The sequence below is a fragment of the Rhodococcus sp. APC 3903 genome (assembly GCF_030407755.1).
Classification (GTDB): domain Bacteria; phylum Actinomycetota; class Actinomycetes; order Mycobacteriales; family Mycobacteriaceae; genus Rhodococcus_F; species Rhodococcus_F erythropolis.
The window spans coordinates 1-57671 of record NZ_JASDCV010000022.1 but is presented as its reverse complement, the minus strand read 5'-3'; the positions used below and the strand labels follow the sequence as shown (position 1 = coordinate 57671).

Here is a 57671-nt window from a genome sequence, read left to right as displayed (position 1 = left end):
GTCGACCCCACGGTAAGTGACGAGCGAATTGACGTACAACCCACCCGCACGGTCCATTTCGGCTCGAACCGTGTATAGCCCAATCCCGGTATAGCGTTGAACTCCCATATAGGTGAAGACCGCGTAGCCTACTGCCAGCACGCTGACGATTCCGAAAACCAGTAACTGCATACGCACCAATCGTGTTCTCATCGCTGACCTCCCTGGAGTTGCTTCACGACGTCGTCAAGTGTGGGAAGGATGGGTCCCGCTACCGCAGACTCCATCGGGGACAACAGCGGGTCAGCTGCTTGACGCGCAGGATTGAGGCCGACGAGTTCATCAATAGGTATGCTGCCCAGAACTTTTCCACCGACAGTTTCGGCACTCACATCCAACGTGAGGAAGAGGTTCAGGTAGTCACCACGCAGTGCTCGTTCAGCGGTCGAGACGGGAAAGGGAATGGTTGTCGCGATTTTGAGGGCTTCCGGGATCGAGTCCGCCGATTCGGCGAGTTGAGTGAGAGTGGGTTGTAACGCTTCGATATTGGAGCGGAGATCGGCCCGTGAGTCGTTGAGCGCCCCTGTTGCTGCGGTGCCGAAGTCGCCGAGCTTGTCCAACATGGTGGTCAGTTGCTGGCGTTGGTTCTCCACCACGTCCATGGCGGGGCCGAGGGAGTCGATTCCCGCCTCCAGAGTCTGTGTCTGTCCGGCAAGTTCGGCGCCGACTCGATCGAGTCCATCGATCGCGGCGAGGATGTCGGTGCGTTGCCGATCTAGTCCGGATACGAAACTGTTGAGGGTATCGGTCAAGGACCGCAGTGAGGTTTCACGGCCTCCGATGACTCGATTAAGTTCCGAGGTCACGGTTTGGATTTGTTGCAGGCCTGACCCGTTGAGAACGAGCGACAATGCGGACAGCACTTCTTCGGTCGAGGGGTACTGACTGCTCCGAGCAAGAGGGATGATATCCCCGTCTTTGAGTCGGCCGGAGGGCGCTTCGTCCTGCGGCGATGCCAACTCCAGGTACTGAGACCCGAGGACGCTGGTTTGCGCAAGCTTGGCCGTGACATTTTCCGGAAGGATGACATCGGCGTCGATGTCGAGAGTGAGGAGCGCTGTCCAATTCTTGCTGGCGATACCGCTGACATTTCCGATGATCACGTTCTCCGACTTCACCGGCGAATTGCCTACCAAGTTCTGAATGTCCTCGAGTTCGACCCTGACCGTGTAGGTATCACCTCCAACTCCGTTTCCCGGCAACGCGATTGAATTGACTCCGTCGAACCGACAACTACTCAGGCCCACAGCAACGGCGGCAAGGATGGCAATGGAAGCGACATGCTTGAGCGTGCGCTCGATCATCGCGTACCTGCTTGTGTGGCGTCCTCCGCCAACCCCTGACCGATCGCCGCATTCGCCTTGGAACATTCGTCGGCGGGCGCGTTGGCGGTCGTGAGCAATGCGCAAATGAGTGATCGCGGGTCCGGCACATCGGCCACCGCCAGGGCCCCGGTCAAGGAGTTCGATTTCTCGTCGTAGATATTGTAGAAGTTCGACAGAGCTGTAGGTCCGGCGTGCAGGATCGATGCGAGCGCGTCCTCGCGGTCGACGAGGAGCCCGGTAATTGTATTCAGTTTCCCCACATCGTTTCTCAGAAGTTCACGGTTGTCGGTGATAAATGAGGTGACCTCTGCGAACGTGGTGGACATGCTGGACAATGCAGCATCCAACTCGGTCCTGTTGTCGTTGAGTACCCCGGAGAGCCCGGCAAGCTCGTTGCTGAAACCGACGATCTGTCTGTCATTCGTCGCAAGCGCCGCCGTGACCTGCTGAAGGTTTTCCACTGTCGCGAAGAGGTCTGTTCCACCGGCGTCAAGGGTGTGAACCGCGTCCGACAATTTAACGAGCGAATCATGCAAGGTTTGCCCATTGCCCCGCAACGTGTCCGCAGTGGTCGACACGAAATCCGACAAAGCCCCCGTCGGATTCTCCGGAGTGGAGCCGACATCGTTCGCAAGTTTTACGATTTGCTTCTTGACCTCGTCGAATTCCACTGGAGAGGCGGTCTTTTCGAGCTCGATGGTGGATTCGTCCACCATGACCGGTCCTCCTGTATAGACCGGGGCGAGTTGGATGTATCGACCGGTGACCAATGTTGGCGCCACGATCACGGCGCCTGCATCAGCGGGCACTGCGTAGTCGTTGTCGTACGACATATCGACCCGTACGCGATCCCCTTCAGGGGCAATATTCTCAATCGAGCCAACCGCGACGCCTAGTACCATGACCCGATCGCCGACATAGAGACCCGCCGTGTTCTTGAAGTAGGCCGACACGTGGTTTGTTCCCGCACGTTGCGCTACCGCTCCCGTCGTCAGCGCGACGGCAGCCGCCAGCACAATCGCAATCAGCAGCATGAACGGCCGCGTGGGCCGTGCAGAGAATGCGGTGCTCTTCATCGTGGACCTCCGAGGCTGCCTGGAAGTTGTCCGGCGAGGTTGGCAGGAAGGATGTTGTGGAGCAAGACACCGAAGAAGGGTCCGCTCCCGACCACGTCGCCGATTTGAGCCGTGTAGCGCTGCAAGCCCGTGAGCGAAGCATCGATATTGGCAGAGTTGTCATTCAAGGTCTGCACCAGCGAATCCAGCTGGGTGAGCGTCGGCCCCAGAGTGTCCCTGTTCTCTCGGCTCAGAGCTGTCAACTCGTCAGCGATGACGCGAGACTGCACGAGGATGCGATGGATCGACGACGATCGTTCGTTCAACGCGGAGAACAATCCTCGGCCGTGATCGACGAGTGCCGCAATCTGTTCGCTTCGATCTGACAGCACTGCCGTGACCCCGGCCGCGTGGCTTAACATTTCACGGATTTCGGCGTCACGACGGGCAACGGAATCTGAGAGCCTGCCCAACCCGGACAGCTGGTCTTGCAGATCGGGGGGAAGGGCATCCTCAACGGCAGACACCTGTTCGAGCGCTCCGGACAAGTCGACGGTGTCCGTCTTCGACACCGTTTCAGTGACCTCCTCGAGGGATCTGGTGATGTCGTACCCCGACGTGGTGTGCTGGAGGGGAATTGTGGCTCCGCTGACCAGATCGTCGGCCGACGTTCCTGCCGCGAGTTCGACGAATCGATGTCCGAGGACAGTTTCCACTTTGATAGTCGCGGTCGTATCGGATGTCAGATGCACTTCGCCGGCATCGGCGTCGAATCCGACGAGCACCTTTCCTCCCTCGAGCTCGATCGAGCGCACCTTGCCGACGCTCACGCCGCCGATCTGTACCTCTGCGCCTTCCGCGAGACCGGAGGCATCAGAGAATTCAGCACGATAGGTGGTCGAACCCCGCAGAAACGGAATCGATTCGTAAGTGAAGGCGACGACCAGAACGAGGACCAGCATCACTGTGCCGATGATCCCAAGTCGGACCTCATTGGTCTCTCTATGCGAACCGGCCATTATTTGCACCTTTCTGCCGGCGCGGTGAACATCGGGGAAACATCGCCTAGGCCGTTTCCGTACTTCACGGCCAAACCACACACGAAGAAGTTCACGAAGTTTCCGTATCCGGCGGCACGTCCGGTCAGTCGATAGTTCTCAGGAAGCTTGGAGAGCACCAGGTTCAAGGTGTCGGTCTGCGCATTGAGTCTGGTTGTCAGATCGCCGAACGAAGCGACTTCCGATGACAAATCGGACCTGTTCTCCGTCAATATCTTTGACACAACATCGGTAAGTTCGTCGATACGTAACAACGATGTCGAGATTGTGTTCGAGTCTGAGTCGAGCCCGGCGACGACCTTCCCTAAACGATCCAGCAGTGTGCCCAGATTTTCGCCTCGACGGTCAACCGAGGAAAGAGTGGTGTTGAAATTGGTGACAACACTGCCGATTGTGGCATCACGATCGGCGAGGGTGTTCGCAAGCGAGCCGAGTTCCGTGACGAGCCCGCCGATTGCAGACTCCTGCCCATTGAGAACTTGCACGAGTGAGCCGGAGAGTCGGTTGGTTTGTTCGGCGTCCAATCCTTGAAGGAGTGGGCGGAATCCATTGACGACTTGATCCAAATCCAAAGCCGCGGTTGTGTGTTCAATCGGGATCGGATCGGACAGTGGCCGTGCGTCGGGATCCCCTGCAGAGAGATCGAGGTAGCGGTCCCCGATAAGATTCTTGTACTTGATGGCCGCTAAGGTGCTGGCCGTCAGAACATGGTCGGCGTCCACCGTAAAGGACACCAAAGCAGTTCCATCGGATTGGAGTTCGACACCAGCCACCTTTCCGCTGGGCACTCCCCCGATGCGGACGTCTTCACCGTTCCCCAATCCGGATGCATTACTGAATACCGCCTGGTGGTCAGCTGTGTCACCGAAACGGAGATTGCCGACCACAGCCACCACGCCCAAACCTGTGAGAGTAGTGACGAGGACGAATGCAAACAATTTGAGGCCGATACCGTTCCCGTTCATCGGCCGCCTCCTGAAACAAACTGCGCGAACGGATTTCCGATCAGATCGACCAATGTCTTAGCGCCGGAATACGCGTGACTACCGTCGTTGAAGTCGGTGTGAGGTTGTGGCGATGTCCAGTCATAACATCTCGTCGGACCGTCTGCGCTGACGACGGGTAGATCGGCAGGAGAGGTGTAGGGAGGGTCGCCCATCAGCAACGTGCCGAGAATGTTCAGTCCTGGCATAGCGCTACCACCGACCGTTCGCTCGAGATATTTATTGGTCTGAGCAAGACTTTCCATAAAGCACGGGTATGTCGGAGCGCGTTCAGCCAGCAACGCTGTCGTCGGGGTCAGCGTTCGCATTGACTCGACCAACGGAACTGCGGCTGCATGCGCGAAAGACTCGCCGCGATTTCCGAATTTGGTGAAGCTCAGCAGGAAAGCGGAAAGCTGTGACTGCTTTTCCGAGATCGTATTTCCGGTTGTCGTCAGATTGGCAACTGTCTCGACAAGGTCGGGCGTGGCGGCGGCAAGCAGATCCGCAGTGTCGGCGCCAGCCGCCAAGTCTCTTTGCAAAGTGGGCAGGCTTCCGTTGAATCGGCCGAGATATCCGTCAAGCTGAACGAGCGTCTCACCCAACTCGTCACCACGGCCATGTAGGGAAGTCGCGAGGGCATTCAACGCACCGTTGACCTTCTGCGGTTCTACCGCACGAAGCACATCGACCAGAGACGACAACAAATCGTTGACCTCCGTGGGAACGGACTGCCCTTCGAGGACTGTCCCTTCCTCGATTGCGAGGAACGGCGGGCCTCCCGGATTCGCGAGGGCGACGAACTTGCGACCGAAAAGTGTGGTGGGGTCGATGGTCGCTACCGCATTCTCCGATATCGACCGCGCGTGATCAGCCTGTAGGTCGATCTCGATTGCTGCCTGACCGGAGTCGACGTGCACATCCTCCACCCTGCCCACGACGACGTCACGCATTTTCACGTCCGATCCTGGTTCGAGCATCAGTCCTGCTCTATCCGAGAGGACAGTGACACGAACTGTGGTGTCGAGGGCGCCTCGATACAGTGCAATAGACGTCGCGGTGGTTGCCAAGAGGATGAACACTCCCGCCAATCCGAGAACGATGTTGGTGTTGCGTGAATGTTCTTTGAGACCTGAACTCATCAGCCCGACACCCGCACTGCCCCGGATGTACCGCCGTACACCGCGATTCCAATCAGCAAGTCGATCGCCATGATTGCAATCAGTGACGTTCGGACCGCACGGCCTACGGCGACTCCTACGCCGGCGGGGCCTCCGCTGGCGTTGTAGCCGTGGTAACAGTGCACACACATCACCACAGCAGACATCACCAAAACCTTTACCGCAGACCACACTACGTCGCTCGGCACCAGAAACACATTGAAGTAGTGGTCGAACGTTCCTTCAGCCTGACCGAGCATATATACGGTCACGAGGCGTGTTGCCGCATAGCCCACGAACAACGCGACACAATACAGAGGAATCACCGCGACGATACCAGCCGTCACTCGCGTGGTCACCAGGTAAGGGAGGGACGGAATTGACATAGTCTCGAGGGCGTCGATTTCCTCACTGACGCGCATTGCACCTAACTGCGCAGTGAATCCTGCACCTACCGTGGCGGTCAGCGCTATGCCGGCGATGACAGGTAGCGCTTCACGGGTGTTGAAGAATGCGGAGATGAACCCAGACAAGGCCCCCAGCCCAATATGCCCTAACGATGTCGAACCTTGCTGTCCCACTTCGTAACCGACCGCCGTTGTCAGCATGATGACAACCACCAAGGTGCCACCGATCGCGGCGAGCGCTCCTGAACCCATGCTCACTTCGGCGAGCAGACGCAGCACCTCTGTGCGGTACCTATACACGGTCCGAGGAATGGACGAAATCGCATGACCGTAAAACGTAAGCTGCCGACCAATGGTCTCAAGCTCCCGGGAGGGGGCAGTCGCCATTTTGGTGAGCGTCTTGCGTGGAGTGCGTTGGTGACCTGTAATTGACGACACATCATTCCTGTCGGTTGTCAGACATTCTCGTGTAGGTGAGCTCAGTGAAGCGCGATGGTCGTGATGACCGAATTCGCCAGGAAGAGTAGGAGAAAGCTGAATACCACGGTCTGATTGACTGCGTCACCTACGCCTTTCGGCCCGCCTCGCACGCGCAAACCGAGGTGACACGCCACGAGACCCGCGAGCATCCCGAATACAGCGGCCTTGATCTCGCTGACCACGAAGTCACTGGTGCCGGTAAGTATGGAGATTGAGGTGATGTATTGGCCAGGAGAAGCGCCCTGCATGTAGACCGTGGCGATGTATCCGCCAACCAACCCCACCGCCGACACAAGACCATTGAGAAATATTGCGATGACAATTGATGCAAGAACCCTTGGCACGCACAACCTTTGAACTGGATCGATCCCAAGGACTTTCATGGCGTCGATTTCTTCTCGGATGGTTCGCGAACCCAAGTCTGCACAAATCGCAGTGGATCCGGCCCCAGCAACGACCAAGACCGTTACCACTGGACCGATCTCGCGAATGATGGCGACACCTGCTCCTGCCCCCGACAAATCGACCGCGCCGATCTCGGCGAGTAGAATATTGATCTGGTAGACGAACATCATGCAAAACGGGATGGCCATGAGCAACGCAGGCATGATCGAGACACTGGCGATAAACCATGATTGCTCCATGAACTCCCGCACATGAAACGGGCGACGAAACATTGCTCGAAATGTCGCTATTGAGCTTGCGTAAAACCCTCCCACCGCGCGGGGCGCGACGGCAACATTGGCCTTCCACTGGGATGGCGTGGCGGTCACCATCTCCCTCTGGTCGACGGCTAAGTCGGCTGATTGCACAGTCGTGTTCCTCTCAACGCTGTAGGGGCACACCTGACGGACGACATCTCGCCGGCGGCCCAGCGCCCTGGCCAGCACACCATTATCAGTAGTGAATCCACTTGCACCAGTGCCGCGGGGCTGACCCGTTGCTCTGAATCATGCAACCACTCATCCAGCGCGACTTACAGACCTCTTTGGTGCTGTCTTAGTACCTCTTTGGGGTCATGCCATAAGTCACAGTTGGCGCCACTGAGTGCATCAAGCCACATATTTTGACGCGCTGAGCCGTCTCGCCTCCCCCACGTCGAGAATGAACGGCCACTAACTGATCTCTCCGCCGTCCGCCGTCATGGGCTGTCGAGCGGCCATTGCGCACAGTGCCGCGAGGACATTAAAGCGTTCACACACTCGCGCAATGTCGTAGCTGCCTACTCCGTTGCCCCATGACAGGACGGAAGTCGTGCGGCGCACTTCTACCCCTCTCTTTGGTTCCGGAGCTGGGGTCCTACGTTCACCCCCACCCAGCCCCCAGCCTGGGGCTGACAGCGTTGCATTCCGACGTCCGAAAAGCGACCAACACAACCGATTCCGTGGCGAATCAACTGACCCAATGAACCGTTCCTTCTGTCCCCCAACAGCGCAAGCGCCCCCTCGGCATCCGTGACGTACTACCTCGCCCCCTTTCCCCTCACCCGGAGCCCTACACCTGGTGCTGACATGCCCGATCCTGGACATAAACGAAACGACGCTCACCTTCGAAGAGGTCGACCTTCAACAGGCGCACCGCGGCATCACGCCCCTCTGGCAAGAAGGCAGCTGAAAAACACGGAAATCGCAGCCATATCGCAGTCGGCCTACCCGCCGGCACCGCGATCGCGAATCTCCTCTGTAGCCATTGTGCTCTTCATCTCCACCGCCGGAATCCTGGCCCTGGCCTTCGGCATCATCGTGGGCATGCTGATCAACGGCTGCATCGCCAGGCTCTACACCATCACGCCCGCCTCGGACGACGCAGACGTGCGAGGAACCGGAGTCGGCTGGGCCATCGGAATCGGACGCATCGGCGCCATCCTCGCGCCCCTCGCCACCGGAGCGCTGCTCGATGCAGAGTGGACGCCAGGCCAGCTCTACCTCGGCGTCGGACTCGTCGTCCTCGTCTCAGCCGTCGCCATCACCTGCCTGCGCCCCGCTCAGGACGCTCAGAACGAATCAGATGTCAGAGTGCGTCCGGGAACTCACGATGGCGATTGGTGGTGTGGTGGGCTCCTGATTAGGTCAGTGATATCGATTCGCTGACCGTACCCAGGAGCCCACCAATGTCGTCATCGCTGATTCCGCAGTGCTCGTCGTGCCCGCCTCACACGGCACGCGGGCATCGCTGCACGCCGTATTCGTCCTCGTCGCTGACCGACGCGCAATGGACGATGCTGGAACCGTTGCTGCCGCCGCCTGGCAATGCGGCGGGTCGCGGCGGACGTCCCGAAAAGCATTGCCGCCGAATGATCCTGGATGCCATCCTGTACCTGGCGCGGGGCGGGATCGCGTGGCATCAACTGCCTACCGACTTCCCGTCTCCGACCACCGTCTACGACGTGTTCACCCGCTGGGTGCGAGCCGGGGTGTGGCGACGCATCCATGACGCGCTGCGCGACCGACTGTGGGTGCAGGTCGGACGAGATCGATGCCCGACCGCGACGGTCATCGACTCGCAGACCCTGCCCGCCGCCGACACGGTGCCCCGATCCAGTCGCGGATGGGACGGCGGGAAACGGACGAATGGACGCAAGCGACACATCGCGGTGGATCTGACCGGGCTGGTGCTGGCCGTGGTGGTTACCGCCGCGTCGATCCAGGACCGCGATGCCGCGTTCCGACTACTGTCGCGTCTGCGTGACACGTTCTCCACGATCCGGCTGGTCTGGGCCGACGGAGGCTACCCCGGTCGGCTGATCGGCTGGGCGAAACAGGTTGTCGCCCTTCAGATTCAAATCATCAAACGCATCCCCGGTAGTACCGGATTCCACGTCCGGCCCCGGTTCTGGGTCGTCGAGCGGACCTTCTCTTGGATCAACAAGCACCGTCGCTGCGTCCGCGACTACGAAACCAGACCTGACCACCACGAAGCCATGGTGCACATCGCCATGATCGGCCTCACGACTCGACGACTTGCACGAATCCCATGAGTATCAGGACGCCCTCTGAGAGACCAGTACCTTCTCGATGTTGCCGAAGGTAGTCACAGCCTGCTCTCGAAACCCCTCCGGCAAGATGCGCTCCTCTACTGTGCCAGCGAGATTGGGGAGCGCCGATGTTCCCGAGACGTGGAGAAAGTCGCCGATTCGAACCGCTCGACCAAAATGGCCGGCAGGCGCGGCCAAACTCGGCGGATTCACCGCAACCACCGCCCCGTTTTTCGTATCTGTCTTCCCCACTGGTGTTCCTCTCCAGATCCTCGTTCGATCAGCTCTCGGATATGACGGGCAACCCGACCGACGAATTCTCGTCGGTTCCGGGGTGCCGGCCGAGAATGTTCACATGCAACTCGATCTCTGCTCGAATGCCGTTGTCGGATCGATTCGCCGAGACTTAAGGTTCATTCATCGGACAGGTCGACGTCTAGTGAAAAACCCCAGACTCTTCCCCCGCGATTTGTGGAATACCCAGAAGTGCCGTGGTCTCGACGCGGGACTAAGGCCCGCACAGTCCCACTCCTCCGTACCGCAGCGAAACCACTTCTGCTTCACGACACAGGCTAAAGGCAACTGATTCCAATAACCCCGTCCCAATAACCCCGGCGGGGATGCACATAGCTGCACCGAAGCCAACTCCATCCTCGGAGAACAGCCGTCAAAAGAGGCGAAAGCTGCACCAGAACAATGCATTCGATATAATCAACCAACGCCGCTTCATCTCGACATCGCGTCCGTGACCAAGCGAGAAGAAGACGTCGAAGTTCTCGTACCATGGTAAACCCTGTGTGGACCCGCGGCGCCGAAGATGCTGCGCAGAGCGGTATTGGATCAGTTGATCGGCCATCGACTGATTCAAGCCCTCGACGTTCTCGTCGAAATCGGCATCGAACGTGTCGGGCGAGAATGTGTAGACCGCGGCAAGCGCCGACGGCGCCACACGAAGGACCTCAGCCGTGACGCCTTCGTCCACCCAGGCGATGTCGTCCGTCTTTGCGCCGACTTTGAAAAAGGCGATAACTGCGAGGATCGCAATGGCGATCGTTGCGACCCACAGGATCGCGACACGGCGCAAAGATACCGGATAGGAGCACTGGAGGCACGAAAAAAAGTGCTGGCTGCCCGGAAGGTGAGGGCAACGAGCATTTCAAAACATTTTGTGTCCCGGGGCATGGTCGCCTGGGGTGGTGCATGCACCCGTTCGCGTTTGGCATTGATTCCCGAAGTACAGTCGATGCTCGATTCTTTCGACAGCGTGACGCCGAATTGTCCGCCTTTGTTTAAGGACGTGGACGAATGTGGCGCCCGCCCAGTTGGTTGCGCGCAGAAGCTCTGGACCACGCACTCAATTACAGATTGCAGGCTTCGAGTAGCCGATCGGCGCACACAGCAAAGAAGGACCCGCATCCTCCCCCGCGGCGGCAAGGTAGCCGAGTAGCCGCCGGCTTCCGGGTTTGCGGTGAGGATGCGAGTTTGTAGCTCAAGTCCATTGCATTCATAGCGGCCGCTCGACACACGCGAAGCCTGTCTATTCAAGCGCTTTCGCGGTGATCCCTTGCATGTTCACCACACAGGCGGCTGCGGTCGGACGAGCCAAGGCCGATAGGATATTTGTTGTGCCGCAACACGTCCCAAGGTCAATCGATGCCAACCATCCTGGTTTTCTGAGCGATCTGGAGTACTAGGCGGATTGGTCGCGATGCCCCAGCTCCTCGTTCACACGCCGCGCGATCCCGCGATGAACGGCCATGATTTGTGTAGCTGGTCCTGCCAGTAGCCCCAGGAGTGTGTTCCTACCGGCTCGAAGTCCACCACGCCCGGGATTTTCAGTTCGTACAGTCGCTTCGCCATGTTCGATGTGCATAGGTTTGTCGATGCTTCGATCACTCCACCGACGATGATCTGGTTTTCGGTGTACGCACGTCCGTCACTCAGGCGCGGGTTCAGAAATGTGTCGTTCGGAATCCCCGGTAGCCCATTTCCAGTGCTCATATAGATGGGCGTACCTCGTAGTTTCTCCGCATTCACAAAGGGGTCGTGTTCGACCCACCCGGGGCGGTCTAAGGGCCCCGCATATTTGTGATGTCTTCGATTCCGCCGATCCACTCCGTGGTCGTGCGAACGAATGCCTGCCCGAGCGGATCACTGGTCTGCGCACATCCGCTGAATGCGGCGACCGAGCTGTAGAAACCAGGATGTTCGATCGCGAGATTAAGCACTGAGGTTCCGGACATCGAGATAGCGGAGATCGCCTGTTTGCCGTTGGAGTTCAATCTTTGTTGAGCAATGGAGGTAATTCTGTGCCCAGGAATGTCGACCACTGATTACGGCCTGCCTGAGGATCGTCCTTCTCCCAATCGGTGTAATACGACAGTCGCCCGCCAACCGGAGTCGCTACGTTCACGTTCTTGTCAACGAAGAAGTCCACGACGTCAGTCTGGCGCTGCCATGTTGAGGAGTCCTCGCCGCCGCCCGCACCGTTGAGTAGATACAAGATTAGCCGTGGCTCGGCGGGGTCTGCTGCCGTGATGACCTGAATCGGAATTTTCCGGTTCATCGATGCTGCATAATCATTGACGATAAGTTGACGGTCGTTCACCTTCTCAACGGACTCCACAAACGAGCTGTTCTTCGACCGACGATGTGCCGCCTGTCTTAGCCGGCGCGGCTTGGGCGATTCCGGCCACGCCCAGAGAGCAAGCGACCGCGAGAAACTCCGGCCTGCGTCGCGCGCCACCAGATTGCCGTTTTTCGAATCAAGATCTCGATACCTTTCGGTTAATACATACCTCTGATCGCTATATCCACGACCACTTGTGAATCGATTCCGATGGGGCATTCGTTACGCGCCTACACACACTTGAAGCAGTGAAGAATTCGTAAAATTACTGAGTGTCTTGCTAATTGGCCTAACGAATCGAGATCGCTGCCGACCAGCGTGTTGATTGGCTGGTCGGCATAAACGTGCCCAGCGCCAGTCTGTGGGCATTCGGCTTCAGCGGTTCGGCATTTGTGCCTCAATCCCTGAGATCTACGTTCTCAGCCCTCTCCGGGGGACGCTCGAATTGCACGCGGGTACGGAGCACGTTCTGGCCGAACAATTCGATCCGCCACTAGTTGTCCGCAGAGGTTGAGGACAGGCGAAAACGACGGACTTTACCCACGCTGGTGCGAGGTAATTCGTCGATCAGCGCCCATCGCCGCGGCCGACTCGACGGCGCGAGGTTGGCTAGTGCCCAACCGTCGAGGTCCGCGGTCGAGGGTGGGGTCGATGGGTCGCGGGCGACGATGTAGGCGACCGGCACGTGGTCGCGAACGGGATCAGCTTCCGAGACAACCGCGGCTTCGAGTACTCCAGGGGCTTGAGCGACCGCCGCCTCAATTTCGGAGAGGCTGACGTTTTCTCCAGCGACTTTGATGACGTCGTCGATCCGGCCGACGAACCGCATGACGCCCTCTTTGTCGCGTGCCGCCAGATCACCTGTGTACAGCACAGTGGTGCCGTCTATGTCACGAAGTGTGTGTTCGGTATTCTCCACATCGTCGAGGTAGCCGTCGAAGAGATCGACTCCCCGGACGCCTTCTACGGCTACGACGCCCGGGCATCCCACGTTCACATCCTTACCCGTCTCGGGGTCGATCAACCTGACGGTCCGCCCGGTCAGTGGTGTTCCGATGACATCGTTCGCCGGGGTCTTTGAGAGGTCGGCTGTGATCACTGCGGTGGTCTCGGTCATGCCGTAGAGCTGCCGCGGTCTGCAACCTACGAGGTCGGCGAAATCGGAGTAGTGCTCGCGCCCGAGGCTTTGCGCGAACCAGACGTGTTCGAGCGACAGGCGCGAAGCCTGATCTCTCAGCCGGGAGAGGATCATGCGGATCGGTGCGGCGAACAAACTGGCATGGGTCACTTGCAGCGATGCGGCTTGATCGGGCCACCGCGACGCGGAGAACGATCCGGTCAGAGCCACCGAACCGCCCACGGCGATTGCTGGGCCGATGCAGTAGTACTGGGCGTTGGCATGGAACAACGGGAGCGTGACGAACCACCGGTGGTTCGATTCGAGTCCGAGAATCTTCGCCATTGTCACGGACACGTAGTGGTAGTTGTTCTGGGTCAGGGCCACCCCTTTCGGTGCCGAGGTCGTACCGGAGGTAAACATCAGCGCGAGACGATGTGACGGATCGGGTGACATTTCGTTCTGCTTCGCAACTGCGGAACCCGGCGCACGGAAAACGGTGTGCGGTTGCCCTGCTTCTTCGTCGACGTCGATCATCCGAGTCAGAAGATCCGAAGCTCCGGTTGTGTACGTATCGGATCGCGCAGTGCCGCAAAAACCGACGACTGCGCCGGTGCGACGGATCTGAGCGTTGATTTCGCGCGCCGGCGACGCCGGGTCGACAGAGACGATCCACGTGCCCACGCGTGCGGCGGCCAGCCACAGCACGATGAATTCCGGACAGTTCTTGAGTGCCACGTGTATCGGTGCGCTCGCGTTGGCACCGAGCTCACGGAGAAGACACGCCGCCGATTCGACCAGTTCGTCGAATTCGCTGTAGCTCCACGTGCGGGTGTGACCGTCGGGGAGCTGATAGATCAAAAAGGGCGATGCGGGGTGTGTCCGGACAGCATTGCGCCACAGTGCATCGAATGTCGGCTTCGGGTCGATCATTTGGTGCCCTCCAGGTCCATGAGGCCGACCTTGGCGAGTTCGGCTTCGGTGGCAAGATTCTTGGCGTCGGCGATGTCGATGGTTTCCAGAGCCAGTCCTTTGGTCTCTCGCGCGGCGATCACCGCGATGAGTGTCAGAGCACAGGAACCGGCGAGGTACCACGCAATCGGCACGCCGGAGTTGAATCGGTCGAGCAGTGCAACGGCGATGATCGGTGCCAGCGAGCCGGCCACGATGGATGTGACTTGGTAGCCGAGTGAGACACCTGAATAGCGCATGCGCGTCGGGAACATCTCTGCCATGATTGCCGGCTGCGTCGCGTACATGAACGCATGGAAGACGAGGCCGATGATGATGGCCAGCATGATCACGACATTGGGGCCGCTGTTGAACATCGGGAAGGCGAAGAAGCCCCAGGTTCCCGCTGTCACGGCACCGAACATGTAGACCGGGCGGCGTCCGATTCTGTCGGCCAGTTTGCCGACGAGGGGGATGACGCAGAAGTGCACCGAGTGCGCGGCCAGCATCCACCACAGGATTGTTTGAGTATCGGTGCCTACTTCGACCTTGAGGTAGGTGATGGTGAAGGTGACGACGAGGTAGTACATGACGTTCTCACCGAAACGCAGTCCCATGGCAGTGAAAACTCCACGGGGGTAACGCTTGACGACCTCGAACACTCCGTACGACGCGGCTTTGATGACTTCGGCTTGCTTCTGTGCCTCGAGGAAGATCGGCGCGTCGGTGACTTTCGTTCGAATGTAGTAACCGACGAAGACGATTACAGCGGAGAGCCAGAAGGCAACTCGCCAGCCCCAACTCAGGAATGCCTGATCGGACAACGTGGTGGTGAGAACGAGTAGCACGATGGTGGCGAGGAGGTTGCCTGCGGGCACGCCCGCCTGCGGCCAGCTCGCCCAGAATCCACGACTCCTGTTCGGGCTGTGTTCTGCGACCAGTAGGACCGCGCCTCCCCATTCGCCGCCGACGGCGAACCCCTGAATAAAGCGCAGTGCGACCAGGAGCGCGGGGGCCCAGTAACCGATCTGCTCGAATGTCGGGAGGCAGCCCATCAGGAAGGTGGCGCCGCCGACGAGTACGAGACTGAACTGCAGCAAGTTCTTTCGACCGTACTTGTCGCCGAAGTGACCGAAGACGATGCCGCCGAGGGGGCGTGCGACGAAGCCCACGGCATAGGTGACGAAGGCGGCGAGGATCGCGTCGAGTTCGCTGGTACCGGCGGCGAAGAAGATCTTCGAGAACACCAGTGTGGCAGCAGTTCCGTACAGGAAGAACTCGTACCATTCGACGATGGTGCCCGCCATCGAGGCACCGACAACCTTCTTCAAACCGGTGGGCGCTCCGTCCGGTTCGGGTTTGTGAACGGTTTGACTGGAAGACATTGATACACCTCGGCATGCTGGCGGTGGGCGATGAGCGCGTGGATACCGCTCAAAGCGGAATTTGTGACGTGAGACACCACTGTGGCCTGTGCGGGTAGGCACACGCAATAACCAAAGAGAGACACTCACTGTGCAAATATGTTCACATGCGAAACCGTGTGAGCTCGGACGATCTGCTGATCCTGCTCGAAGTCGCCCGCTCGGGTCGCTTCACCCGAGCTGGTGAGTTGTTGGGGCTCAGTCACACCACCGTCGCACGTCGTATCGCTGCGATCGAACGGGCATTGGGCAGCAAAGTCTTGATTCGCACAGCGGGAGGTATGGATCTGACCCCGCTGGGGCGCCGGGCCCTTGCTGCAGCCGAGGAAGTGGAAGGCCTACTGTCCACTTTGGAAGCTGAACCCCTGGACCGGGCGATCCTCGAAGACGTCGTCCGACTCTCCGCCCCAGACGCATTCACCGTCCGCGTGGCTGCTCCGGTAGCGGCGAAACTCCGTCGAGCTCATCCGGGAGTCTCGGTCGAGTTAATCTCAGCGACCCGGCGGGCAGCAATTCAACGGTCGGGCTTGGACATCGAGATCGTCGTCGGTGAGCCGCGGGTACTTCGTGCGGAAGCCATCAAGATCGGCTCGTACGAGCTGGGGCTGTACGGCAGCACCCAGTATTTCGAACGCTTCCGTCGGCCAACGGCTCTGGAGGACCTCGAGGACCACGGACTCGTCTATTTCATTACATCGATGCTGCAGATCGATGATCTTGACGTCGGTCGACGCTTTGTACCCAACATGACGGATGCAGTGACCTCCACGAACGTTTTTGCACACATCGAAGCGACCAGAGGAGGAGCCGGTCTCGGGCTTCTTCCCACCTTCCTGGCTGATGATCACTCGGACCTCGAACGCGTCCTGGAAACCCTGATCACTGTTCCGCTCGACTACTGGCTCGTCACGCGAGCTGAAGCACTTCGCCGACCTGCCGTAGCGGCCGTGGTCACGGCGCTTCGACAAGATTGGATCAGCAGCGCCGCGCATGGCTGACTGCAGCAGTAATCAGCGCGAATTCATTGACCGTCCAACAGCTCCGCCGTTCCAGAACGCTACATACCCCCGCTTCGGATAATGCCCGGGCACGCCACTGATCCCTGCAGAATGTGCCACGATCGGGCATTTGTCCTCTTCGGCACCACCGGGCCGAGTGCAGTTCATTTGCGCACATCCATGGTGCAAAGTTCGCCATTGTGCCGACGCGAACCGCGGCCGAAACTGAGTGACGCCTGGAACATTGAACAAGGCGCCGACACTCGCGTCGGCCGCAATCCTGTTCTCCCGGCGAACCCATCCGGCAAGTATCGCTAGGAGAAATCGTGCCCGTCCCAACGTCACCTCGTATCGCCATTGTCACCGGATCCGCACAAGGAATCGGGGCCGCAATCGCTGAACGACTCGTGCAGGGCGGCGATCGCGTCGTGCTACTCGACTTGCTCCCCAGCGTGAGCGACACCGCCGAGCGGATCGGCGCCGACGACGCTATCGAGCTCGACGTGACCGACATTCCTACATTGCAGAAAGCGATTCGCGAGGTAGGAGACAGGTACGGATCCCTGGATACATTGGTCAACTGCGCAGGCACGTGCGGGCGAGAATCGTTCGAAGAACTCAGTCTCGCGACGTGGAATCGCGATGTGAACACGAACCTCACGGCGACCGCATTCGCCTGTCAAGCCGCAGTCTTCCCCCACATGAAGAGACAACAGAGCGGCCGAATCGTCAACATAGCGTCCGTGTCCGGAAAAGTCGGCGGGATCGGATCCACCGACGCACTGAACCGGTCCGGCGCGGCCTACGCATCGGCCAAAGCGGGCGCAATCAACCTCACGAGATGGATCGCCCGGGACGTCGGCGACTGGGGAATCACCGTCAATACCGTTGCGCCAGGCCCCATCGCATCACCTATGGCGGCCGGCGGAGACTACGGAGTCGACAGACTACCGATCGCGCGCATGGGCACACCCGCCGAAGTGGCCGGGGCAGTGGCGTACCTCGTGGGCCCCGACTCGGGGTACACCACCGGCACCTGCATGCATATAGACGGAGGCGCCGTCCTGGCCTAACCCGCATACCGACCGCCCTCGACGTCGCTCGGTATCACCGTAAGCAACGCCGCTTCAAGCGGCGAATCCGCCGGGAGAAGACAACTCGACGCCAAACGATGGAAGCCGCTGGACGATGTCAGGCGCTGGCGGCTTCTCCGTACCCGATGTCAGCTGGCAGAACTCGCTGTCCTACTTAGGAAACACGCCTTTAACGAATAAAATTAGTTAGAATCCTTGACCTGGCCGACTCCACCCCCATACTTAACGAATCACATTCATTAAGTGAGTCGAATCACGCTCGGGGGCCGGCGAGGTTCTGCCACTCCTTCCTCATCTGGAGTTCGTCTCGTGACCACCAACGCTTCCGATCGCGTTCCGCTCACCTCCTCCCGCGGCGCCCCGTCTTCAGCATCGGCGTCGTCGGATTCATCACCGCGAATCTGACGCCGTTGATGATCATCGCGATGGTCGACGACCTCGGCGCCACCGAATCCGCAGCAGGGGGCCGTCTTCACCGCCTCGCTGTTGGTCTGCGCGATCACCTGCCTGGCCACTAGCGGCCCTGGCCACTACCGGCATTGCTTCAGGCCGACACCGCCACCTCCTCGGGCGCATCGGCCTGATCGAGTTGGCGCTGTCCTTCGGAGTGGCAGCGCTGGCGCCATCGCCCATCATCGCCTACGCCGCAATCATCCTCGGCGGCATCGGCGCAGGTGGAGCGGCCGCCGTGGGCGGAGCAGCGCTTGCGGCCTTCGCCAACCCGAACCGGGCATCAAGCGTCGACGGACTGGTAAATCGTCTACTGGTCACCGGCGTCCTGGCTCTCGTACCGATTCTGGACTCCCATATGACCAATGTCTTAGGCGTGGTCGCAGTCCTGGCCCTCGCCGTTGCCGCGATCTTGACGTGGATGCCGTCGTCACCGGTCAACGACGCCCTTGACGGACTCGTCTGCTACAACCCTCATACGAAACGGATCCCGCCGCGGCAGAACTACAACTGGGCCTACCTGAGCTGAACTGCACGGAAATTCATGAAAAGCGTGTACCGCTTGTCACTGCACCGCTCGCTTGTCACACAGTCGGCGGTGAGCCACGAACTATGGCTACAACCGAACCACTGACTGTCAGCCCTCCGGCGAGGACACACAGAGCGAGCCGAATCGGGTCGCACCTGTGACCGCCGACCCGAACACTCTCGCGACACGGGATTCGGGTGACCGTAATGAAGGGGTATCTGCGCCCGTACCGCGTGAGGACCCACCAACCGGCTGTGTACTCGCCGGGGGCGGGTCCCTTGCGCAGCACGCCTAATGCGGTGGACAAACGGTGCGAATTCTCATGACCGATCCGCCTCGGAAGTAACAGTTTTCGGGCTTTTCATCGCACTGCGACAGCAGCCAGGTGAACGGTAAGTAGGTCGTCGATGCGGGTGGGGAGGTCGAGGTCTTCGCGCAGGGCCGGAATGGCGTTGACGGCTCCGGCGAATCCGGCGCAGAGGTTCCAGGCGAGCCGGTGGCCCAGGGCGGAGTCGTCGATCGTGGAGTCTGCGATGCCATCCTCGACGACGTCGCTGGTTGCGTCGACCCACCGGCGGTACGCCTGATGCGCGCCTTCGACTGCGGGTTCGAGGGTCAGCTTCATTCCGGCGCGCAGATGCACGTCGTTTTCGATCTGGTTGGCGAGGTCGAGGAAGACCGCTCGAAGCTGAGCCGATGAGGGTTCGCCGGTGGTGTCGGCTTCGGAGAATGCTTTCTCGGCGGCGCTCGTCCAACCCTGAACGAGGTGTTGGGCGATAGCTCCCTTGGATGGGAAGTGATGGAAGATAGCGCCTTTGGTGAGATTCGAGTGTGCGATCAAGCTGTTGACGCTGGCGGAGCTGTAGCCGCTGGCGTCGAAAGACTTTGCTGCTTCGGCGAGGATGGCTGCGCGGGTGGCGATCGCGCGCTGTTGCATTTGCCGTGTCATGGCGGCGGGTGCGAGTTCTGAAGGCACGTCGTTAGGATTAGTCATGGCTACAGGTCCGTTCTGTGGCTGTCGGCCCTGGCGGTGTTTGCCCACCGTCAGGGCTTCTATGGGTGTGTGAGATTCGCTCTGTGCGAGAGCGTTTGCCTGATCCGGGTAGCCCCTTGTCAGGGCTTTTCGCCGTCTTCACCTAGACGACTAGGGATATCGATGGCAGCTTTTCTGCGCAGGGCCGCCAATTCGGCTGGTGGAAATCCGTGCGGTAGTGCTCCGTCGATCACCTTGAGAAACTCGGACACCTTGATGCGGGGCTTCGGTGCCCTCGGGTTGTGGTGCCGAAGCTCGGCGACAATGTCGGTGAGGAAATTCGTTGCACGATCAGGGTCCAACCGCCAAAGCCACGCCAGAATTTTGCCGGTGTCGTCACCGATTCGCGGGTCCGAGTTTTTCGGACGGTGCTCGCGAATGATCATTTCAGCTTCGTGACAGGCAGTCGCGACAAGGAGTCGGGTAAGCACCTCGTCCGGAACGTCGGAGCGACTGGACATCAGTACCGCCTCCGACTTTCGGTGGCTTCCGAAAAATACTCTCGCGTAGGGATTTTCCACCACCTGCGCGACGAATGACGAGAAATTTGTTCTAACCTCGCTAGCGGTTTTCGTGTCATGGACCATGAAGTGACCATACGTCAATATGACCTAATTGTCGAACGTATTACGACACGCAATCAAGAACGCAATGTTGTACGTCTTTTAGTACCTCTTTGGACTGGCTGTCTGGCGTTCAACTAGCTTTTGATGAGCTGGCTCACACGTTGGAACGAGACGTCGAGGAGTCGGCCGATATCGCGCACCGGCACGTTGGCAGCTGCCATTTCGTGTGCGAGAGCGCGGGCTGATTCGACGGACGCAGACTCGTATTGTGCGGCGAGTTCTCGGTCCTGTTTGATCTTTTCGGCGCGTTCGGCCAAGTCCTGCCCCTCGGCGTCGAGTTTGACGTGAACGGAAACAGTGATGTCCGCCAACGGTTTACCCACTGACACGGCAATCAGTTCCCGTGCCATCAACTCGGCTTCACCGAGGCGGCGCGCCTGGGTCAGCCCGTCGTCTCCGAGGGCGGGGACTTCGATCATCCACCACTTCCCCTCACGGGTGACGGTCACTTCGTAGGTCTCGCTCACGCTTTCGCCTCCTGAATTGCCTTGAGCACCTTGCGGTATAAGCCTGGGGAGATGGTTCGATGCCCGTCCAGGACGCTCACGTGCACCTTTTTCGTTCTCCGATTTTCACGTGGTGTGAGAGCCTGCGGTCCGCAGTGGGATGAAGCCTGCGGTGTTGAGTTCTTTGACCACTTTGCGTGTGAGCTGATCTGCAACCATGAGGATAGTCAAATTGGTTGACTGTTTCTAATCAGTCAACCAACTAGACGAAATTGAAGAAACTCGCGTTTTGCCAGCTCACAAGCTTTTCATAGACGTCGACACGCGTGGGCCGAAGAATACACTTTGACTATCTGGTTAAAGAACCGCGCCCGACCACCCGCCGAACAGCCCTCTCCGCCGTCCCACCAGCAAAGACAAACCACAGCCTGGCGGAAGGAATCCTCCAAGAAGGCCGGCGTTCGGCGGCGCGTCAGCAGACGTCCGCCGAAGACCCAACAGGAACACCCGGTTGCGCTAGTCAACCACAAAGGCGCGCACTGGATCCGGCGCGCGCCTTCCGCTTGTTATGCCGCCAAGGACCTGCGCCCCTCAGTCGAGCAATCGGAAGAATGCCACCTTCTGTGGTCCGTGCACCTTCTGCTGGTCGGCCCCACATTTTCCCAGCAGACGTGGAGCGGATCACTGAAATCTCATGCGAGTGCCAACTCTCGAAATCTCAAGTTGTTTTATTAAAACCATAACAATATGATCAGTTTGTGCTGATCCGATTGACACCCAACGAGAACATGCCGCTTCATGAGCAAATAGCGCACGCGGTTCGGGATGGGATTCTCAACGGTTCGGTAGCCGACGGTGAACGGCTACCGAGCGCCAAGGCTCTCGGTGAATCACTGGGCGTCAGCCTGCACACAGTACTGAGGGCATACCAGGCACTTCGCGATGCCGGACTCATCGATCTGCGCCGCGGGCGAGGGGCAGTTGTCACCGCCTTATCCGAGCCCAGCAGGGCGAAGGCCACCAGGATTCTCGACGAGGCCGTCTGCCACCTCAACGAGCTAGGGCTCCCGCCGGAAACAGTTCTTGCCCTTTTTCGTTCACGACTAGAGAGAGCCCAGATCTCATGACCTCGAACGTGACCGACCATGCAATGATATCTCCGCCCGACCCTCGTCTATGGCTCGGAGTGGTCGTGCCAACGTCGGGGATCATTTGTGCCGGTTTGGCGTTGACGATACGGTGGAGTCCAGATCTACCCTCGGAAGTGGCCCAGAAATGGGATCAGGCGTCCGGGAGCGTCACGACAGTAGGCCCGCTCTGGGTCAATGTGGCGCAAATGCCCAGCATGGCCGCTGCCGCACTTGTTGTCCTCGCCGTCATGAAATGGTCCGGAAAGCTCACGGGGTGGGGACGGCGCACGTCCGTCGCAGCCTTGGCCGGGATTGCCTTCTTTCTTGCCGGGTCCGCGCCGGTGATGCTTCACCCCCAGGTGGGCCTTACCGAGCCTCTGCTGGCCCCGGACCCTCGGACAGGGATGCTGATCCTGGGAATCGCGAGCTTCGCCTACGGGGCTTTGGCCGCAACAGTCGCCGGCGGCCGCCCCCTCGAGGCGGACACCGAGGCTGGCGCCGAGGTCCATCCCATGGATCTGGGGCCAGGTGAGGTGGCGGTGTGGAGCCAGCACGTCACCGCCTGGACGTTTCTGGTTCCCGGCGGAATCGGCGGAATCGCCCTACTTGTGGCGTCTATGGCAACGACCTTGTGGTTCCTCGCCCCCATCGGCGGCGCGCTGCTACTGCTTGGCATCGTCGGTGGCCGTTGGACCGTCACCGTCGACCACCGAGGGATCACCTGCAGCACATTGCTCGGCATCGGGCGTTTCTCCATGCCGGCAACAGCCGAGACGGTTGCCGACGTCACCGAAATACGGGGCCTCTCCGAGTTCCTCGGTTGGGGGCTCCGCCTTGGAGCTGACCGCTCCCGGGCACTCGTCCTGCGCAACGGTGAAGCACTGCGCGTCCAAAATCTGCGTGGACGAAGCTTGACGGTAACGGTCAAAGATCCAGCCGTACCCGCATCGTTGTTCAACGCGCAGGCCGCCCGCCACGCCGAAATAGCTTAGGGAACTTCGGTTTCGAGGGTCGCTGTTCTGTTCGAGATTGACCCGGGCGAGGGTCGGTGCGACGAGTGAGCTGATGACATCGTCGAATTCGACGATTCGTTCTGCCACCGCGGCGTGGTGTTCGGCGACGTCGCGCAGCGGCCTGTGTACCTCCTTGGGAATCGGGTCCGGCAGGGCGGTTGTCGTGGTGAGGGTGGATAGCGCCGCCGCGAGCGGGTTGACCGAGCGCCGCAATTCGAGCACCTCTCGCTTGACGAGATAGATCTGCTCGATGCGGGTGTAGCGGATCGGGGCCGAGCAGTTCCACTTCCAAGGTGTCGATATCGACGTCGACCGATCCGACGACGCCGAGGTATCCGTCGACGATTCGGTCGATCACCGCGTGCAGGACAGCCCACGGCCCCATTTGCAGGTGTTCCCGTGATCCTTCGAGTTCCGCGCGCACGCCGGCCAAAGCGGTGTGCGCGCCGTGCCGGACGGTGACGATGAAAACCGATCCGACAGCAGCGAGGATCTCACCGGTTTCGACGATGTCACCGGCGGTCCGGATCGAGATCGGCGACAGGTAGTGCGCTGTGCGCATCACTAACACGGTCACCTTGTCGTACTGTTCGAGTTTGGGGCGTTGATGCGCGTGCACCGAATCCTCGGCGACCAATTCGTGCAGGCCGTACGTCTGTGTGATCGCCGTCATCTGCTCGAAGGTCGGTGCAAACAACCCGAGCCACACGAACCTCGAACCCCGACGCCGCACCTCACCCAACGCGCTTTCCGGGATCTTACCCGGGTTCGATTGGCTCCACTGCTCGCTCAGCTGATGCTCCAACGATTCGGTTGCCGTGTCAGTCAGCCGCTGCAGACGCTCCGATTCCCTGCCCATCGCGAGGACTTCGTCGCTGGCGTTCTTGTCCATCGCGAGCCACTGACTCATAATGCGCCATGTCTGGTCGAAGATCGTCTCGTCGATCTCGCCTTCGTAGAACGGCTCGTCGATGTCCTCGGCCGACTCTTCATGTAGTGGTGCCATTGGCTGCTCCTTTGTTTGAGCGGGAGCTGGTCAGGTGGGTGAAGCGTTCATCTGGGCTCTGGGACATCCTGATCAGGTTGACTGCCATTTTCAGAGGCAGTTTGGGTTGTCGCAGGGCTATCACCCGGAAAGACTTGCAATACCGTTTCCGCCTGCACCGTGATGGCAAGGACACCGCCGGCAATCACTATCACCGCCGCAACATTGTTCAAAACTGTGATGAACCTCTGTACCCACGTCTTTGCCTCGGCGGTGGATGGAGGGTGATTGTTGCAGGCACGAACTGCGTCCCCAGTTGCTGCGTCAACGGCTGCGTCCAATCCTCGTGGCCCGCGTCCAATCCTCGTGGCCCGCGTATCGAGTAATGCCGGAGCGCCATCAGCACCTTGTCGAGTTGCTCGATGAGGCAGATTTTCAACTCGGCAGGTAGGTCGGTGGAAGCGTGCAGAGCGTCGATGAGTTCCTCCACTTGCTGGCGGAGATCGTCTATCTGGGATTGCGCAATGCGTAGTTCGCTTTCTTCGCGATGCAGAGTCTGGCTACACGCCCTGAGATTCATGATGTCCGTCGCTGAGTATGCCTGTTGGACAGATTGAATTACGGAGCTGAACGCCCACAGTCGGGTGATCGCTGTGTTCACCGGACCCACCCATTGCAGGAAGAATTCAATGTCTATTTCTTCTTCGTCGCGCGCCCGAACTTGCCGTTCGATCTCACCCGGCATCTGACAGAAAAAGCCCAGGTCCTCCGCGAAGGCAGCATCTGTTTCAGTTTCGAAGATGACTGTCATGAGCGCTTTGATCTCGGTGCGCTCGTTCGCCGACTTGATCTGTTCGAGCACTATCGCCAAACGGGCAGCGGGAAGCGGGGGGCATCCCGCAATTGTGCAGTACCGCTTTCGGCAGTTGCCGGAATGAAGGAGCCCGAGCACGAGGACGTTGCGTCCGTCTGGAGGACGAACCAGAGGTTCGGTCCACCGAACAGAAGAGCGCTTCCGAACGGTCGGCAGACCTGATTGCCAAGCATCTGTGCATCTCATCTGGAGGAGGATGCAGCGATGACATTGAATCCGGAGAAAATGCCGCCAAAGATGCGGTGTGCGGCTCAGCGTGAAGACTTCAAAATCCGGCTGATGACTCCAAGGCGTGGCACTAGGCGTTCGCCTGGGTGGTGATCGCCCTCGTCGTCGCATCTCCGTGGATCTGCGTTACCAAGCCGGGGCAGGAGGTCGTGGGGACTCCTCTTCCGCGTTGGCTGATCCTCACTGGAGCGGCAGTTGCGCCCCTCGGTGCAATCTTCACCACGCTCGGCGTGGGAGTTGCGATGTTTGTTGCGCTGCGGGAAAGTGGGGGAAGTCCCGGACATGCCCGCTGGCCTCGGTCAACACCGTTTTCGACCGAGCCCCGTTTCGAATATTCGCAGACTCCCAATCGGGCGGAGTTCGGTGCCCGAGGTGCTCGGTCATCTCCTCGTTCAGTGCGGTTTCCAGAACGGTTTCGGTGAACTGCTTGAGCAAACCGTCCGGCCCGGCCAGAGACAGCCGTGCACCTTGGCGAGTCGCACCAACTCCGCGGCCGCCGCAGCTTCCGCCGAGGGCTCGGCCTGCTTCTTCGCCCGCATCTTCCAGTGTCGCCATCTCGGCACCTCCTCACCAAGCATTCACTCAGCTTCTCGGGCCAAACACCGATTACGAAACAGTCCCGTCAGGCTCGGCGCCTCACACAACACCTAGCGAAGTAGTTGGTTGAGAATTTGCAATCCCTGCCGAATGTGCTTGTCGTGCGTTCCTGCATAGCCGAGCAGCAGAGCGGGTGGTAGATGTCGTTCGATGCAATGCTGGGACAGCGGCCATAGGTGAAGATGCTGACGTCCAGCTTCTCGTACGAGTGCATGTTCGTCGGTCCCGTCAGGCAGCCAACCAATCAGGTGTAGTCCGTGGATAGTGGCTTCGACTCGCATTTTCTTGCCCAGGACATGTTGCGCTTCTTCCAGAAGTGTTTGTTGGCGGGCGCGGTAGAGCAGTCGCATTCGGCGCAAGTGACGTGCGAAGTGTCCGGATTCCATGAAGTCGGCGAGTACGGCCTGGTCGAAAAGGTGTGAGTGCATGTCGGTACTCATATGTGCCGAGATGAAGCCGTCGACTAGTTCGGGTGGGGCGATCATGTAGCCGAGGCGCATGCCTGGGTACATGACCTTGCTGAACGTGCCTACGTAGATCACACGGCCGTGAGGGTCGATCGCTTGAAGTGCTGCCAGCGATCGCCCTTGGTAGTGGAATTCGTTGTCGTAGTCGTCTTCTACTACCCATGCTCCGCTTTGGGCGGCCCAGTCGATGATCGCCAATCTGCGGTCGAGAGCCATCGTGGCGCCTAGCGGGAACTGATGTGAGGGTGTGACGAATGCGAGCTTGGCGTCAGGTTCTCGTTCGATTCCTGCTGCGACGTCGATGCCCTTTTCGTCGACGGGTACGGGAATGAGTTTCGCTCCGGACGAGACCAGTGCGGCTTTCGCGCCGAGATAGCAGGGGTCCTCGATCCATGCGGGATCGCCCGGGTCGAGGAGCATGCGGGCGCTGAATTCGAGGGCTTGTTGAGAACCTGACACCACCACCACTTGGTCTGCGGTGCAGCGTATTCCGCGTGAGATTGCAATGTGTGAGGCGATCGCTTCACGGAGCGGCCGGTATCCGGCAGGGTCGCTGTAGCGCATTAACTCATGGCTGGATCGACGGAGGCGAGCGGAATACATTCGAGTCCACAAATCGAAGGGGAAGTCGCCCAGCGATGGGAGGCCGATCTGGAATGCCGTAGAACCGGCCGGCACTCCAGTCAAGGATGGCAATGGCATTCGAGTGGTCTTGGCGATCGCGCGCCCTCGCGCGGACAGCCCTTGCGGTTCTATATGGGCGGCGGAGCGGATCCCTGGAGCGTGGATGGCCGTATACGTCTGATCGACAACAGTTTCGGCGACGTAGATTCCGGAACCTTGCCGTCTGTCGAGGTAACCTTCGGCGTCGAGCTGTTCGAATGCAGCGAGCACAGTATTACGTGAGACGCCGATCTCCGCTGCGAGCCGGCGGCTCGGGGGCAGTCGAGCTCCTGCTTGGAGTTGGCCACCGAGGATTGCGTCCCGGAACTGTTCGTAGATTTGACGATACGCAGGCCCCCCCTCGCTCGTGGAGCGCGGATTGTCTTTGTTGCGGGTCGGTGACAAGCGGTACCCCTAAGTTCTTCGAAATTGGACCTGGTGATCCCCAACAAGGTGGACCAGTATTGGAACCACCACACCGTACATGTGTCTCATGTCACAACAGGAACGCATGGATGTCGGCGGTGGGCAAGTCAACGAATCATGCACTGTCCGTGCACAGTCCAGCGAGGGAGATATGCAATCGTGGCTGTTTATCTGAGTATGCAGCGCGTTCGGTTTTCCAGTCCGGATTCGTACGAAAAGTTCAAGGTGGTTTTTGCCGATACCCGCCATCACCTGATGAAGCTTCCCGGCTTCATGCATTTGACGTGGTGGGAGCACCCTGACGACCCGACCTGGTTCAACGAGTGCAGTTTCTGGGCCAGTAAGGAATCGCTCTACGACTGGCATATGAACGAATACCACAAGCGCGCGAAGGCGTGGGCGGCCAATGGGGCGATCATGGAAGACATCATCACCAACTTCGAGTTGACGGGAACTCGACTGCTACGCATCTGTCCGTGCTGCAATTTGGTTCAGGACAAGGCGTACAACCTCGAAGAAGAGCAAGCCGTCCTTCGCGAAGTGTGCCCTGAGTGCGGCTTCCACTTCCCGTACCTGACGGAACAGCCGACCAGTTTCGCAGTCTTCAAAGACGTACCACTGTCTCAGTCAGATCCAGATGTAGATGTCGTAGTCACCGACGGCGATCGCTCTGTGCCCGTCCGAGCCTGAAGCCACCCTCAGACTGAAAAATACTGCTCCACAACAACCTCGAAGGAAGAAACATGACCACTTCACTGGCGAATACCATCGAAACCGGTAGCCGGAACAGCACTGGGGAATGGGTGCCATTCGCATGGACCGAGCCCGTCCACGGCCCTCAGGTCAAGGGGGAGGTCCTGGTCATACGCACCGGTGGCACCTCTGGATCCCTGCAGGCGGGATTGTGGCGTACCGGAGTCGGTATCGCGGGTTGCAACCCCGACGGGACCTGTCACGTCGACTACTCCGCACCCACAGCGGATGAAACCGTCGTGATACTCGAGGGCGTCGTAGAGGTCACTGTGACGTCGACAGGCAAGAAATACGAACTCGAAGCAGGTTCGATCATGAGTCACCCGAAGGGGCTCGACATCACCTGGGATATCAAGAGCCCCTTCCTGAAGAAATTCTGGGTGCTCTGGGACAGTCCGCAGGAAGCAACGAAGGACGGCGACGTCTACGTCGGTAACATCAGCGACAATCCCGAAGAATGGGCGCCGTACGAATGGGTCGAACCCGAACACGGTCCGCAGGTCTGCGGTGAGCTGTTCGCACTACGTGGCACCGGCGCTACCGGCACTCTCATGTGCGGACTCTGGCGAACCGGCGTCGGAATCGCCGGATGCGAGGCGGACGGATCGTCCATTGTCCCGTACACCGCTCCCCTCGGCGACGAGACGATGCTCATCCTCGAAGGCAGAGCGCACCTCGTCGATCACGCGAGCGGGGATGAATACGACTTCAAGGCCGGCGACATCATCGCTCTACCCTCCGGGCTCGAGACCACCTGGACGTCGCGGGCACCGTACGTCAAGAAGTTCTGGGTCATCACCAACGAGAACGTCCCATCCTGACCTTCGGCGCAACTCCGAAACAACCACCTCCAGTTGACATTGCGTAGAAGGCAATCACATGACATCAGCACCCACGACGGCAGTACAGTCGATCTCTTCCGGCGTCACAGATTTTCTTTCCCGACCGGTCCAACACCTCATCGGCGGCGCCAGTGTGGCGTCGGCATCCGGGGAATCGTTCGCGACTTTCAATCCTTGCGACAGTAACGAACTGACGCAGGTAGCCATGGGGGAGACCGAGGACATCGACCGGGCCGTCCGAGCAGCGCGGCAAGCACTCGGCGGTCCATGGGCCAAAATGAGCCCGTCCGATCGCAGCAAGATCCTCTGGCGCGTCGGCGATCTGATCGAACAACGCAGCGAAGAATTCGCGGTCCTGGAGGCCCTCGACAGCGGGAAACCGTTGACCTACGCCCGTCTGGTCGATATTCCCCTGTCTGCTGACTGGTTCCGCTACATGGCTGGGTGGCCTACAAAGCTCGAAGGAACCACCATTCCGGTCTCTGCAGTGGCCACCCCTGGGAACTACTTCGCCTACACCGTCCGGGAACCCGTCGGTGTTGTCGGCGCAGTCATCGCCTGGAACTTTCCCTTGCTTCTGGCTGCGTGGAAGCTGAGTCCGGCACTGGCTACCGGCAACACTGTCGTCCTCAAACCAGCCGAACAGACGCCTCTCACCGCCGCGCTACTCGGTGAGGTCCTTCGTGATGCGGGTGTGCCGGACGGGGTAGTCAATATCGTCCACGGATACGGCCACACCGCAGGTGCCGCTCTGGCCGCACATCCCGGCGTCGACAAAATATCGTTCACGGGATCCACCGAAGTCGGTCGCGAGATCATCTCCGCAGCCCGGGGAAACCTCAAGAAGGTCACCCTCGAACTGGGCGGAAAATCACCGAACGTGATTTTCGACGATGCTGATATCGACGCCGCCATAGCTGGCGCCGCAAACGCGATCTTCTTCAACCAGGGGGAAGCCTGCGAGGCCGGATCACGGCTGTACGTGCAATCGAAGGTTTACGACCGGGTCGTCGAGGGTGTCGCCGAGATCGCCTCGGAGCTTAACGTGGGGAACAGTCTCGACCCCGACACCCAGATCGGGCCGATGGTGTCGAAGAAGCAGTTGGACACGGTTCTCGGGTATCTCGAGAGCGGACGGGTCGACGGCGCCAGGGCAGTGGTTGGTGGCCGGCAGAAGGGCGAGGCCGGATACTTCGTTGAACCTACGGTTTTGGTCGACACGACACCGGAAATGAAGGTTGTCCGAGAGGAGATCTTCGGCCCAGTCGTGACGGTGGCATCGTTCGACGATCCGGACGACATCGTGCGGATGGCAAACGACACCGACTACGGTCTGGCCGCCGGTGTGTGGACCTCGGACGTGTCCAAGGCACACAATATCGCCGCGCAGTTCAGAGCCGGGACAGTGTGGATCAACAGCTATCACATCCTTGACCCTGCACTACCTTTCGGCGGATACAAGCAATCCGGATGGGGCCGTGAACACGGTGCAGCCGTCCTCGACGCGTACACCGAGACGAAAACCGTCATCCTGAACAAGGGATAGCCGAACAGAACAGGTGGATGCCGCATAACGAGGCATCCACCTGTTCTGCCTGTTTATGACAGCTTGAATTGGAGTGTGTCAAGGTTCTTGGACAGCGACTCGGTGGTTTCAGGCAGCTGATGCTGCGTTTCGATACTCGGCGCGGGCTTCCGCGGGGGTGCGATAGCCCAGCGTCGAATGCAGACGTTGTCGGTTGTAGAACACCTCGATGTACTCGGCGACCGCGAACCGTGCCCGACTCCGGGTGTTGAACCTCTCCCGGTAGTACATCTCGTTCTTCAGGGTCGCGAAGAACGACTCGGCCGCCGTGTTTTCCCAACACACCCCTGTTCGTCCGACACCGGTTCGCACGTCCTTCGACTCGGCGAACTCTACGAATTCCGTTGATGTGTACTGACTTTCGTAATCTGAATGGAACACTGCGCCCGCACGTTTGGTCATCCAGCCGCCCGTCCCGCAGGCGACGGCCATCTGCAACGCGTCGACGATCAGCGACGTGCGCATGTGCGACGCGGTCTGCCATCCGACGACCATCCGTGTCGCGAGGTCCATCACCGTCGCCAGATACAACCATCCCTCACTGGTGCGTCGAGGGGCGCCGTCCCCTTGGAAATAGCGTGAACTGTGCCCCACCGAACTGCCAGCGCGATGGCTGCAGAATCCGGTTTGGACCCCGCAGCCGCCATCCGGCACGCTAGGCGATGATCTTGTGCCCGGCTATCCTCAGATTATTATCGTCCGTCGCCGGGGCGCGCGTAGTCAGGAAAACCGGGGCGCAGGACCTCGCCCCCCTTCACGAACGTTGTGACGACCGATCTGGTCGGCACTTTAGCGGTGCTGGCACCGGCGGTCGAAAAAAATGGCGCAGCGTCGAGGTAGGGCAGATCGGTGGTCGATGCGCCGCCGATGTCGGGGACGCCGAACACGTACTACGATGTTGCAGTCTCGTTGCGGAGCTGCGCGGTAGGCCAGGCAATGCACCCGCTTCGTGCCAGGACACCCGTGACGTACATCGTTGGGTGTCCGCGGCCCCTACACGGCCCTGGTTATCCAGCGATTCATCCGATTGAAACAACGCCTGGCAGGAGTTCATCCCGTTCCTGAACTACGACATGAAGATGCGGCGAGCACTTTGCTCCACCAATGCTATTGAGTCCTTGAATGCCCATACTGGCGTGCCCTCAAGGCCCATGGGCACTTCCCCGCGGAGGCTGCTGCGCGCAAGTGCCTCCACCTGATGACCCGTTCACTGGACCCGGCAGGCAAGGGCCAGACACGATGGATAACAAAGTGGAAGCCTGCTCTGAACGCATTTGCGATCACGTTCACCGATCGTTGGCCCGGATGGGAAGCTCACTGATGGAAAACCGCCGAAACACCATTAGCGAGATAGACCCACGATGCGAGAAAGAGCCGCTCTCACCAGACCGATCTCCGCGGACTACCTCTCCCCCGACATCGATACTGCGGATGCGGTTCAAGCACTCTTCCTCAGCGTTCGAGGCGCACTGATGACGTTGTCCGACAGCAGCTTCATCGTGATGAGGTGGCGCAGGAAGCGGGTGGGAGATCCTCGGTACGGCAGCGCGGCGAGGACCGCTCGGTCCCCCCGTGTCTGCAGGCGCTCACAATTGCGGCCAGCCATTCGTTCGATGACATGAAGTGCGGCGAGTTGGTGGGTGTCGAGTGCACTGTGTCCATTGTCGATCTTCACCACGTGTACGTCACGAAGAAGTGCAGCGGCACGTTCGGCGATCGGAAAGGGCGTCCGCAAATCGCGCGTACCCGCGATGATTGTTGTCGGCCAGTCGAAGTGAGGCATTCGGCCCGGTAGGTCGAACGGCTCGCCGGCGAAGGCTGGATACTTTTGTGCGGCGGCAGCGAATTGTGGTGCAGGGTCGAAAGGTTCTCCGTCCGGTGGTGGCGCGTAATTGAGCTCGGTGAACGCGATTCTTCCTACCTGTCCGAGCTCCATGACGTAGGCCGAGGCGATCTCGTCGTTGATTTCACTGTTGCCTACTCCTGCGATGAACTTCCATGTCCGCTCAGCGCGTCCGGCGGTCGCTTGGGTGGGCACTCGGGTGAGAAGCCTTCGGCCGCCGAACTCGTACACGATCCGTGCGACGTCGGCGGCTTCGGTTTGGTCGGTTCCGGAGGCGACCAGTTCCCGGAGCAGTCGGGCGCATTCTGCGAGTTCAGGGGTCGCGCCGTCCCACAAGAGCGTTCGGGCATGTGATCGCACGATGTGGTGGTCATGAGCGGACAGCACTACCGAGTCCAGAATCATCCCGGCCACACGTCCCGGGTGAACGATCCCGAACCCGGACGCAAGGTACGTCCCGTAGGAGGAGCCGCACAGCACTGCTTCGGCCACATTCTCGGCATCGAGGACCGCTGCTATGTCGTCGATTACCGACGCGATGTTGATCGCGTTGGGCGGGAGAGGGTTTCCCGCTGTATCGGCTCGGGACAAGCCGATACCACGATGTTCGATCATGATCGTGTCAATGCCGGATTTCGCCGCTCGTGCGCGAAATCGGCGGTACGGCAGCACTGACGCCAGACCCGGCCCGCCGGGCAGTACCACCACGGGTAGGCCCCCGCCGCGGGGGCCGGTTCGGGTGTAGGCCAGGTCGAACTCGGGGGTCTTCCCGGACACAGGCCTTCTCACCGCGCGTAGTCCAGGACTCTTCTGGGCCATCGCGCGAGCCTGATCGCTCCGCGCACGACCGCTCATGGCGCGGGCACCGTTTCGAATACCGTCGAGATGTACTTCGTCAGCAGGGTTCGCCCTCTACCGATGGTCGTTGGCGTTCCGGGAGTCAATGATTCGAGCGTGATACCGACAATCAACGCACCGAAGGCGACCGGACTGCGACGATCACCTTGGAGAAAGCCCTCCCGGCACGCTCATGACCGCCGCCCCAGGCAAGGACAACCCCTACACACACCTCACCGCGCTCTTCGCGGACATGAGCACGCTTCCCGCAGGCGATCCCGAACGCGAACATCTACGCACCCAGATCATCGAAGCAGGGCTGCCGATCGCCGACAACATCGCCGCCCGATACCGCGGCCGCGTGGACAAACCCACGACTACCTCGTCCAGGTCGCCCGCCTCGGCCTGGTCAGCGCAGTCAACCGCTTCGACCTCGACAAAGGGAAAGACTTCCTGCGCTTCGCCGTTCCTACGACGATGGGAGAAGTGCGCAAACACTTCCGCGACAAAGGGTGGGGTGTCCGCGTCCCGCGCTCACTGCAGGAAAACTACCTCGCACTAAAGAAAGCACAATCCTCGCTCACCCAACACCTCGGCCCCGAACCCAACACACCCGAACTCGCCGACGAGATCGGCGTAGAACCGTCCGAGATCAGGCAAATCGTCGCCGCCGGCGACTGATACCAGTCGACATCCCTCGACGTCGACACCTTCAAAGACGGCGTCGCCATCGCAGACACACTCGGAGACTACGACACCGCCCTCGACGGCATCGACAACCACGAAACCCTCCAACCGGCCCTGCTCGCCCTCCCCGAACGAGAACGCACCATCCTGCTCTACCGATTCTTAGGCGAACTCACCCAAGCCGAAATCGCAGCCAACGTCGGACTCTCCCAAATGCATGTCTCCCGACTACTCGCCCAATCCCTCGACCAACTCCGCGTCGAACTCGGACAACTCACCTGAAACCTGCTGTTTGCCAACAACATTCGACATCCAAGCGCATCGACGCAGAACAGATTGGTTCGCCAGACACAGCATCCGGCTCCTCAACCCACAGTGATGCGGACCAGTCCCACCGCGCCCTCGTACGCATGTCCCTCTCCAGGGTCTACGTCCGCAATCAGCTCGTCAGGGTTTTCAGGTTGCCAGCAGCGACTCTCGCCTCGTATCGCTTCCGCTGTCCGAGCCGAAACCTATCTTGGGTTTGATCGGCACATCCGCAGAAGACGTGCTGATGGTTGAAATGGCGGCCATTCGATCAATCGCGCGAGCCGTTCCGGAGCAGGAATCGCTGGATCTTTCCGCTGGGAGTCTTCGGTAGCGAATCCACGAAGTGGACGGTTCGGGGATATGCATGCTTTGAGTACTTGTCCCGCACCAATTCCTGCAGCTCACGCGCTAGTCCTTCGTCGGGCACCGCGGCGGCGTCCAGGACAACGAATGCCTCGACGACTTCGCCTCGAATGCCGTCGGGGTCTGGCCGTCCCACTACGGCGACTTCTGCGACATCGGCGTGTGTCACCAGTACGCTTTCGACGTCGAACGGTCCGATTCTGTAGCCGGCCGCGAGAATGACATCGTCGTCGCGGGCAGAAAAGTAGAAGTTTCCATCAGTATCCTCTCGCCCGGTATCGCCGGTGAGGTACCACGACCGGTCCGCGGTGAACCGCTCAGCAGTCTTCTCCGGCGCGTTGTGGTAGCCGCTGAACCACAGCAGTGGGCTCTGTTCGACGTTGATGGCGATCTGGCCATCGACGATGCCCGCCGTGTAGCCCGGTAGTGGACGCCCCATGGATCCTTCCTTCGGCGTCCGGGCGATGTCCGGATGCCAGTGAGCGCAGATCACCATGCCAAGTTCGGTCTGGCCGTAGTGATCACGAATCTCGCAGCCAAGTTGCGTTGTGGCCCAACCCTGAACCTCTGGTGTCAGGGGTTCGCCAGCCGACGATGCTCGTCGGAGGGAAAGGTCGATATCACTAGCGCTCTTGCGCATCGACCGGTACATGGTGGGTGCGCCGGCAAAGTTGGTGACGCCGAAGGCGTTCATCACCTCGAAAGTCGACTCCGGAGTGAACCCACCCTCGAACACCAGGCTCCGCCGTCCCGCAGCCATCGGGGCGATGATCGAGTAGTAGAGGCCGTACGCCCATCCTGGGTCCGCAGCGTTCCAGTAGACATCGGTTTCCTGAACGTCGAGTGAAAATGTCAGGTAGCACCGGAAGGATGCCAACGCGCGGAGGGGAACAGGAACTCCCTTCGGCTTACCTGTGGTTCCACTCGTGTACAGCTGGACGAGTGTGCCCTCGCCGCCGATTGCGACGGAGTCCGAATTCGAGGCGCATGTGCCCGCAGCGTCGTCGAGTTCGTCGACGTCGAGGATTTTGACGTCCTGGAGGTCTGAAAATTTCTGTCGGTGAGCCGATTCGGTGATGACGAGGCGTGCGGCGCTGCCGTGAACTCGAAGCTCGACCGCGCCCGATGCGAACGCTGTGAACAACGGGACATGCACGGCGCCGAGCCGCCACAGGGCAACGAGCGTGATGATCAACTCAGGTCGCTTGCCCATCATGACCGGCACCCGATCACCCTGCGCTACACCCATGCCACGGAGCACTGTGGCGTATCTGCGTGAACGTTCGGTGATATCGCCGAAGGTCAGGTCCCTGTGCGTCAGGTCGGATCCGACAAAGGTGAAAGCGACCGCATCGGCCGGGTGGCGATCACAGAGCAGATGGGCACTGTCCGCCGTGGCGGAAGAGTATTCCTTCATCCAGGCAATGACAGTGTCGTCGATAGTCGGCACATGTTCTCTCTGCACGTTCTCGCTCCTTGCACGATCTCGGTGTGTTCGGCAACACTGTCACCTATGAGCGAGACCGACGTACACCCTCCAAAGAGGGGGGAGGCGGGAACCGAAGCCTCCACCAAAACCGTTGCAGTGCTCTCTCGTCTACGAAAAGCAACCGGCGCCTGCCTCACTTTCATCGGCGAGGTGACCAGCCCTGGACTGAACCTTTCCGCCTTCGACGGACGAGTAGTCGGCCCGCTCCGTGGCGCGCTCTTGAACGCCGGACACGGCCTCGGCGGGCGGGTGCTGGTGGAAAAGCGCCCCGCTGCGCTGTCGGATTACTTCCAATCAACCTCGATCACCCACACCTATGACGAGATCATCCGGGCAGAGTTACTGCAAACACTGGTCGCGGTCCCCGTGATCGTCGCCCGTAGACAAGTTGCGGTCCTCTACGCCGCGACCCGGATCCCGACCGTCGAGGTAGGCAGGCTTCTCGACGCAACGGTTCACGAGGCGCGGGCCCTCGAACAAGGTCTCGTCGTCGAAGATCTTCTTCGAAACACACACGCGAATGTTCCTAACCCTCAAGATGACTGGCGCACACGTGCGCGCGACGCATACGGCTCGTTGCAGTCGATCGCGCGGGAAATTGACGATCTCGCGCTGCGAGCCAAGATCCTCGAGGCTGCACAGATTCTGGCCGGGGAATCTACTCGGGAGAGACCGCCTGTCAGCGTGACGCGGCGAGAACACGACGTTCTCGTGTTGGTGGCGGCAGGGATGACGAACCAGGCGGTTGCTGATCATCTCGGAATCGGCTTGTATACCGTCAAGGGCCACATGAAGAACCTCATGCACAAGCTCTCTGCAAGCAGCCGACTCGAAGTAGTTGTCAACAGCCGAAGAGCACAGCTGCTCCCCTGATAGCGCGCCGCACGTTTGACCGGATCGCGACGGGATCGGCGCCGGATCCCCCACCGCTGCTGTGCAATACAACGACCGGGATCGCGTCAGTTTCGATGGACACCGTGATGTGCACAGACCGCGGGCCGGCACCGGCGGTACGAGCTCCAAATTCTGATGGCAAGTCTTGCCGTCATCGGCAAATGGCGCGCTGGTCTACGCGGGGGTTACTGGGCATTCCGAGCTGGGCGCTTTTATTCGCGTCGACGTTGCCCCGATGTCTCAGGCGCGCGGCCCAGTTCGCGGCGGACTTCTTCGCGCCGAGGCACTGATCGAGGCTGTCGCATGCATCGAACTGAAACAGCGCCACCTGCTCGCCGAGCGGAGAGGCCTCGTCCCCGGCGATACCTGGCACGATCCGCCCGTGATTCCGTGGTCACCACCGATCGACACGGTGTCCGCGCCTGCGCGGAAAACGTGCTGATTCATTCGAGGCTGTTCTCGTTGTGGACGAAGCCAGCGCACTATCCAGGAAACAAACCCACCGAGGTCAAGCCGACGCGATTTCGGGCCGTAATTGCTCGCTGAACAAACTGTGGATCTGACGGTGCGCGAGCCCGGCAGATCCACAGTTGTCCCTCGTTCACCCGATTCACCCACCCCAACAGCGTCGTCGGAACCATCACCGCGATCTCGTTCGACGATGGCCAGGACGAAAACAAGGTTCGCTGACATCGCGGCGATGTGCGTCGGGGAGCGCGCGGTGTATGGGACAAGCAATCGGAGGGGCCAGAAACTCGCGAGCCCAGCTCGGCGGCGATCACATCTTTGCCGCAGATATCGAGAGCGCTGTCGCCGATTTCATGGCCTTGACCCGCGCTACCAATCTCCAGCTCGGCACGAGCGAATACGACGTGCAGGTCGGCATCGAGTGGGGCGGCGGTACCCCGCTTGTCGTTCGAACCGTCGATCCCATGAACTATCCGATCCCTAACGCGAATGTGAGCGTCGATCACCTTCTCGCCGAGATCGACATATCCAGTCGCCCTCGACGTCGGCTCCTCCTCAGCCGGCACAAGCGGGCTGTCCGACAACTCGAAAGTGAGATGCCGTGCCGCAATGGTTTCCGTGATCGCGGCGTGAATTCGATCAAGATCTGATCCTTCGACCGATTCTCGTATCCTGCCCATGTTCGTCACCACAGCCTTCGGCACGAGCCATGTTCGTCACCACAGCCTTCGGCACGAGCCATGACATCCACGGGCCTTCGACTGACCGAGCGGCTTGCGTCCGCTCTATTAGGCTGCCCTCATGAAACGTAAACAATCTTCAAAAAAGACGATAGGGCTGGCCATATCATTGTCAGCCTGCCTCGCAATACTGACCGGTTGTGGACAGAACCAGCCCGACGCAACGTCGACAACCACACAAGAACGATCAACTTCCAGAACGGTTCAGCACATCTTCGGAGAAGCAACCATTCCTGTCAGTCCCCAACGTGTCGCAGTCCTCGACGGGGATCGCACCCTCGAAGCGGTCGTCGCCCTCGGCATCGACCCGATCGCCGCAATCAAACCCCCGCTGACCGGAGATTACTCTCAAGCAGTCCGCGATGAACTCGACACCGAGCCCCTCGATATCGGCGCCGCCGGCGCAGGGATCAACATCGAAACACTTCTGACAGCCGAACCCGACCTGATCATCATGCGCACTACTTTCGAAAACAGCCGCGAACTCTACGATCAACTGCAGTCCATAGCCCCCACAGCGGTCGTCGACTACACCGAAGCAGGCTGGAAGAACACCCTTGTCCAAGTCGCGGGCTTCCTCAACGAATCTGATCTCGCCGACAGTCTGATCAGTGACTACGACACCGAAGTAGCCCGCGTACGCACCACCCTCGCCACCGACAACGTGACGTTGACCGTGGCAAGAGTGCGTACCGACTCCGTGCGCTATATGACCCAAAACGGATCGTTTCCCTACTCGGTACTCTCCGACCTCGGCTATCGCGCCCCCACACAACAAGACCTCGGATCACCTGAGATAGCGACAGTCGATGTCAGCCCAGAACGGCTCGACATCCTCGCCGCAGATCGATTGATTCTCTTAACCGACGCCCGCGCAGACGACGCTGCCGCCGCACTGCGCCAAAACCCCCTCTTCTCCAACCTCGGCGCCGATGTCACCACACTGCCATCCAAGGACTACCTATTCGGAAGTGTGCTTACCGCGCACAGACTGATCGAGACACTCACTGACTCGTGACAGGGCGCGTCCCTGAAACGAACCCGATGACCGCCCGGTACTCGTGACAGCGGACTCACCGCTCTTCTTCATCAACTCGGCATGGATCTCGGTGTCCAGTTCCAAATCGAAAACCGACGCTGTGTCCACGGCTATCACGTTCGTGACGACGAACCTGCTCACCATGCTCTAGTTCTTGCGGGCGTCGGTCCACGACGCGACGATCCACGAAAGGGTTCAAGACCGGCGCGATCAGGGCTCCGAGGCAGAACCCGACGACCACATCCTTGTCCACGTTGACGATCACTGCTGCAATGCCGGCCAGGACGAGGACCAAGACTACCCAACCGCCGGCTCGCTGAGCGGTGGTCCACTCAGAGTTTTCGATCCAACACACTGCTGTGGCCACGATCGCGTACACGACCGTGGCCACAGCAGCCATCGCCATGATGGTCAACATCAACGGCAGTTCCCGCCCGAGATTCCCATCGAACCCACACAAACTGACAGCAGCAACATCAGCGGGGTTCGATCAGGTCCACCCACGCCGTCAACGATTGTGTGAACTGACCGGCGAGCGGGAGCGGCGCCATCGCATCGAATTGTCCGGGGTTCAGGATTCCGATCTCGCCGAGTCCGTGGTTCGCGCTTGTCAGTTGGGTGAAGGTGAGCGCTTCAGGTGCGACGGCGGAGCGTAGCCGTTGTACTTGGTCGCAACTGACATTGAGGTCTTTCTCGGAGCATGTGATCAGAACGGGCAGGGAATCCGGCAGCCCGGCTGCGAGTTCGGCTGGGTCGTAACGGTCGGCCTCTGCGAGGAACCGCTCGTTCGCGGATGTCAATCCCACGGATCCGAGCAGTGGGTCCTGGTCGGGCGGGATGATCCCGTTCTCCCGCAACGATTGAACCGTGCGAGCGAGACTGCTGCGCGTGACGTCCGCATCGGAGGCTGGTAGTTGTCCGCCTTGGACACTGAGGTCGAGACTGGCGTTGATCTGGTCCGAAAGTAAGTCGAGATACCGCTGCGAAAGCGGTTGCAGCAAGCCCAGACCGGCGCCCGGGGTGTTCGTACGCTGTTGCAATGCGAGTGCGGTGAGCGCGCCTTCGCTGTGCCCGAGCACCACGGTTCGGGAGGCCGATGTTCCGGTCAGTTCACCGAGCACGTTGAGCGCGGCGTCGGCGTCGTCGACCTGCATGTCGAAGCCGTAATCGAAGGTATCCGGGACGCTACCGCCCAGGCCTGTGCGCCCGGACCCGAACTTGTCGAACCGCAGACTCGCAATTCCGTGCGACGCCAACTCGTCCGCCAGGTACGCAAGGGTGTTCGGAAAGACCATCGCATTCTCTTGGTTTCCGTTGCGATCGGTAGGTCCGCTACCCGGCAGCAATAGAACCGCGATGCCGGAACTTCGGGTCGCTGTCGGCGTACGAAGGCTCCCGTAAAATGTGATGTCGCGCGATTCGAACGTCACTTCGGCGTCGACGCCCACACGTGCGGACAGAGATCCCGTCACCGATGATCCCGTCGAAGTAGACGGATTTGCTTGCGCTGCAGACGAACCGAGCATGGTAAAGCAGGTCGAGAGAACGAACACGGAGACGACTGTCGCGGCGCGGCGCCAAACTGTGATCACGATATGGACCCTACCGGGTCGGAAATCGAGTGCGATGCGTCAGCATCCACTGAACAAACCGAATGCGCTCATTTCGGGATCACGTCTCGGACAGGGGGGCTGAGAGTTCTGTGCATTCTGAATGTGGTTACCCAACTCGTTGTACATGCTCGTCGGGCACAGCAGGATCGGGTAGTAGCTCGGATACACGCACCGGGAACCAGACAAACTGCACTCTCCTACGTTTCTCGGATACGAAACACCGCCGAATCGTCCAGGCTAGCGATCTGGGAGCCCGGCCGATCGGCAGCGGGCCCACAAAATATCTTCCGCACCAACCGAATTGGTGCGCACCTTATCTGGGTTGCACTTCGCTCTCGCCGCACTGCTGAACCGCGGGCTGTCCGGTCAGCGGTCATGGCCACCGTTTTCACCCGAGGCGGTTGAGCCATGCTCTCCCCCGCCTGCCATGATCGCAACAAACACCACCGACGCTCCGGCAATACCTCCAGCCCGGGTAAAGCTCTCCGCGACAAGGGCAGCCAGAGCAACGGGCAATGCAGTCACGGAATAGACCGCGAGAATGAACTTCGCTGGATCGGCAGCGATGCAGCGAACGGTCCACACCGCCAGGACGCCCAAACCTGCAAGGCATTCAGCGAAAACCCATCCACCCCAAGAATTGTCACTCGATATCCAGCTCGCAACCACTGCGTAGGAAGCGAATGCGAGAAGAAGGGCAACAACACCGGCGACGACTGGTTTCATCTTCATGAATCTCCAACTTGGTAGCAGCCAGATCCTGTGCGCTGGAACGGGGCAACACCGATCACTGACGGCCAGAACAAGCCGGTGGCACCGAATTTGAGCGCCAGGCAACACCCTGGCCGAGGGACCTTCATCATGCCGCCAGCGTGAAAGCAGTCATACTGACAGAAAGAGCCAGGAAACAGCCACCACTGAGTCCGATACCGACGAGCATGGCCCGATCCGGTCACGAACTCACCCAGTCACGGTATCAATCAGCGTGTGGCTTCGGCACACACAGCGATGAAGCTCAGGCCTTTCCGGCCCGCACGCGGGTGACGCGTGTGACGCATATCGACCGATATGAATTGCCCAGGCCCCGCAGGAGTGGCCTCGTCATCGACCGCGAGCCAGCCGTCGCCGGCGGTGATGGCGTAAACATCGTCATTGCGGTCATCGATGTGATCGTGCGGCACCGTCTCGGCATCCGGCGGGAGCTCTACCTGGTAGACCTCGAACGCGGTGACATCGAGGGCTTCGCTGACACGGCGATCGTACGGACTTGCCGCCGGATGCGGCCCGTGTCCAGCAGGAATAGTGAAGGCGTCAACCACGGCATGCGGCATGGCAACGATGTTAACTCATCTCCCACCAGCCAAGCCGTCCTCCGCACGGGCGCGACCGACTGTGACCCACACCGACCAAACGTCTATCGCCTATCAGAGATAGGACCATCACCATGGAACGCGACCACCTTCCCGCAGACCTCGACGCGGCACCCGACGCCGACTACATCGAACAAACCATCCCAGCCGACCCAAATGCGGTGGATGCCGTCGACATCGAGGCCCTCAGCACCGAACTCGACAGCACATGGCCTCCGCCCGAAGGAGATCTGATCGAACAATCGATACCCGCCCCCTCGACGGCGACCACTGAGTTCCCCGCCTGGGGCACATACAACCGAGAATCGGCGGATACCGCCGACCGCCGATGCGCTCTACGCAATCGTCCCCAACCGCACCGACGACAATCAGCAACTGACCTGGCTGCAGATCGGTTCAATCGCCGGGCCGAGCGCACCCATCCCCTCGGCCGCTCTTCGCGCCACGCGACTACAGATCGTCGGCAGCGGCCAAGGATCAGTCAGCACCCAGACGATTCTCGCCGAGCTACCCGAACTGGCCAACGCGACCACCAAACGGCAACTTCCAGATCCACGCTCGGGCCGTACCCCTCGCCGATGCCGAGCAAGCATGGGCTGACGCCGCCACCAGCAGCGTGCGGATCGTCCTCACACCGCAGTCATGACCCCACACAACACGCGCCGGACCAGCCACAACCAAGAATCGTTACCCCCGCAAACCGTTCGTGACAGAAAGGACTGCCCAGCAACATATTTCAGACATTTCCTTCCTTGCGTCGCGTCGACGTCCGCGCAGTGACCAACGCTGACTTTGCCGCGTTCGTATCCGAGACCCGGTACGTTACCGACGCGGATGGTCTACGTGTTCGCCGAATTTCTGCCCACAGCGCTCCGCCGCAACGCACAACTATCTGAGCGGACCCCTAGTGGTGTGGATATGCAGGAGCATCCTAGGTGTACCCGGCCAGGACGTTGTTAGCGGGCGTGTCGGCTTGACGTGAAGAGAACCTCCGGATGGGGTGTGGCTTGTCGAAGGCCCACTTCCCACAGGAGGTTCTCGTGTCCCACGGTAATGCCCGCACCACGTATCTCGGGAGAATGCTCATCGTCAAACGCCACCGGGACGGCTGGCCCAAGGCCCATATCGCCAGCGCGATGGGGGTTTCCCGTAAATGTGTGTCCACTTGGGTGGACCGCTTCGCGGCCGAGAGTGAGGCGGGATTGCACGATCGGTCCTCTCGTCCCCACATGATGCCGACCCGAACCGCGGCCACAGTCGAGACGCGGATCGTCGAACTACGCATGCATGAACGACGCGGACCGGACTGGCTCCCAGCGGAACTCGGGGTGCCGGCCCGCACCGTCTCCCGCGTCCTGTGTCCTGCGACGACACCAGGTGCCGTATCTGGCCGACTGCGACCCGTTGACCGGTGAGGTGATCCGCTCGTTGACGACCACCGCGGTGCGCTACGAACGCCAGCGCCCCGGCGAGCTGGTGCACATGGACGTCAAGAAGCTCGGCCGGATCCCCGACGGCGTCGGATGGCGTGCCCGCGGCCGCGAGCACCGGGAGCGGGACTACTCGACGAAGGTTGGATTCGACTACGTTCACTCGCTCGTCGACGACCATTCCAGGCTCGCCCACTCGGAGGTCCTGCCGGACGAGAAAGGCGCCACCTGTGCGGGTTTCCCGATCCGTGCGATCGACTACTTCGCCGGCAACGGGATCTCCACGATCGAACGGCTAATGACCGACAACGCCTGGGCCTACCGGTGGTGATTGCGTGCGGTCTGCGCCCAGCACGGCATCCGTCAGAAGTTCGTCAAACCGCACTGCCCGTGGCAGAACGGCAAGGTCGAACGACTGAACCGCACCCTGCAGGCCGAGTGGACCTACCGGCAGGTGTTCACCAGCAACGCCGAGCGCACCGCCGCGCTTGCGCCCTGGATCGAGCACTACAACACTCGACGACGTCACAGCGCACTCGGAGGCCTGCCGCCGATCAGCCGGCTGTCACCAACCTGATGGCCGGGTACACCTAGGGCACGGCCGAAGGACCTGGTAGCGACATCTCCGGTGGAGGCAATCACCCGGTAGCCCATGTGTGGAATAACGCCCTCGCATACTGTAATTGGGGAGGAACAGTACTGCCCACCGACACCGAATGGGAGTACGCAGCCAGAGGCTACCTCGAACAAGCCGAAACACGCGAGGAGAGAACTGACACCGAACGGTGTTCACCGATGCAACATCTGGCAAGGAAAATTTCCGCGCGAGAACACACGCGCCAACGGATATGCCGGAACCTTAACGGTAGATAAGTTCGCGCCCAACGGGTTCGATTTTCATGACATAGCAGGGAACGTCTGAGAATGGTGCGGGGACTGGTGGACAACCGATCACTCCACCAACGGCACCGACAATTCCACAGGACGCAATACCGAAGCCCGAAGGTTACCCGTGGCGGCTCAGACCTCTGCCACGATTCGTACTGCAACCGTTACCGAGTCACCGCCCGCACCAGCAACGCCCCTGATAGATCCAACGGAAACCTCAGGTTCCATTGCGTGTCAGTTCCTTCCAGGTTGAACCAACAATTGGAGTGAAACCGGCGACACAGAAAAAGCGCCGCCACTTGAAACGAAGTGGTGATTCGCCCTGGCGACCGCCCCCTGGAGCAGTCACCGCCGGCGCACAGCCCGGACACATAATCGGCACCTTCGCCGGAAGCTGACAGTGACCGAAATGTCTTTTTTCGGGGGGGTTCGCAAGAGTGCCACCAATTTCGGAGTCGCCATAGCAGTTGCACCGCCCTACTTTCCCTGCCTCCGCCATCGTTCGCGACGACACGATGCTGCACCGCAACTGGTCCCGATACGCAGGACAGGTTCACCCTTCCATCTGCCTACAGCGTCACTTCTGGGGTCAGTCGCGAGAAAACCTGGTTCGCCACTTCCATCATCGCAACCGCCACCGCGCGTGCGGTCAGGCCTCCGGGCCCCTTTCGCGTGCTGTTACCTGTTCGCGGTGGTGACGATCGTGTGAACACGTCCGCCGCCGAGTCTCTTGCTTTCGTACATCGCCGAATCGGCGACTTTCTGCATGTCGGTGAACGCTGTTGCACGCTCTTCTCCGGCGACGAATTTGTGGGTACGCACGGCGATTCCGATGCTCGATATCGACGGTATCTCGTCGGTATTCGAGTGCATTGCCGGTCCGATCGAGTCGAGCAAAGGTCCGATGGCCGGCACCGAAAGTCTTTGAGCGAGGATGAATTCGTCCCCGCCGACCCGTGCGACAACAGCATCCGCACGCGCCCAGGCGGACAACCGCTGTGAAACCCGGAGAATTATGCGGTCGCCCACGTCGTGACCGTGGACGTCATTGATCGTCTTGAACCGGTCGATGTCGATCGCGATCACGAGTAGTGCCGCCGATTCCTGACGCTGGAACTCCGCGAGTACCTTCTCGACGTGGCGGTCGAGGCCACGACGGTTCAAGAGCCCGGTCAGGGGATCGAGGTCGGAGCTGGACGCGTCCACGCTGAGCATCGCCAGCACGATCTGCGAGATGTACGCACAGATCAGGAGAGCGGTGACGACAACCAGCACTCTCGAAACACCGAGCGCAGGATCTCGCTCCGGCCCGAAGAGGATCGGCTGCGCAGCCACCACGATCATCACAACCGAGAAGGTCAGGTGTGCGATCTGCAACTTCGGATTGTGAAAATAGGCGATGTAGATACCCATCAACACGTAGATGACGGAGCTGAGCAGACGTCCGAGCGGCGCCGAGTCGCCGAGAATGGCGATCGAAACCGCAACGTCACAAAAGACGACAAAGCCGAACGAGCGGCGCTTTGTCGGGCCGAAGACCCACCATGAGACTCCGACCATGAAGCACGAGATCACGACAACACTGTTGAAGAACAGCGCAATCGTGCTTGCCGGACCGGCCGGACTGAACCTGTTGAGTAGTGCGCACACTCCCATCACGATCACAATGATGCCAAGTAATAGCCGAGTGGCGGTCGTGAGGCCGTTGTCGCGGAGATAGCGAGTGAAACGGTCATACTGATCGGGAAGAAGCAGCCACTCGCGGGTCAGCGTCCTCATGGACTTCATCTGAGACATCATGAATGCTTCAGCGCGCCATAGCGACGGTTTGCACTGCTCATCGTGAACTGACTCCTCTCCGCCCCACCCTTGCAATGACAACTAGGTCGACGCCGGCGATCCCCGCACCAAGGATATGGATGCCGCTGGCCAGAAACGCAAGAGTTCCTCCACCTGTCCCCAGTGGCTAATCTGCGGTTAGTGTACAGATGGCTTCACGCAAATGGGATCCGACGCGTGTTGGAGTCATGCCTGCGGACGGACCCAAAGCTCCGAGATGCTCGCCAGAAGTCAGCAAAACTAGCTTAACCTGCAACGTTGGCGTTCGTTTAGTGTGCGTGCACAGCACTTCTGCCAAAAATTGCGCACGCTTGAACCGGCCCTTCGTTCGCGGACTGAGTACGGATCTGATTCCTGTCGACGGCTTGTTTCTTTAGCGATCACTTGGCTACTTTGATGTTTGCTTGAGCGATGCCGCCGGTAGGACTGATTCGTGGCGGCGGTTCGAGGTCATCGCCGACACTCGCCCCTTGCGTGGTTCCGCATCCTCGACGGCCCTTCTGAGGGCTCGATCGTCTCGGGCCTGTCAAATCTGGAGAGAACTTTCGGAAAACGTTGCAGCACAGCGATTACGAAGCCGGCCCCTTTTGCAGAATGGACTTCATCAGCCTACTTCATCCCACCGCAACTGGACTTGAGCAAAAGCACAACAGCTTCTCCCCTTTTGACTTTTCACGGCAGGGTTGGGACTGACCCGCTTGCCGTGAGCGCTGCTCTCGTCCAGCCGGAACAACCTTGCCAGGTGCAAAGGCACCGCGAGCATCGGTCTTGCCCCGGTCACCAGCAGGTCTCTGTAGTTGCGACGGCGCGACCACCACGCACTCCATGCCTGCACGATTTAGGGGTCGGCACAGGCCGAATCCGGTCGGCCCGGACTCGTAGACACTTTTCTCCGGGCCCGGCAGCGAATGCGACCAGCCGAGAATTTCGCCGTGATCCGGGCATAATCATTGTTTGAACCTTCACCCGTCTGACCGTCAATCGCGGATGCCGCTACCGAGAGTGCCTGCACGTCAAAGCCAACACTCGTACGCTAAAACATCACCGGGACCTCCTGCAAATGTAGGCACTCCCGATCCAGGCTTCGCCTACTCCGCAACCCACGGCAAACTTGCAATCGAGGCCCCGGCCCGAAACGGGCCGACCTACATACCATCTGGACCGCGATGTTCTCGGATCCCATCACCTCGCAAGGTTGATTCCTCACTCGTCGTCAGTCAGAACCTTCGCGCCACATCGAGTGCACTGGACAAGTGAACTCGAGAACACCAATGTTCTTCTGCACCAGTGACCAGGCGCCAAGCCACTTGCGCAGTCCTGCCCCGACCTTCGGTTATCAGTCGCAGCGCGTTTCGTCGCGTCTCCGCTCCGCGTCACTCAATTCCACGGCCACGGTTTCCAATAGCCGCAAGTTCCGTCCTGAAAGACCGACCGCCAGCGTCAAGAACCTCTTCAGACGCGACGTGGACAGACTATCCACGAGTGCGGCGTCATGGTCGTGGGCTTGGACGCCCCCACTGGACCAACGAGTCGCGAAAAAAAAGTCCTGCGGCACCTCAAAATACGCTGCCAACGCCGACAGCACCTGCTCGGACGGATTGCGCCTCGCCCCAGCGCGCAACTGCGAGACGTACACCTCCGAGATCTGACAACCATGGGTACGAATAGCGGCCGCTACCTCGCGGTTCGTCAAGCGTCGACCCGCAGCCGCGAACAACTCGTTGAGGCGAACCTGGAAAGTATCGCCACAATCGTTTGCCCTAAAATCATAAATATCCACTACACCCCTCCATAACGCAGTCCTGCCTTCGCGATGTTCCAGCCACAAGAGTTGCTTTCATTTTCAGAATTAATAAAAACGACACAACCCAGTACTATTTCGGCCACCGTCATCGACCTTTCTCGATTTTTTAGATTTGCACCCTCTCACGTACCACAAAGGACGTCATTTCAAAAGGGGAACCCTTGTCTGGGCAGGGAAGTATCATTTCACGATTCGCGAAGAGGGTGGCTGACCACGAATTTTCGCTCACCCAATATTTGCTCTCACAAGAATATCGCAAGCAAAGCCTGTCGGATGGGTTGACTACTACACTCCAGCCTCCGTGGTGCCCCGGCTTCAAGTGCAGTCTGCGCAACCGAGGCGGTGATCGATTTCCCGCCGGGCACCTAACATCGAGATAGATCTGCACCTCACTCGTTGCTGTCGTGGAAGAAAGGACAGGAGAATAAGTCTCCGAAACGGCCAGTTACGAGATCCCCCTTCCCATGTTCTCTATTTTTCGTTAGCTTGCCGACACTCCTGTATCGGTGGGATTTATCACCATCCCGGACCGCTAGTTTGGGCGCAATTTATGGACCTGGAGTTGGCTAAGGCGCTCACTGGTGCGGGGCTCACAGGTTGCCGTAGAGCACTACTCTGAGCGACCTCCTATGCGCTGGATAGTTCTCTGAACATGACAACCCCCTCAGTTCGGTAGCGGACACAAACGCACCAACAAAAACCCAAAATGTGCCCAGTATCCCTTTTTGATCAATTCGCATCCGCCGATGGCGGATTTACCATTGGCAAAATTATGCGCAATGGTTTTGCCCTGCCCAATGATGACAGAGCCTCCCACGATTGGCAACAGTTCTGTTAATACCGCCCCGACCGGCATGGGCGTGCAATAGCGCGGACTTCACTGGTCAGAAAATGTCAATGACCTGAACTTTCTCCAACTAATAGACATTGCATGCCGCAAGAGGGAGCCGGTAGTTCGCTCCCACTGTCATCGCAGTTTCAATCTCTTGCACCCAAACGGCTCGTCCGAAAATCGGCCGCTAACAATTGGCTATTTAATGTTGCATATTCACCCGACATATTGGACATCCCTGCCGAGCCCACGGCAGTCCCCTCATCAAGGTCGCTTTTCGCCTCTGGATGTTGAGAATCGCGGACGAGGTCATATTTGCGCGTTTCGTCGGGGTAGTTCGCATGGGTTTCCAATCGGCCGATTTTAGTTCCCGTGGGGATATGTACGATTTGGGGTTTGACGCTTTTCCTGGCCCGTGAAATATTGCAATTAGTGATAAATAGACCATTTAAGCCAAACCCGACTTAATGGATAAAAATCAAATGTTGATTAGCTGAGATTTGAGTGCTAATTTGAGATATCGGCAAGCATCCCGCTTGCCACGGAATGAATGGAGTTTTCGAATGACCCTCAATCTCGCAGCACTTACCAGGCTCCTCCGAGTTTTCATGAATGGATCGTAATCCAGCAGTGACGCTTTACCACCTCAAATAAGATCAGTGGAAACTCTGATTCAAAAATGAGAAATAGGGGGATTGCCTCATGAAATGATGAACTACACTTCAATGAGGCAATCCCCCACCATTGCCTGCGATGGAACTTTTAAGTTCCAAAGATCATTTACTATTTTAAATCTCGTGCCGTTTGATTCGACTCACCCGTTATGAACTCGACTCATTAGTGTTGGCTAAATGTAGTCTGACCCGCATGAATTTTTCACGGGAAGCCTTGGCGCGCGATTCTTCATTGCCAGCAATCCGTCGATCATTCCTCGGCCTTAACCGTAGCCGCACTGTACGTGAAATCAGATTCCACAAAGGATGCTGTCCCATCCGCCAGCTTTGGGGAAATTCCCGAACTCGACTTCATCCTACCTTCCGCAATTCGCTCTGGCGATGCAGTGAACTAGGGGCTGCCCCGGTTTGGTTCACATCTAACTTGTGAAGTTCGACCGTGTCGATCGGGTCGCCAATTTCCGCCAAGAAAGACCGTTCATGCGTTGTTCGACGACGGTTTACCAGGTTTCATGGGTAGGGCCGGAGTATGTGGTGGCGACGGAACCGTTCTTCTCGTTGTCACAGCAGGACATCCTCGACCGTCAACGGTGGTCGAGTCAGGAACGACTACAGCTGGCAATTGTGACTTGGATCGAGAGGACCTACCATCGCTAACACCGGCAACGGCGCCCTGGGGAAGCTCACGCCAATCGAGTTTGAGACAACAACCTGGCTGTATGACTGGCTTGGGATATCAGCCCCAAATGTGAGCTGAAGTGGACGCAGCCCCGCCGTTGAGGTGTGGGATGATCACTCTAATTGCCACCCACCGCATTCAACACGCGATGGACGAGCGCCCGCCGCCGACACCGTGTAACTGACGTCCATTACTCATACAACCACCCGTAACCTAGATTCAAATAGCTTGGCTTTCAAGAAATTTTCGGTTCGATCGACCACGCGATCCAAGCCACGCCACTTCCACTTCACGCGCCAGCGGCCGAACCCGCGCACGGGAGGTATGTCAATTTCGGTCTACGAATGCGAAGTCAGAATCCGTCGGAGAACAGCCCTATCGACCTCCCCACCTGAAGTCAACGGCATGGTGCGAATTCGAACAAGCAAATCAGGGCACACCAACGATGAGAAGCCCGACGCCGTAAGGAAATCCGTGATCTTTGCGCGAGTGGGCATGCTCTCACCCGCCGGCACGATGAAAGCAATCGTCGGTCCATCGCCAGATGAGTTGCATCTGACGATCAGAGCAACCGATCGAATCTCAGGGTGACCGATCAAACACCGCTCAACACCCGAAGTCGCGCTCTGTCTCCGAGTGCGCCAAACCTTCTCTCCGGTTGCACAAACGATGTTCGATAGCTGCGCCTTGACTGACCCACTGATTGCCCGCCACCTTTCCAGTCTTCGAGGTTGACCCCCTGCTAGAGACCTCACAGAATCACTCGCCACCAACGGTTTACGGCCCGCCAGTCAGCCAGGGACGTTCGACGATATTTCACCTAACATCATCCCCTATCCGTATCTCGTACATTTCGCCCGTCTTTTGGCGCCTGATGGACTGACTCGCCAGAACCTGCTCAGACTTCTGCTCCGACGTCATTACGCCGCCGGACGCATCTCTCGATCGACATGTTGTCGATCGCTCCTCATGTCACCGCATCCACGGAAGCCAACGGCTAGCGCTCAGATTTATTGCGACAGTGTTGATTCGATAACACGGATCCAGCCACAGCACATGCGGAGATCACGGTTCGTTACTTTCTCGCGCTCACCCGAGACTGCCAAAAAGAACGGGCACCCGCAAGATCAACCTATATTCAGGTATTTCAAACCCAAAGACACTTGTAACAAATACGACAATTAACCAGACAAATGCGACGGCAGCGAAGGGAATCGATCGAGGATCAAGGCTGGCGGATAGCACGGTGGCGCTTTTGCCGCTGAGTGATGAACGCAGCGAGCAGTACCTTATTTCCCTTTAGTCCTACTGCTGCAGCAGATTTCAGCATCGCCTAAGCCCGTGGTGCCGCGGGCACAAGGTCGCCACCAACAGGAAACAAACTTGTGGTATGTTTTGCTCGTATAAGCGAAATCAAGTGACCACTGGGGGGTGTTCAGTGAGCTTTGATCAATTACGATGACACGCACAACAGAGGTGCGAACCCGAGATGGACTGCCTCTCGATTTATTATCCCGCAACGACCGGAGGGACGACACAACGAGACTTTTCAGCGATCAGGACGCTTCACTGATACCCGCATTCGCAAACATTTCAGGACTCATCGCGCTTATTAGGACCCGGTCTACGCACAAACGGAAAGTGCACTGGGGCCCGCGTTTTTACACGGAGTGTTGACGCTCGACGGGAAAAGACGGCCATCCCTGCTGACTGAAATGCAACCAAGTCGGGGCGGACATTGATTCAAATCTCCATTCAAATCCTTGAGTTTTTCCGGGTTAACGACAGAAATTCTACGATTAGCACGCCCGCTGATCTCGTACCCACTCAGTCAAAAGTGGTTTTAAAGCAAAGAGGATAGTCCGGACATCGTTTGGTTAACTTATCGATCGCGCTTTAACATCGGAATACCGAATGAAGGCGTCGTAACTCCGGATGCAATGGGCCCACCAGCCGAAACACCCATAATTTTCACCCAAATCATGGAGTGTTACCAGAGATCCTCCACAGCAAGAACAGACACAATCCGACTGCTCAGACCAGCCCATCCACTGAAAACTAGTCCAACTCGGCGGGCTTGCCCAGAATTCGTGAAGGGTTGGAAACTTCCGATCCTCCACGACGATTACTGTACGGCCGTACGGCCCTCCTATCCGGACAATCATGCACCCATCCAGTCAGCTTCCGCGCTTCGTAATACACAAGAGTCAGAGAGGTACCCATGTCCAACTTCCGGACGTATGCACCCGACGATGGCGCGCTTCGTACCATGCGCAAAACGCGAAGGCTCCATCACTTCTTCGAGGAAACGGCCGACCGCGTCCCGGACGAGATCGCCCTGGAAAGCGAGGGGCGTGCCTACACGTACGCTGATCTCGATAATCGCGCAAATCAGTTGTCACACTTCCTCATCTCGCTGGGGGCCGGTGCGCGGATTGCCATCCTGCTAGACCGCTCGGCCGAGACCTACCTAGCGCTGCTGGCCACCCTGAAGGCCGGTGCGGCGTTCGTCCCGATCGACCCGGAATCACCTGCGGAGCGGATCGGCTACATCACCGGCGACGCAGACGTGGACCTTATTCTCTCGCATTCTCGGTTCGGAGACGCACTTGCGCCATTGGGCATTCGCTGGATAGAGATTGACTCTGCCGAAACGCTGATCGACTTGGAACCCATTTCGAGACCGGAAAGCGCTGCATCCCAGGATGATCCATCTGCCTACATTCTCTATACCTCAGGTTCTACCGGGCGCCCAAAAGGTGTTGATGTCGCCCAATCGAGCATCTGCAACTTCCTCGATATCGTGCCCACCATCTACGACGTCCGCCAGTGTGACCGCGTCTATCAAGGCATGTCCATCTCGTTCGACTTCTCGATCGAGGAAATCTGGCCAACGTGGGCAGTTGGTGCGTCCCTCATTGCAGGGCCAACAGGAACCGGCCGCTTGGGCGGGGAACTCGCCGACTTCCTCGAATCCCACGCAATCTCTGTCGTGTACTGCGTCCCCACACTGCTCGCTACCATCCCCCGTGAAATACCCTCGCTGCGAACGATTCTCGTGGGCGGCGAGGCATGCCCGCAAGAACTTGTCGAGCGCTGGGCCCGCCCGGGTAGGCGAATACTCAACACCTACGGGCCGACTGAAGCGACGGTCACCGCCACGTGGTGCGAGTTGCTTCCCGGACGCCCGGTCACCATTGGCGTTCCGCTACCGACCTACTCGGTGTTCATCCTCGACGAACAGCACAACCAAGTCACAGGCGGAGAGGTCGGAGAAATCTGTATCGGCGGACCAGGCGTCGCCCGTGGCTATGTGGGCCGTCCGGAACTCACCGCAGTCCGTTTCATAGAGCACCCGCTCGCAGGAAACGGCCGTCTCTACCGCACCGGCGACCTTGGTCGCGTCGATTCCGGCGGTAAAATCCAGTATCTGGGTAGAGCAGACAGCGAGGTCAAGATCCGCGGCCACCGCGTCGACCTCGGCGAGATCGAAAGCACATTCCTCGTCGATCCTGATATCGCCAGCGCGGTAGTCTCGCTCGTGACCGTGGCGGGTGTCGAGCAGCTCGCTTCCTGGGTCGTCCTCATCCCCGGGGCCCACCCCGACCTGGATGACCTCGTAGCCCGGCTGAGCAGGGAAACCCGCCGGAGACTGCCGGCGTACATGATCCCGGCTTTCCTCGATATTCAATCAGAGCTGCCCATGATGCCGAGCGGAAAAGTGGACCGGCCGAGGCTGCCGAAACCGACAGGACGCCGCCTCATAGAGTCCACCGCGCCGGTGGTCGCGCCGACCAATGAACACGAACACCGAATGCGAGAGCTGTGGGCCGGACTGTTGAGCGTCCCCACCGACTCAATTTCGATCGAGGCGGACTTCTTCATCGACCTGGGAGGGCATTCCCTGGCAGCAGCTCAGTTGGTCACGCAATTGCGAGAGAGCGGAATCGGCTCGCGAGCCGGCATCCGTGACATTTACGCGAATCCCACTGTGCGCAGCTTGACCGCCAGCATCGATCCTGTCCCTTCATCCCCCGCTTGCCTCGACCGCGATACCGCAGCTGTCCTCAAAGACCGTCATACCGATGGAGACACACCGTCCGTCTGCGGCCGTGAGGTTCGTCGAGCGGGCGTAGTCCAAGGTATTTTCCTACTCGTAGTGCTGTTGGTCGTCACGATCCCAGTCTCGATCGTGTATAGCAATCATCGAGGTCAGCCCTCTTTCGATACGCTCATCGATTTGCTCATCGCCACTGTTCCCACCTACCTGGCGGTGCGTTGGGTTGTGCCGGTGCTTGCGGTTCCTCCACTATCCGCCGGGATAAGACCTGGCCGATATCGGTTATGGAGCACCACATACCTCAGACTCTGGATGGTCAACAACCTCATGACGCTCGCACCGACGTCGGTTCTCAGCGGATCACCGTTGATGACCCAGTTCCTACGTGCGCTCGGAGCGACGATTGGCCGCGATACCTATCTGGGAACCGCTACCGTCCCCTTCCCGGCGCTGGTCACGATCGGAGACGGGGTCTCGATTGGTTACAACACTGACCTCCGACCGTGGAGAGTCGTCGGTAACGAGGTCGTAGTAGCGCCCATCCTAATCGGTCCGAGTGCCTATATCGCAGCAAACTGTGTACTGGGGCCAGGGACGACAGTGGGGCCCCACGCAATGCTCGGCGACCAGTCACCTCTGCCCGATGGAACGACTGTTCCCGCAGGACAGCGATGGATCGGGTCACCGGCTGAGCGCGTCGACGCACTCGATGACCGTGTGGAAATGATGGCGGCCGCAGGCCCCACACGAGGTTGGACGCCGATGTTGCTGACGCTCACAGTTGTCGCGGTGTTCGCACTTGAGGCTCTCGCGATAGCAACTATCGTCCCCAGTCTCGTCTTGGTCTGGATCGTCCTACTTGAATACGGCATGCTTGCATCGCTACTGGCCACCCTGCTCTCCGGGACGGTATATGTGATCAGCGTATGCGCCATTGTTGGGCTCGGCAAAAGGATAGTTTTGCCGCATATGCCGGTTGGCTGCTTCTACGAGGCGTCCCCTCTCGGAGTCCGCAAGTGGATCGCCGACAAACTACTGGAAATCAGCTTGTTGCACACGAACTCGCTCTACGCCACACTTTATACTCCACCGTGGTTGCGCCTACTCGGCGCGAAAATCGGTCGGGGAGCTGAGATTTCAACCGCAGCCCACCTCGATCCTGATCTACTCACCGTCAACGACGAGGCCTTCGTGGCCGATATGGCCAGTCTCGGCGGCTCGACATTTTGTAACGGTCGAATGAACTTCGCACACACGGAAATCGGAACCCGGGCTTTCATCGGCAATGCGGCAGTTCTTCCGAGTGGAATGAGCACCGGCGAGGGATCCCTGGTGGGAGTGCTCACCGTTCCACCTACGTCCGGCGTATCACCACAGTCATCATGGTTGGGTAATCCCGCCATGTTCTTACCCGCCCGCCAAGCTAGCGGGGTGTACCACGATTCGGAAATATTCGCGCCGCCTCGCTCCGTTGTCGCACACCGACTCGCTATCGAATTCTTCCGTATCACCCTGCCTGCCACTGTCATCGGTATCAGCCTCTATTTCTATCTCCTCGGGCTTTCACAGTTCGCTCGAACGACATCCGTGAGCTGGACAATCGCCGCCGCGCCCTTCCTGGCGTTGACAACGGCCCTCGGTGTTGTGCTCTTCACGGTCGGCACGAAAAATAATCTGGTCGGTGCCTACCATCCACGCATAGAACCCCTCTGGGCCAAGTTCGTACGCCGATCGGAATTCGTCACTGGCCTTTACGAATCCGCAGCTGTACCAGTACTGCTCAACCAGCTCATCGGCACTCCGTTCCTGCCGGTGATCCTGCGCTGGTACGGCGCCCGCATCGGCAAAAGCGTGTGGATGGGCACCACCTACTTGACCGAATTCGATTTGGTCCACATCGGTGACGCCGCGGTAATCGAGAGCGGTGTTTCTCTACAGACGCATCTTTTCGAGGACCGCGTCATGAAAATGTCGTCCGTCACGGTCTCTGGGGGCTCCACCGTCGGCGCCCGAGCAGTAGTTCTCTACGACACCATTGTCGGCGAAGGAGCGGAACTGGAATCGCTCTCACTACTGATGAAGGGTGAACAACTACCCCCGCACACCGCATGGCGTGGCATTCCAGCCCAGGCGGTCGGCTGATGCCGAGATCTACCCGACCACTGGCTCTCGTCTACCGCGGCGGTGCCACCACTCCTGGCTGCGCTGAATCCGTTGCGGCCCTTCTGCGTCGAAGTCCGCGACATTTCGATATCCGTTATGTCGGCCGACGTGAGGATCTGCAACTGAATCGGAGTGTGCTTGCTACCGCCGCACTTTACGTGCAGCCCGGTGGAGACGAGCTCCGTCCAGCTTGGCGTCACATGCGACATCACCGTGCCGCCGTGCGAAACTACGTGGCAAACGGCGGCCGATATCTCGGCTTCTGCCTGGGGGGCTACCTTGCGGGCGCCACTCCCGGATTCGACCTTCTGCCCGGAGACACCGACCAATACATTACGACTTCGCATGCGGACATCGAATCGACCGACCCTGCAGTGGCGACCGTCCTCTGGCGTGGACGACGTCGGTTTCTGTACTTCCAAGACGGCCCGACCTTCGAAATTCAAGGCAGACAAGTCGACATCGAGGTGATCGCCTCCTATCAGAACGGTGAAATAGCTGCAATGACAACACCATTCGGATGCGGACGGGTCGGTGTCGTCGGCCCTCATCCAGAAGCTGATGATAGCTGGTTCTCCGATTCCGGCCTGCGCGCACCGACCGATCTCGGAACGGGTGCAGGTCTTGACCTCATTGACTCGGTGATGAACTGACATGAACCCTCACTCCACGCCCCCCATGATGGGTCAAGCACCGAAAACATCCCGCCTCAGAGGGATCGATGTCACGAGAGGCATTGCGGTCATAGGAATGATCGCAATTCACTCACTCAGCGACTTCGACGAAGCCGGCAACCCCACCTGGACATTTAGCGTAGCCGCCGGCCGCGCCGCCGCGATGTTTGCTGTGCTTGCTGGGGTCAGCATCTCGTTCATCGCTGAACGTCGCCAACGGGCGCTCGGGGCCGACTCGACGCGTATCGTCGCTTCCCTCCTCACCCGAGCCCTCTTGATCGGCCTGATCGGACTGATGTTGGGCTATACAGACCCCGCCTATGGAACGGTCATCTTGACCTACTACGCGCTGATGTTCCTTCTGGCCGTACCGCTCATTTATCTGAGTACTCCCGTGTTAGTGGTGATTGCTGTCGTCAACGGCATCGCGATGCCGTTGCTCAGCCAACTCGTGCGACCTCGTCTGAGCGGACCGATAACCGATCAAGCATCCTTCGCCGACCTTTTCCACCGGCCCCAACAGTTGTTGACCACCTTGGCATTCACGGGCGAATACCCTGCGCTCGTGTGGATGACTTACATCTGCACAGGACTGGTCGTGGGTCGACTCGCATTGTCCACCGCTCGTACAGCCT

46 protein-coding genes and 8 pseudogenes (1 of these 54 running past the window's edge) are annotated in these 57671 nt (G+C 59.4%); 24 read left to right on the top strand and 30 right to left on the bottom strand.

Annotation, left to right across the window (positions count from 1 at the left end):
* The 8 genes from QMA15_RS26080 to QMA15_RS26045 all read right to left on the bottom strand — a co-directional run.
* Positions 1–171, bottom strand: the beginning of a protein-coding gene (locus QMA15_RS26080; protein WP_356702395.1) for an MlaD family protein. The gene continues 1278 nt to the left of window position 1, outside the view; the window shows 171 of its 1449 coding nt (coding positions 1–171); it begins with the start codon at positions 169–171; its stop codon lies beyond the left edge, outside the window.
* A gap of 17 nt (positions 172–188) precedes the next feature.
* Complete coding sequence (locus QMA15_RS26075) at positions 189–1343, bottom strand: MCE family protein (RefSeq protein ID WP_290287113.1); 1155 nt, start codon at positions 1341–1343, stop codon at positions 189–191.
* Positions 1340–2440 (bottom strand): MCE family protein, encoded by a 1101-nt coding sequence (locus QMA15_RS26070; protein WP_290287112.1) that lies wholly within the window; start codon positions 2438–2440, stop codon positions 1340–1342. Before QMA15_RS26070 ends, QMA15_RS26075 begins: the two co-directional genes overlap by 4 nt.
* Complete coding sequence (locus QMA15_RS26065) at positions 2437–3438, bottom strand: MCE family protein (RefSeq protein ID WP_290287111.1); 1002 nt, start codon at positions 3436–3438, stop codon at positions 2437–2439. The genes QMA15_RS26070 and QMA15_RS26065 overlap by 4 nt, the downstream gene beginning before the upstream one ends.
* On the bottom strand, positions 3438–4442 hold the full coding sequence (locus QMA15_RS26060; protein WP_290287110.1) for an MCE family protein: 1005 nt from the start codon (positions 4440–4442) through the stop codon (positions 3438–3440). Before QMA15_RS26060 ends, QMA15_RS26065 begins: the two co-directional genes overlap by 1 nt.
* On the bottom strand, positions 4439–5602 hold the full coding sequence (locus tag QMA15_RS26055) for an MCE family protein (protein WP_290287109.1): 1164 nt from the start codon (positions 5600–5602) through the stop codon (positions 4439–4441). The genes QMA15_RS26060 and QMA15_RS26055 overlap by 4 nt, the downstream gene beginning before the upstream one ends.
* On the bottom strand, positions 5602–6414 hold the full coding sequence (locus tag QMA15_RS26050) for an ABC transporter permease (protein WP_290287108.1): 813 nt from the start codon (positions 6412–6414) through the stop codon (positions 5602–5604). The genes QMA15_RS26055 and QMA15_RS26050 overlap by 1 nt, the downstream gene beginning before the upstream one ends.
* 92 nt (positions 6415–6506) lie before the next feature.
* On the bottom strand, positions 6507–7283 hold the full coding sequence (locus QMA15_RS26045; protein WP_290287142.1) for an ABC transporter permease: 777 nt from the start codon (positions 7281–7283) through the stop codon (positions 6507–6509).
* Positions 7284–8198: 915 nt separating this feature from the next.
* Here QMA15_RS26045 and QMA15_RS26040 point away from each other — a divergent pair.
* On the top strand, positions 8199–8597 hold the full coding sequence (locus QMA15_RS26040; protein WP_290287107.1) for a hypothetical protein: 399 nt from the start codon (positions 8199–8201) through the stop codon (positions 8595–8597).
* A 20-nt stretch (positions 8598–8617) separates the two neighbouring features.
* On the top strand, positions 8618–9484 hold the full coding sequence (locus tag QMA15_RS26035) for an IS5 family transposase (RefSeq protein ID WP_290287106.1): 867 nt from the start codon (positions 8618–8620) through the stop codon (positions 9482–9484).
* Between the two features lie 664 nt (positions 9485–10148).
* On the opposite strand, the gene QMA15_RS26030 is transcribed toward QMA15_RS26035, so the two are convergent.
* From QMA15_RS26030 to QMA15_RS26010, 5 genes and pseudogenes are all read right to left on the bottom strand, one after another.
* Positions 10149–10565, bottom strand: coding sequence for a hypothetical protein (locus QMA15_RS26030; RefSeq protein ID WP_290287105.1), 417 nt, complete (start codon positions 10563–10565; stop codon positions 10149–10151).
* A 641-nt stretch (positions 10566–11206) separates the two neighbouring features.
* Positions 11207–11482, bottom strand: a complete 276-nt coding sequence (locus QMA15_RS26025) for a hypothetical protein (RefSeq protein WP_290287104.1) — start codon at positions 11480–11482, stop codon at positions 11207–11209.
* 68 nt (positions 11483–11550) lie between these two features.
* Positions 11551–12047: pseudogene (locus tag QMA15_RS26020) on the bottom strand (alpha/beta hydrolase-fold protein).
* 556 nt (positions 12048–12603) lie between these two features.
* A complete protein-coding gene (locus tag QMA15_RS26015) occupies positions 12604–14160 on the bottom strand; it encodes a class I adenylate-forming enzyme family protein (protein WP_290287103.1) in 1557 nt (518 codons plus the stop codon).
* A complete protein-coding gene (locus tag QMA15_RS26010) occupies positions 14157–15563 on the bottom strand; it encodes an MFS transporter (protein WP_290287102.1) in 1407 nt (468 codons plus the stop codon). The genes QMA15_RS26015 and QMA15_RS26010 overlap by 4 nt, the downstream gene beginning before the upstream one ends.
* Positions 15564–15709: 146 nt before the next feature.
* Here QMA15_RS26010 and QMA15_RS26005 point away from each other — a divergent pair, with 146 nt between their 5' ends.
* The 3 genes from QMA15_RS26005 (at position 15710) to QMA15_RS25995 (ending at position 18673) form a co-directional block, all read left to right on the top strand.
* A complete protein-coding gene (locus QMA15_RS26005) occupies positions 15710–16600 on the top strand; it encodes a LysR family transcriptional regulator (RefSeq protein WP_290287101.1) in 891 nt (296 codons plus the stop codon).
* Between the two features lie 326 nt (positions 16601–16926).
* Positions 16927–17673, top strand: a complete 747-nt coding sequence (locus QMA15_RS26000) for an SDR family oxidoreductase (RefSeq protein WP_290287100.1) — start codon at positions 16927–16929, stop codon at positions 17671–17673.
* A 610-nt stretch (positions 17674–18283) separates the two neighbouring features.
* Positions 18284–18673 (top strand): hypothetical protein, encoded by a 390-nt coding sequence (locus QMA15_RS25995; protein WP_290287099.1) that lies wholly within the window; start codon positions 18284–18286, stop codon positions 18671–18673.
* Between the two features lie 361 nt (positions 18674–19034).
* Here QMA15_RS25995 and QMA15_RS25990 read toward each other — a convergent pair whose 3' ends face one another.
* The 3 genes from QMA15_RS25990 to QMA15_RS25980 form a co-directional block, all read right to left on the bottom strand.
* Positions 19035–19649, bottom strand: a complete 615-nt coding sequence (locus QMA15_RS25990; protein ID WP_290287098.1) for a TetR/AcrR family transcriptional regulator — start codon at positions 19647–19649, stop codon at positions 19035–19037.
* A 137-nt stretch (positions 19650–19786) separates the two neighbouring features.
* The gene (locus tag QMA15_RS25985) at positions 19787–20167 is read right to left on the bottom strand and encodes a hypothetical protein (RefSeq protein ID WP_290287097.1); all 381 of its coding nucleotides are present in this window, start codon (positions 20165–20167) and stop codon (positions 19787–19789) included.
* A 239-nt stretch (positions 20168–20406) separates the two neighbouring features.
* Positions 20407–20799 (bottom strand): HicB family toxin-antitoxin system, encoded by a 393-nt coding sequence (locus tag QMA15_RS25980; RefSeq protein ID WP_290287096.1) that lies wholly within the window; start codon positions 20797–20799, stop codon positions 20407–20409.
* A 737-nt stretch (positions 20800–21536) separates the two neighbouring features.
* On the opposite strand from QMA15_RS25980, the gene QMA15_RS25975 reads away from it, so the two are divergent.
* Both QMA15_RS25975 and QMA15_RS25970 read left to right on the top strand, forming a co-directional pair.
* On the top strand, positions 21537–21905 hold the full coding sequence (locus tag QMA15_RS25975) for a GntR family transcriptional regulator (protein ID WP_290287095.1): 369 nt from the start codon (positions 21537–21539) through the stop codon (positions 21903–21905).
* A gap of 209 nt (positions 21906–22114) precedes the next feature.
* Positions 22115–22900: a hypothetical protein gene (locus QMA15_RS25970; RefSeq protein WP_290287094.1), complete on the top strand. Its 786-nt coding sequence runs from the start codon at positions 22115–22117 to the stop codon at positions 22898–22900.
* On the opposite strand, the gene QMA15_RS25965 is transcribed toward QMA15_RS25970, so the two are convergent.
* From QMA15_RS25965 to QMA15_RS25950, 4 genes and pseudogenes are all read right to left on the bottom strand, one after another.
* Positions 22863–23927, bottom strand: a complete 1065-nt coding sequence (locus QMA15_RS25965) for a CorA family divalent cation transporter (RefSeq protein ID WP_290287093.1) — start codon at positions 23925–23927, stop codon at positions 22863–22865. The two genes, QMA15_RS25970 and QMA15_RS25965, sit on opposite strands and share 38 nt — an antisense overlap.
* 208 nt (positions 23928–24135) lie before the next feature.
* The gene (locus QMA15_RS25960; protein WP_290287092.1) at positions 24136–24768 is read right to left on the bottom strand and encodes a hypothetical protein; all 633 of its coding nucleotides are present in this window, start codon (positions 24766–24768) and stop codon (positions 24136–24138) included.
* Positions 24769–25287: 519 nt separating this feature from the next.
* Positions 25288–25547 (bottom strand): annotated as a pseudogene (locus QMA15_RS25955) (transposase); the annotation flags it as partial.
* Between the two features lie 108 nt (positions 25548–25655).
* Positions 25656–27140: a PLP-dependent aminotransferase family protein gene (locus tag QMA15_RS25950; RefSeq protein ID WP_290287091.1), complete on the bottom strand. Its 1485-nt coding sequence runs from the start codon at positions 27138–27140 to the stop codon at positions 25656–25658.
* A 180-nt stretch (positions 27141–27320) separates the two neighbouring features.
* Between QMA15_RS25950 and QMA15_RS25945 the strand changes: the two genes are divergently transcribed.
* The 3 genes from QMA15_RS25945 to QMA15_RS25935 are packed head-to-tail and all read left to right on the top strand — an operon-like array spanning position 27321 to position 30302.
* Positions 27321–27851: an antibiotic biosynthesis monooxygenase gene (locus QMA15_RS25945; RefSeq protein WP_290287090.1), complete on the top strand. Its 531-nt coding sequence runs from the start codon at positions 27321–27323 to the stop codon at positions 27849–27851.
* Positions 27852–27904: 53 nt separating this feature from the next.
* Complete coding sequence (locus QMA15_RS25940; protein ID WP_290287089.1) at positions 27905–28735, top strand: cupin domain-containing protein; 831 nt, start codon at positions 27905–27907, stop codon at positions 28733–28735.
* Between the two features lie 58 nt (positions 28736–28793).
* Positions 28794–30302, top strand: coding sequence for an aldehyde dehydrogenase family protein (locus tag QMA15_RS25935; protein ID WP_290287088.1), 1509 nt, complete (start codon positions 28794–28796; stop codon positions 30300–30302).
* A 108-nt stretch (positions 30303–30410) separates the two neighbouring features.
* Here QMA15_RS25935 and QMA15_RS25930 read toward each other — a convergent pair whose 3' ends face one another.
* Positions 30411–30995, bottom strand: a complete 585-nt coding sequence (locus QMA15_RS25930; RefSeq protein WP_290287087.1) for an IS3 family transposase — start codon at positions 30993–30995, stop codon at positions 30411–30413.
* A 380-nt stretch (positions 30996–31375) separates the two neighbouring features.
* On the opposite strand from QMA15_RS25930, the pseudogene QMA15_RS25925 reads away from it, so the two are divergent.
* Positions 31376–31662 (top strand): annotated as a pseudogene (locus QMA15_RS25925) (transposase); the annotation flags it as partial.
* A gap of 117 nt (positions 31663–31779) precedes the next feature.
* On the opposite strand, the gene QMA15_RS25920 reads toward QMA15_RS25925, so the two are convergent.
* Positions 31780–33039, bottom strand: a complete 1260-nt coding sequence (locus QMA15_RS25920) for an alpha/beta hydrolase (RefSeq protein WP_290287086.1) — start codon at positions 33037–33039, stop codon at positions 31780–31782.
* 30 nt (positions 33040–33069) lie between these two features.
* Here QMA15_RS25920 and QMA15_RS32845 point away from each other — a divergent pair.
* From QMA15_RS32845 to QMA15_RS32835, 3 genes and pseudogenes are all read left to right on the top strand, one after another.
* Positions 33070–33477: pseudogene (locus QMA15_RS32845) on the top strand (hypothetical protein); the annotation flags it as partial.
* Positions 33478–33507: 30 nt separating this feature from the next.
* Entirely contained in the window at positions 33508–33702 is a 195-nt protein-coding gene (locus QMA15_RS32840) for a sigma-70 domain-containing protein (RefSeq protein ID WP_356702392.1), read from the top strand.
* A 48-nt stretch (positions 33703–33750) separates the two neighbouring features.
* Positions 33751–33990: a sigma-70 family RNA polymerase sigma factor gene (locus tag QMA15_RS32835; protein WP_356702389.1), complete on the top strand. Its 240-nt coding sequence runs from the start codon at positions 33751–33753 to the stop codon at positions 33988–33990.
* 295 nt (positions 33991–34285) lie between these two features.
* On the opposite strand, the gene QMA15_RS25910 is transcribed toward QMA15_RS32835, so the two are convergent.
* Positions 34286–35797 carry an AMP-binding protein gene (locus QMA15_RS25910; RefSeq protein ID WP_290287141.1) on the bottom strand — a complete coding sequence of 504 codons (1512 nt, stop codon included), beginning with the start codon at positions 35795–35797 and terminating at the stop codon, positions 34286–34288.
* Between the two features lie 96 nt (positions 35798–35893).
* On the opposite strand from QMA15_RS25910, the gene QMA15_RS25905 reads away from it, so the two are divergent.
* The 4 genes from QMA15_RS25905 to QMA15_RS25890 all read left to right on the top strand — a co-directional run bounded on the left by QMA15_RS25905 (position 35894) and on the right by QMA15_RS25890 (position 38989).
* Complete coding sequence (locus QMA15_RS25905) at positions 35894–36742, top strand: helix-turn-helix transcriptional regulator (protein WP_290287085.1); 849 nt, start codon at positions 35894–35896, stop codon at positions 36740–36742.
* Between the two features lie 256 nt (positions 36743–36998).
* A complete protein-coding gene (locus QMA15_RS25900; protein ID WP_290287084.1) occupies positions 36999–37205 on the top strand; it encodes a hypothetical protein in 207 nt (68 codons plus the stop codon).
* Between the two features lie 283 nt (positions 37206–37488).
* Complete coding sequence (locus QMA15_RS25895) at positions 37489–37881, top strand: hypothetical protein (protein ID WP_290287083.1); 393 nt, start codon at positions 37489–37491, stop codon at positions 37879–37881.
* Between the two features lie 151 nt (positions 37882–38032).
* On the top strand, positions 38033–38989 hold the full coding sequence (locus tag QMA15_RS25890; protein ID WP_290287082.1) for an ABC transporter substrate-binding protein: 957 nt from the start codon (positions 38033–38035) through the stop codon (positions 38987–38989).
* A gap of 55 nt (positions 38990–39044) precedes the next feature.
* On the opposite strand, the gene QMA15_RS25885 is transcribed toward QMA15_RS25890, so the two are convergent.
* The 4 genes from QMA15_RS25885 to QMA15_RS25870 form a co-directional block, all read right to left on the bottom strand.
* Complete coding sequence (locus QMA15_RS25885; RefSeq protein WP_290287081.1) at positions 39045–39428, bottom strand: hypothetical protein; 384 nt, start codon at positions 39426–39428, stop codon at positions 39045–39047.
* A gap of 58 nt (positions 39429–39486) precedes the next feature.
* Positions 39487–40602: an alpha/beta fold hydrolase gene (locus tag QMA15_RS25880; RefSeq protein ID WP_290287080.1), complete on the bottom strand. Its 1116-nt coding sequence runs from the start codon at positions 40600–40602 to the stop codon at positions 39487–39489.
* Positions 40603–40989: 387 nt separating this feature from the next.
* Complete coding sequence (locus QMA15_RS25875) at positions 40990–41355, bottom strand: hypothetical protein (protein ID WP_290287079.1); 366 nt, start codon at positions 41353–41355, stop codon at positions 40990–40992.
* A 248-nt stretch (positions 41356–41603) separates the two neighbouring features.
* Positions 41604–41954: a cupin gene (locus QMA15_RS25870; RefSeq protein ID WP_290287078.1), complete on the bottom strand. Its 351-nt coding sequence runs from the start codon at positions 41952–41954 to the stop codon at positions 41604–41606.
* A 1079-nt stretch (positions 41955–43033) separates the two neighbouring features.
* Here QMA15_RS25870 and QMA15_RS25865 point away from each other — a divergent pair.
* Positions 43034–44000: pseudogene (locus QMA15_RS25865) on the top strand (IS481 family transposase).
* Between the two features lie 38 nt (positions 44001–44038).
* Positions 44039–44296: pseudogene (locus tag QMA15_RS32830) on the top strand (SUMF1/EgtB/PvdO family nonheme iron enzyme); the annotation flags it as partial.
* Between the two features lie 693 nt (positions 44297–44989).
* Here the strand turns inward: QMA15_RS32830 and QMA15_RS25860 are convergent.
* The 3 genes from QMA15_RS25860 to QMA15_RS25845 form a co-directional block, all read right to left on the bottom strand.
* Positions 44990–46099, bottom strand: coding sequence for a GGDEF domain-containing protein (locus tag QMA15_RS25860; protein WP_290287077.1), 1110 nt, complete (start codon positions 46097–46099; stop codon positions 44990–44992).
* A gap of 1387 nt (positions 46100–47486) precedes the next feature.
* Complete coding sequence (locus tag QMA15_RS25850; protein ID WP_290287076.1) at positions 47487–47930, bottom strand: helix-turn-helix transcriptional regulator; 444 nt, start codon at positions 47928–47930, stop codon at positions 47487–47489.
* A 1002-nt stretch (positions 47931–48932) separates the two neighbouring features.
* Entirely contained in the window at positions 48933–49139 is a 207-nt protein-coding gene (locus QMA15_RS25845) for a hypothetical protein (RefSeq protein ID WP_290287075.1), read from the bottom strand.
* 770 nt (positions 49140–49909) lie between these two features.
* Here QMA15_RS25845 and QMA15_RS25840 point away from each other — a divergent pair.
* The 4 genes and pseudogenes from QMA15_RS25840 to QMA15_RS25825 all read left to right on the top strand — a co-directional run.
* Positions 49910–50114, top strand: a pseudogene (locus QMA15_RS25840) (IS3 family transposase); the annotation flags it as partial.
* 2246 nt (positions 50115–52360) lie between these two features.
* On the top strand, positions 52361–56341 hold the full coding sequence (locus QMA15_RS25835) for a Pls/PosA family non-ribosomal peptide synthetase (RefSeq protein WP_290287074.1): 3981 nt from the start codon (positions 52361–52363) through the stop codon (positions 56339–56341).
* Positions 56341–57015: a BPL-N domain-containing protein gene (locus QMA15_RS25830; protein WP_290287073.1), complete on the top strand. Its 675-nt coding sequence runs from the start codon at positions 56341–56343 to the stop codon at positions 57013–57015. Before QMA15_RS25835 ends, QMA15_RS25830 begins: the two co-directional genes overlap by 1 nt.
* A gap of 97 nt (positions 57016–57112) precedes the next feature.
* Positions 57113–57671, top strand: a pseudogene (locus QMA15_RS25825) (hypothetical protein); the annotation flags it as partial.

Bases quoted from the DNA above. Each gene is read 5' to 3' on its own strand.
- QMA15_RS26005 (WP_290287101.1), top strand. From the start codon at position 15,710: ATGCGAAACCGTGTGAGCTCGGACGATCTGCTGATCCTGCTCGAAGTC.
- QMA15_RS25940 (WP_290287089.1), top strand. From the start codon at position 27,905: ATGACCACTTCACTGGCGAATACCATCGAAACCGGTAGCCGGAACAGC.
- QMA15_RS26010 (WP_290287102.1), bottom strand. From the start codon at position 15,563: ATGTCTTCCAGTCAAACCGTTCACAAACCCGAACCGGACGGAGCGCCC.
- QMA15_RS25830 (WP_290287073.1), top strand. From the start codon at position 56,341: ATGCCGAGATCTACCCGACCACTGGCTCTCGTCTACCGCGGCGGTGCC.
- QMA15_RS25870 (WP_290287078.1), bottom strand. From the start codon at position 41,954: ATGCCGCATGCCGTGGTTGACGCCTTCACTATTCCTGCTGGACACGGG.
- QMA15_RS25860 (WP_290287077.1), bottom strand. From the start codon at position 46,099: ATGAAGTCCATGAGGACGCTGACCCGCGAGTGGCTGCTTCTTCCCGAT.
- QMA15_RS26055 (WP_290287109.1), bottom strand. From the start codon at position 5,602: ATGAGTTCAGGTCTCAAAGAACATTCACGCAACACCAACATCGTTCTC.
- QMA15_RS25985 (WP_290287097.1), bottom strand. From the start codon at position 20,167: ATGTCCAGTCGCTCCGACGTTCCGGACGAGGTGCTTACCCGACTCCTT.
- QMA15_RS25965 (WP_290287093.1), bottom strand. From the start codon at position 23,927: ATGGCACCACTACATGAAGAGTCGGCCGAGGACATCGACGAGCCGTTC.
- QMA15_RS25900 (WP_290287084.1), top strand. From the start codon at position 36,999: ATGTCTCAGGCGCGCGGCCCAGTTCGCGGCGGACTTCTTCGCGCCGAG.
- QMA15_RS26035 (WP_290287106.1), top strand. From the start codon at position 8,618: ATGTCGTCATCGCTGATTCCGCAGTGCTCGTCGTGCCCGCCTCACACG.
- QMA15_RS25885 (WP_290287081.1), bottom strand. From the start codon at position 39,428: ATGTTGACCATCATGGCGATGGCTGCTGTGGCCACGGTCGTGTACGCG.
- QMA15_RS26050 (WP_290287108.1), bottom strand. From the start codon at position 6,414: ATGGCGACTGCCCCCTCCCGGGAGCTTGAGACCATTGGTCGGCAGCTT.
- QMA15_RS26060 (WP_290287110.1), bottom strand. From the start codon at position 4,442: ATGAACGGGAACGGTATCGGCCTCAAATTGTTTGCATTCGTCCTCGTC.
- QMA15_RS25920 (WP_290287086.1), bottom strand. From the start codon at position 33,039: ATGAGCGGTCGTGCGCGGAGCGATCAGGCTCGCGCGATGGCCCAGAAG.
- QMA15_RS26025 (WP_290287104.1), bottom strand. From the start codon at position 11,482: ATGAGCACTGGAAATGGGCTACCGGGGATTCCGAACGACACATTTCTG.
- QMA15_RS25970 (WP_290287094.1), top strand. From the start codon at position 22,115: ATGCCCAGCATGGCCGCTGCCGCACTTGTTGTCCTCGCCGTCATGAAA.
- QMA15_RS26075 (WP_290287113.1), bottom strand. From the start codon at position 1,343: ATGATCGAGCGCACGCTCAAGCATGTCGCTTCCATTGCCATCCTTGCC.
- QMA15_RS25905 (WP_290287085.1), top strand. From the start codon at position 35,894: ATGAGCGAGACCGACGTACACCCTCCAAAGAGGGGGGAGGCGGGAACC.
- QMA15_RS25835 (WP_290287074.1), top strand. From the start codon at position 52,361: ATGTCCAACTTCCGGACGTATGCACCCGACGATGGCGCGCTTCGTACC.
- QMA15_RS26045 (WP_290287142.1), bottom strand. From the start codon at position 7,283: ATGGTGACCGCCACGCCATCCCAGTGGAAGGCCAATGTTGCCGTCGCG.
- QMA15_RS25875 (WP_290287079.1), bottom strand. From the start codon at position 41,355: ATGAAGATGAAACCAGTCGTCGCCGGTGTTGTTGCCCTTCTTCTCGCA.
- QMA15_RS25890 (WP_290287082.1), top strand. From the start codon at position 38,033: ATGAAACGTAAACAATCTTCAAAAAAGACGATAGGGCTGGCCATATCA.
- QMA15_RS26015 (WP_290287103.1), bottom strand. From the start codon at position 14,160: ATGATCGACCCGAAGCCGACATTCGATGCACTGTGGCGCAATGCTGTC.
- QMA15_RS26065 (WP_290287111.1), bottom strand. From the start codon at position 3,438: ATGGCCGGTTCGCATAGAGAGACCAATGAGGTCCGACTTGGGATCATC.
- QMA15_RS25910 (WP_290287141.1), bottom strand. From the start codon at position 35,797: ATGAAGGAATACTCTTCCGCCACGGCGGACAGTGCCCATCTGCTCTGT.
- QMA15_RS25895 (WP_290287083.1), top strand. From the start codon at position 37,489: ATGGGACAAGCAATCGGAGGGGCCAGAAACTCGCGAGCCCAGCTCGGC.
- QMA15_RS26070 (WP_290287112.1), bottom strand. From the start codon at position 2,440: ATGAAGAGCACCGCATTCTCTGCACGGCCCACGCGGCCGTTCATGCTG.
- QMA15_RS25935 (WP_290287088.1), top strand. From the start codon at position 28,794: ATGACATCAGCACCCACGACGGCAGTACAGTCGATCTCTTCCGGCGTC.